58 protein-coding genes, 1 tRNA gene and 3 pseudogenes (2 of these 62 running past the window's edge) are annotated in these 55,456 nt (G+C 58.6%); 14 read left to right on the forward strand and 48 right to left on the reverse strand.

Annotation, left to right across the window (positions count from 1 at the left end; all coding sequences use genetic code 11):
* From alaS to CAY53_RS13015, 11 genes are all read right to left on the reverse strand, one after another.
* Positions 1–181, reverse strand: partial view of an alanine--tRNA ligase gene (alaS, locus tag CAY53_RS10410; RefSeq protein WP_104937045.1) — the 5' portion only. The gene continues 2,462 nt to the left of window position 1, outside the view; the window shows 181 of its 2,643 coding nt (coding positions 1–181); it begins with the start codon at positions 179–181; the stop codon falls past the left edge of the window.
* 219 nt (positions 182–400) lie between these two features.
* The gene (rfaD, locus tag CAY53_RS10415) at positions 401–1,402 is read right to left on the reverse strand and encodes an ADP-glyceromanno-heptose 6-epimerase (protein ID WP_104937046.1); all 1,002 of its coding nucleotides are present in this window, start codon (positions 1,400–1,402) and stop codon (positions 401–403) included.
* 124 nt (positions 1,403–1,526) lie between these two features.
* A complete protein-coding gene (locus CAY53_RS10420) occupies positions 1,527–2,894 on the reverse strand; it encodes an MFS transporter (RefSeq protein WP_181040279.1) in 1,368 nt (455 codons plus the stop codon).
* A 73-nt stretch (positions 2,895–2,967) separates the two neighbouring features.
* Positions 2,968–3,855: an FKBP-type peptidyl-prolyl cis-trans isomerase gene (locus CAY53_RS10425; protein WP_245874810.1), complete on the reverse strand. Its 888-nt coding sequence runs from the start codon at positions 3,853–3,855 to the stop codon at positions 2,968–2,970.
* 150 nt (positions 3,856–4,005) lie between these two features.
* Positions 4,006–5,304 (reverse strand): phenylacetate--CoA ligase family protein, encoded by a 1,299-nt coding sequence (locus CAY53_RS10435; RefSeq protein WP_104937050.1) that lies wholly within the window; start codon positions 5,302–5,304, stop codon positions 4,006–4,008.
* A gap of 86 nt (positions 5,305–5,390) precedes the next feature.
* Complete coding sequence (locus CAY53_RS10440) at positions 5,391–5,723, reverse strand: hypothetical protein (protein WP_104937051.1); 333 nt, start codon at positions 5,721–5,723, stop codon at positions 5,391–5,393.
* Positions 5,724–5,801: 78 nt separating this feature from the next.
* Positions 5,802–6,233, reverse strand: coding sequence for an ACT domain-containing protein (locus tag CAY53_RS10445; RefSeq protein ID WP_104937052.1), 432 nt, complete (start codon positions 6,231–6,233; stop codon positions 5,802–5,804).
* A 44-nt stretch (positions 6,234–6,277) separates the two neighbouring features.
* On the reverse strand, positions 6,278–6,862 hold the full coding sequence (locus tag CAY53_RS10450; RefSeq protein ID WP_104937053.1) for an indolepyruvate oxidoreductase subunit beta: 585 nt from the start codon (positions 6,860–6,862) through the stop codon (positions 6,278–6,280).
* The gene (iorA, locus tag CAY53_RS10455) at positions 6,859–8,667 is read right to left on the reverse strand and encodes an indolepyruvate ferredoxin oxidoreductase subunit alpha (RefSeq protein WP_104937054.1); all 1,809 of its coding nucleotides are present in this window, start codon (positions 8,665–8,667) and stop codon (positions 6,859–6,861) included. Before iorA ends, CAY53_RS10450 begins: the two co-directional genes overlap by 4 nt.
* Positions 8,668–8,698: 31 nt before the next feature.
* Positions 8,699–10,450: a hypothetical protein gene (locus CAY53_RS10460; RefSeq protein WP_104937055.1), complete on the reverse strand. Its 1,752-nt coding sequence runs from the start codon at positions 10,448–10,450 to the stop codon at positions 8,699–8,701.
* Positions 10,451–10,610: 160 nt separating this feature from the next.
* Positions 10,611–10,757, reverse strand: a complete 147-nt coding sequence (locus CAY53_RS13015; RefSeq protein WP_181040280.1) for a hypothetical protein — start codon at positions 10,755–10,757, stop codon at positions 10,611–10,613.
* A 94-nt stretch (positions 10,758–10,851) separates the two neighbouring features.
* On the opposite strand from CAY53_RS13015, the gene CAY53_RS13020 reads away from it, so the two are divergent.
* Positions 10,852–10,989, forward strand: a complete 138-nt coding sequence (locus CAY53_RS13020) for a hypothetical protein (RefSeq protein ID WP_181040281.1) — start codon at positions 10,852–10,854, stop codon at positions 10,987–10,989.
* A 254-nt stretch (positions 10,990–11,243) separates the two neighbouring features.
* Here the strand turns inward: CAY53_RS13020 and upp are convergent, their stop codons facing one another.
* From upp to CAY53_RS10505, 9 genes are all read right to left on the reverse strand, one after another.
* Complete coding sequence (gene upp / locus CAY53_RS10465) at positions 11,244–11,870, reverse strand: uracil phosphoribosyltransferase (RefSeq protein WP_104937056.1); 627 nt, start codon at positions 11,868–11,870, stop codon at positions 11,244–11,246.
* 251 nt (positions 11,871–12,121) lie between these two features.
* Positions 12,122–13,201 carry a hypothetical protein gene (locus CAY53_RS10470; RefSeq protein ID WP_146106504.1) on the reverse strand — a complete coding sequence of 360 codons (1,080 nt, stop codon included), beginning with the start codon at positions 13,199–13,201 and terminating at the stop codon, positions 12,122–12,124.
* A gap of 258 nt (positions 13,202–13,459) precedes the next feature.
* Positions 13,460–14,812, reverse strand: coding sequence for a hypothetical protein (locus CAY53_RS10475; RefSeq protein WP_146106505.1), 1,353 nt, complete (start codon positions 14,810–14,812; stop codon positions 13,460–13,462).
* Between the two features lie 112 nt (positions 14,813–14,924).
* Entirely contained in the window at positions 14,925–15,644 is a 720-nt protein-coding gene (locus CAY53_RS10480) for an energy-coupling factor ABC transporter ATP-binding protein (RefSeq protein ID WP_104937059.1), read from the reverse strand.
* A gap of 1 nt (position 15,645) precedes the next feature.
* Positions 15,646–16,392, reverse strand: coding sequence for a cobalt ECF transporter T component CbiQ (cbiQ, locus tag CAY53_RS10485; RefSeq protein ID WP_104937060.1), 747 nt, complete (start codon positions 16,390–16,392; stop codon positions 15,646–15,648).
* Positions 16,393–16,469: 77 nt separating this feature from the next.
* A complete protein-coding gene (locus tag CAY53_RS10490) occupies positions 16,470–17,105 on the reverse strand; it encodes a NikL family nickel/cobalt ECF transporter subunit (protein WP_104937061.1) in 636 nt (211 codons plus the stop codon).
* 2 nt (positions 17,106–17,107) lie between these two features.
* The gene (cbiM, locus tag CAY53_RS10495) at positions 17,108–17,719 is read right to left on the reverse strand and encodes a cobalt transporter CbiM (protein WP_104937062.1); all 612 of its coding nucleotides are present in this window, start codon (positions 17,717–17,719) and stop codon (positions 17,108–17,110) included.
* A 3-nt stretch (positions 17,720–17,722) separates the two neighbouring features.
* Entirely contained in the window at positions 17,723–18,499 is a 777-nt protein-coding gene (locus CAY53_RS10500) for a DUF4198 domain-containing protein (RefSeq protein ID WP_104937063.1), read from the reverse strand.
* A gap of 271 nt (positions 18,500–18,770) precedes the next feature.
* Positions 18,771–19,529, reverse strand: coding sequence for a M15 family metallopeptidase (locus CAY53_RS10505; RefSeq protein WP_181040282.1), 759 nt, complete (start codon positions 19,527–19,529; stop codon positions 18,771–18,773).
* Between the two features lie 185 nt (positions 19,530–19,714).
* On the opposite strand from CAY53_RS10505, the gene CAY53_RS10510 reads away from it, so the two are divergent.
* The 4 genes from CAY53_RS10510 (at position 19,715) to tilS (ending at position 23,204) form a co-directional block, all read left to right on the forward strand.
* Positions 19,715–20,344 carry a hypothetical protein gene (locus CAY53_RS10510; protein ID WP_104937065.1) on the forward strand — a complete coding sequence of 210 codons (630 nt, stop codon included), beginning with the start codon at positions 19,715–19,717 and terminating at the stop codon, positions 20,342–20,344.
* A gap of 181 nt (positions 20,345–20,525) precedes the next feature.
* Positions 20,526–20,702: a hypothetical protein gene (locus tag CAY53_RS13025; protein ID WP_017866345.1), complete on the forward strand. Its 177-nt coding sequence runs from the start codon at positions 20,526–20,528 to the stop codon at positions 20,700–20,702.
* The gene (locus CAY53_RS10515; RefSeq protein ID WP_104937066.1) at positions 20,699–22,150 is read left to right on the forward strand and encodes a UDP-N-acetylmuramate--L-alanine ligase; all 1,452 of its coding nucleotides are present in this window, start codon (positions 20,699–20,701) and stop codon (positions 22,148–22,150) included. The genes CAY53_RS13025 and CAY53_RS10515 overlap by 4 nt, the downstream gene beginning before the upstream one ends.
* Positions 22,151–22,154: 4 nt before the next feature.
* Positions 22,155–23,204 carry a tRNA lysidine(34) synthetase TilS gene (gene tilS / locus CAY53_RS10520; RefSeq protein ID WP_104937067.1) on the forward strand — a complete coding sequence of 350 codons (1,050 nt, stop codon included), beginning with the start codon at positions 22,155–22,157 and terminating at the stop codon, positions 23,202–23,204.
* A gap of 97 nt (positions 23,205–23,301) precedes the next feature.
* Here tilS and CAY53_RS10525 read toward each other — a convergent pair whose 3' ends face one another.
* The 4 genes from CAY53_RS10525 to CAY53_RS10540 all read right to left on the reverse strand — a co-directional run bounded on the left by CAY53_RS10525 (position 23,302) and on the right by CAY53_RS10540 (position 25,421).
* Complete coding sequence (locus CAY53_RS10525; RefSeq protein WP_104937068.1) at positions 23,302–23,847, reverse strand: SEC-C metal-binding domain-containing protein; 546 nt, start codon at positions 23,845–23,847, stop codon at positions 23,302–23,304.
* A gap of 148 nt (positions 23,848–23,995) precedes the next feature.
* Positions 23,996–24,072, reverse strand: a tRNA-Pro gene (locus CAY53_RS10530).
* A 171-nt stretch (positions 24,073–24,243) separates the two neighbouring features.
* Positions 24,244–24,573, reverse strand: coding sequence for an HU family DNA-binding protein (locus tag CAY53_RS10535; protein ID WP_281261054.1), 330 nt, complete (start codon positions 24,571–24,573; stop codon positions 24,244–24,246).
* Between the two features lie 272 nt (positions 24,574–24,845).
* A complete protein-coding gene (locus CAY53_RS10540; protein WP_245874811.1) occupies positions 24,846–25,421 on the reverse strand; it encodes a helix-turn-helix transcriptional regulator in 576 nt (191 codons plus the stop codon).
* A gap of 415 nt (positions 25,422–25,836) precedes the next feature.
* On the opposite strand from CAY53_RS10540, the gene CAY53_RS10545 reads away from it, so the two are divergent.
* Both CAY53_RS10545 and CAY53_RS10550 read left to right on the forward strand, forming a co-directional pair.
* Positions 25,837–26,682: an IclR family transcriptional regulator gene (locus CAY53_RS10545; RefSeq protein ID WP_104937071.1), complete on the forward strand. Its 846-nt coding sequence runs from the start codon at positions 25,837–25,839 to the stop codon at positions 26,680–26,682.
* 10 nt (positions 26,683–26,692) lie between these two features.
* Positions 26,693–27,262 carry a UbiX family flavin prenyltransferase gene (locus CAY53_RS10550; protein WP_104937072.1) on the forward strand — a complete coding sequence of 190 codons (570 nt, stop codon included), beginning with the start codon at positions 26,693–26,695 and terminating at the stop codon, positions 27,260–27,262.
* Between the two features lie 237 nt (positions 27,263–27,499).
* Here the strand turns inward: CAY53_RS10550 and CAY53_RS10555 are convergent, their stop codons facing one another.
* The 5 genes from CAY53_RS10555 to CAY53_RS10565 form a co-directional block, all read right to left on the reverse strand.
* Entirely contained in the window at positions 27,500–27,724 is a 225-nt protein-coding gene (locus CAY53_RS10555) for a helix-turn-helix domain-containing protein (RefSeq protein WP_281261026.1), read from the reverse strand.
* Between the two features lie 113 nt (positions 27,725–27,837).
* The gene (locus tag CAY53_RS10560; protein WP_104937074.1) at positions 27,838–29,256 is read right to left on the reverse strand and encodes a sigma-54 interaction domain-containing protein; all 1,419 of its coding nucleotides are present in this window, start codon (positions 29,254–29,256) and stop codon (positions 27,838–27,840) included.
* 513 nt (positions 29,257–29,769) lie between these two features.
* Positions 29,770–29,967: a hypothetical protein gene (locus CAY53_RS13030; RefSeq protein ID WP_181040283.1), complete on the reverse strand. Its 198-nt coding sequence runs from the start codon at positions 29,965–29,967 to the stop codon at positions 29,770–29,772.
* A 44-nt stretch (positions 29,968–30,011) separates the two neighbouring features.
* Entirely contained in the window at positions 30,012–30,164 is a 153-nt protein-coding gene (locus tag CAY53_RS13035; protein ID WP_181040284.1) for a hypothetical protein, read from the reverse strand.
* 86 nt (positions 30,165–30,250) lie between these two features.
* Positions 30,251–30,436, reverse strand: coding sequence for a hypothetical protein (locus CAY53_RS10565; protein ID WP_104937075.1), 186 nt, complete (start codon positions 30,434–30,436; stop codon positions 30,251–30,253).
* A gap of 643 nt (positions 30,437–31,079) precedes the next feature.
* Here CAY53_RS10565 and CAY53_RS10570 point away from each other — a divergent pair.
* From CAY53_RS10570 to CAY53_RS14155, 6 genes are all read left to right on the forward strand, one after another.
* On the forward strand, positions 31,080–31,874 hold the full coding sequence (locus CAY53_RS10570) for an ABC transporter ATP-binding protein (RefSeq protein ID WP_104937076.1): 795 nt from the start codon (positions 31,080–31,082) through the stop codon (positions 31,872–31,874).
* A 47-nt stretch (positions 31,875–31,921) separates the two neighbouring features.
* Positions 31,922–32,716, forward strand: coding sequence for an ABC transporter permease (locus tag CAY53_RS10575; RefSeq protein ID WP_017866061.1), 795 nt, complete (start codon positions 31,922–31,924; stop codon positions 32,714–32,716).
* A gap of 3 nt (positions 32,717–32,719) precedes the next feature.
* Complete coding sequence (locus CAY53_RS10580; protein WP_104937077.1) at positions 32,720–33,565, forward strand: ABC transporter permease; 846 nt, start codon at positions 32,720–32,722, stop codon at positions 33,563–33,565.
* 53 nt (positions 33,566–33,618) lie between these two features.
* Positions 33,619–34,395, forward strand: a complete 777-nt coding sequence (locus tag CAY53_RS10585; RefSeq protein WP_104937078.1) for an ABC transporter ATP-binding protein — start codon at positions 33,619–33,621, stop codon at positions 34,393–34,395.
* 659 nt (positions 34,396–35,054) lie between these two features.
* Entirely contained in the window at positions 35,055–36,131 is a 1,077-nt protein-coding gene (locus CAY53_RS10590; protein WP_104937079.1) for an ABC transporter substrate-binding protein, read from the forward strand.
* A 267-nt stretch (positions 36,132–36,398) separates the two neighbouring features.
* Complete coding sequence (locus CAY53_RS14155) at positions 36,399–36,683, forward strand: helix-turn-helix domain-containing protein (RefSeq protein WP_425430782.1); 285 nt, start codon at positions 36,399–36,401, stop codon at positions 36,681–36,683.
* Here CAY53_RS14155 and CAY53_RS10600 read toward each other — a convergent pair.
* A complete protein-coding gene (locus CAY53_RS10600; RefSeq protein ID WP_017866030.1) occupies positions 36,643–38,166 on the reverse strand; it encodes an aldehyde dehydrogenase family protein in 1,524 nt (507 codons plus the stop codon). The two genes, CAY53_RS14155 and CAY53_RS10600, sit on opposite strands and share 41 nt — an antisense overlap.
* 1,103 nt (positions 38,167–39,269) lie before the next feature.
* Positions 39,270–39,454 (reverse strand): annotated as a pseudogene (locus CAY53_RS13600) (IS4 family transposase); the annotation flags it as partial.
* Here CAY53_RS13600 and CAY53_RS10605 point away from each other — a divergent pair.
* The gene (locus CAY53_RS10605; protein ID WP_245874930.1) at positions 39,432–39,614 is read left to right on the forward strand and encodes a hypothetical protein; all 183 of its coding nucleotides are present in this window, start codon (positions 39,432–39,434) and stop codon (positions 39,612–39,614) included. The pseudogene CAY53_RS13600 and the gene CAY53_RS10605 overlap by 23 nt on opposite strands.
* A 115-nt stretch (positions 39,615–39,729) precedes the next feature.
* Here CAY53_RS10605 and rph read toward each other — a convergent pair whose 3' ends face one another.
* The 17 genes and pseudogenes from rph to CAY53_RS10690 form a co-directional block, all read right to left on the reverse strand.
* The gene (rph, locus tag CAY53_RS10610; RefSeq protein ID WP_104937081.1) at positions 39,730–40,428 is read right to left on the reverse strand and encodes a ribonuclease PH; all 699 of its coding nucleotides are present in this window, start codon (positions 40,426–40,428) and stop codon (positions 39,730–39,732) included.
* Between the two features lie 168 nt (positions 40,429–40,596).
* A pseudogene (locus tag CAY53_RS13815) lies at positions 40,597–40,887 on the reverse strand (ribonuclease PH); the annotation flags it as partial.
* A gap of 27 nt (positions 40,888–40,914) precedes the next feature.
* Complete coding sequence (locus CAY53_RS10620) at positions 40,915–41,403, reverse strand: Smr/MutS family protein (protein WP_104937083.1); 489 nt, start codon at positions 41,401–41,403, stop codon at positions 40,915–40,917.
* Between the two features lie 14 nt (positions 41,404–41,417).
* Positions 41,418–43,595, reverse strand: coding sequence for a RelA/SpoT family protein (locus CAY53_RS10625; RefSeq protein ID WP_245874813.1), 2,178 nt, complete (start codon positions 43,593–43,595; stop codon positions 41,418–41,420).
* 129 nt (positions 43,596–43,724) lie between these two features.
* Positions 43,725–45,455: a proline--tRNA ligase gene (locus CAY53_RS10630; protein ID WP_104937085.1), complete on the reverse strand. Its 1,731-nt coding sequence runs from the start codon at positions 45,453–45,455 to the stop codon at positions 43,725–43,727.
* Entirely contained in the window at positions 45,456–46,550 is a 1,095-nt protein-coding gene (gene ispG, locus CAY53_RS10635) for a flavodoxin-dependent (E)-4-hydroxy-3-methylbut-2-enyl-diphosphate synthase (protein ID WP_104937086.1), read from the reverse strand.
* Positions 46,547–47,269 (reverse strand): tRNA (adenosine(37)-N6)-threonylcarbamoyltransferase complex dimerization subunit type 1 TsaB, encoded by a 723-nt coding sequence (gene tsaB / locus CAY53_RS10640; protein WP_104937087.1) that lies wholly within the window; start codon positions 47,267–47,269, stop codon positions 46,547–46,549. Before tsaB ends, ispG begins: the two co-directional genes overlap by 4 nt.
* Positions 47,254–48,369 carry an RIP metalloprotease RseP gene (gene rseP / locus CAY53_RS10645; protein ID WP_104937088.1) on the reverse strand — a complete coding sequence of 372 codons (1,116 nt, stop codon included), beginning with the start codon at positions 48,367–48,369 and terminating at the stop codon, positions 47,254–47,256. Before rseP ends, tsaB begins: the two co-directional genes overlap by 16 nt.
* Before the next feature lie 37 nt (positions 48,370–48,406).
* A complete protein-coding gene (locus CAY53_RS10650) occupies positions 48,407–49,573 on the reverse strand; it encodes a 1-deoxy-D-xylulose-5-phosphate reductoisomerase (RefSeq protein WP_104937089.1) in 1,167 nt (388 codons plus the stop codon).
* Positions 49,570–50,364 carry a phosphatidate cytidylyltransferase gene (locus tag CAY53_RS10655; protein ID WP_181040285.1) on the reverse strand — a complete coding sequence of 265 codons (795 nt, stop codon included), beginning with the start codon at positions 50,362–50,364 and terminating at the stop codon, positions 49,570–49,572. The genes CAY53_RS10650 and CAY53_RS10655 overlap by 4 nt, the downstream gene beginning before the upstream one ends.
* Complete coding sequence (locus CAY53_RS10660) at positions 50,361–51,119, reverse strand: undecaprenyl pyrophosphate synthase (protein ID WP_245874814.1); 759 nt, start codon at positions 51,117–51,119, stop codon at positions 50,361–50,363. The genes CAY53_RS10655 and CAY53_RS10660 overlap by 4 nt, the downstream gene beginning before the upstream one ends.
* A gap of 14 nt (positions 51,120–51,133) precedes the next feature.
* A complete protein-coding gene (frr, locus tag CAY53_RS10665; protein ID WP_104937091.1) occupies positions 51,134–51,685 on the reverse strand; it encodes a ribosome recycling factor in 552 nt (183 codons plus the stop codon).
* A gap of 33 nt (positions 51,686–51,718) precedes the next feature.
* Positions 51,719–52,426, reverse strand: a complete 708-nt coding sequence (gene pyrH, locus CAY53_RS10670) for a UMP kinase (protein ID WP_104937092.1) — start codon at positions 52,424–52,426, stop codon at positions 51,719–51,721.
* A gap of 135 nt (positions 52,427–52,561) precedes the next feature.
* Complete coding sequence (tsf, locus tag CAY53_RS10675; RefSeq protein WP_245874815.1) at positions 52,562–53,434, reverse strand: translation elongation factor Ts; 873 nt, start codon at positions 53,432–53,434, stop codon at positions 52,562–52,564.
* A gap of 58 nt (positions 53,435–53,492) precedes the next feature.
* The gene (gene rpsB, locus CAY53_RS10680) at positions 53,493–54,260 is read right to left on the reverse strand and encodes a 30S ribosomal protein S2 (RefSeq protein WP_104937094.1); all 768 of its coding nucleotides are present in this window, start codon (positions 54,258–54,260) and stop codon (positions 53,493–53,495) included.
* 252 nt (positions 54,261–54,512) lie between these two features.
* Positions 54,513–54,905: pseudogene (gene rplQ / locus CAY53_RS10685) on the reverse strand (50S ribosomal protein L17); the annotation flags it as partial.
* Between the two features lie 33 nt (positions 54,906–54,938).
* Positions 54,939–55,456, reverse strand: the end of a protein-coding gene (locus tag CAY53_RS10690; protein WP_104937096.1) for a DNA-directed RNA polymerase subunit alpha. Its footprint extends 538 nt past the window's final position; 518 of the gene's 1,056 nt are visible here — the last part of the coding sequence; its start codon lies off the right edge, out of view — the gene reads right to left on this strand; the stop codon is at positions 54,939–54,941.

Genomic DNA, 55,456 nt, shown 5'->3' on the forward strand with positions numbered 1-55,456 from the left:
TGGCACGCTGGCAGGCACTGGACTCTTCGCCCATGAACACCTTTTTGAACTGTACCATGCCGGCGTTGACAAAGAGCAGGGTGGGGTCGTCGTGCGGCACCAGCGAGGAGCCGGCGATCCGGGTGTGGCCCCTGGACTCAAAGTAGCGGAGAAATTTTTCGCGAAGTTCCTGTCCGGTCATAGGCTGCGCCAGATGAAAAAGAACGGGCGAATGCGTTGGCATCACGCCCGTGTGCAGATGGTCGGTGTTTGCGGCTCCGGGCGGCAGGCGCCCAAAGCCAGGCGCTGAAATATACTGGCAATTCCGCTTACGTCAACCTTTTCGGGGCGAAGCGGGGCTTTTCACCGGGCCTGGCACCGCAGAGCATGGGCTGGGAGCAGGCCCGCTCTCACCGTATATTCAGCGCTTGCCTTCGTCGCCCAGCCGGAAATCCTGCAGGAGATAGGTCTGCACATAGTCGGCGACCGCCTCGGCCAGGGGCGTCATGGGCTGGACGAAGCCGGCGGCCCGCAGCTTTTCGGCATCGGCGCAGGTAAAGTACTGGTAGCGGGGCCGGAGTCCTTCCGGCATCTCGACGTAGCTGACAGCGGACGGCAGTTTCAGAGCGGCAAAGAGCGCCTGCGCCAGTTCATTCCAACTGCGGGCCTCGCCGCTGCCGATATTGAACAGGCCGCCCGCCTGCCGCTGCTGCAGCAAAAAGACCGTGGCCGCCGCCGCATCCTTGACATAGACGAAGTCGCGCCGCTGTTCGCCGTCTGCATAGTCGGGCCGGTATGAACGGAAGAGGGTCATGCCGCCGCTGCTCTGCACCTGCTCGAAGGCCTTGAGCACCACCGAACGCATCTCGCCCTTGTGCTGCTCGTTGGGGCCGAAGACGTTGAAGTACTTCAACCCGGCCACCTGGCTCAGCAGTCCCTGCCGCAGGAGCCAGAGATCAAAGGCCTGCTTGGAGTAGCCGTAGGCATTGAGGGGCCTCAGGCTGTGCAGATAGTCCGGACTTTCCTCGTCTCTGAAACCGAAGCGGCCATCGCCATAGGTGGCGGCGCTGGAGGCATAGACGAAGCGGGCGCCGGATTCCAGCGCGAAGAGGCAGAGCCGCTTGGAGTATGCAAAGTTGTTTTTGGCCAGATAGGAGGCGTCGCTCTCGGTGGTGGAGGAGCAGGCGCCCAGGTGAACCACGCCTGTCACCGGCTCCCGGCCCCACGGAAAGGCATGGCCTTCCAGAAAGCCCAGGAAAGTGTCCTTTTCGTAGTAGTCGCGGAAGCGGAGCGGCGCGAGGTTGCGCCATTTTTCGCCCGCCCCCAGATGGTCGACGACAATGATGTTGTCTTCGCCCAGTTGGTTCAGGCGCCAGATAACGGCGCTGCCAATCAGGCCCGCGCCTCCGGTAACGATCAGCATGATGTGCTCCTTGCAGGGTGAAGAAAAAGCGCCTCTCTCGGGAAGACCTGCAGCTCCGAAGACGGAAAGACAGGGTGTTCGGCCACTCTACACCGGAGCGGCGTCACACGAAAATGAAAAATGCCTATCTCCTGGGTGAAGGCCTCTGCCAAAACAGAGCGACCAGCGCCGGCAGGCAGGCCGCAAGCAGGGCCGCCGCCAGATAGCCGGGCGCCCAGCCAAGGGCCGCTTTGAAGGCCAGCTGCTCCAAGACCGCCGCCGGCGCATCCGGATGCTGCGGGATCAGGAGCAGCCGTTCGTGGTGGGTCAGGGCGGCAAAGCCCATGCCAATGCAGCCGAAGGCCACGTTGCAGGCCATGCCCTTGAAGCTCAGCACCGTGGCGCGTCTGGCCGAGCTGGTGATGGCGTTCAGGTAGTGGCTGGCAAAAAAGGAACACAGCATCATCCCGATAAACACCCCGGCCATGGGCAGCACGCCGTAGAGCGGTATGAAGCGGACCAATGGGCACAGTATCGCCAGCATGGCCAGGCCGAGGAAGAGGGCATTGCATGCGGGCGGAAAGCGCTCGACCATCAGCCGGGCCAGGCGCGGCACGGCCAGCCCCAGCACCGCGATGGCGGAGCCGATCAGGCCGAAACTGGAGTCCGGCAGACCGATGAGCCGGTAGTAGGGGCTGGTCAGGGTGGCCAGCATCCTCAGGGTGTGGTCCATGCTCATGGTGAGGAGCAGGATGGCCAGGGCAAATGGCGTGCGCAGCACCCAGAGGGCGGCGTGCCAGGTGCGCAGGCTGAGGATGAACAGCGCGTGCCGGGCCTGGGGATGGCTGCGCTCTTCCGCCGCAGGCAAGGGCTCCCGCATGCCCAGGGTGACCACAGTGGCGGCCACGGCAAACAGGCAGCTCAGGATCAGGGGCAGGCGCATGCTGAGGCCATGGCCGATATGTACGGGCAAGCCGAGGATCGTACAGAGCCTGTTCAGAAATTCGTGGTCATACACCGCCGCACCCAGGGTCATGGCCAGGATGAAGGCCAGGCTCTGGGCGCGCATCTTCCGGTCCAGCACCAGGGGCCACTGCTCCGTCAGGCCGCGTTCGACCAGGCTGTCGTAGGCCAGGGCCTCGTCGCTGCCGCTGCTCATGGCCTCGGCCAGTCCGCCCAGGATGCAGTTCAGGAGAAAGAACCAGAAGACCAGGGGACTGCCGGCCGGGGCCAGCGCCGGCAGCAGCATGGCCAGGGCAAGCAGCGCCGAGGCCATGACCAACAGACGCTTCCGGCCCCAGAGATCGGCCAGGGCGCCGGAGGGCACCTCGGCCAGCACAATGGCAAAGGCCCAGGCTGTGTTCAACAGGGCAAATTGCTCCAGACTCAAGCCGAAGTCCAGAAAGAGCACGGTAAAGACCGGATAGTAGAAGCGTGCGTTGAAGAGTGCCCGGAAGAGGAGAAAGCGCCGGATATTGGGCAGCAGGAGGGCAGAGGATGGCGCTATGCTCATGGATTCGGCACACAGAAAAAGCCGGAGCAGACAGATGCCGCTCCGGCTTTGGGGCGAGTCGGAAGGTCTCCTTTTATTGCTTTTTCGCAGGATTGGCTTCCGCCTTGCCGACAGCGGCCTTGGCATCCGCCTTGTCCGCTTCGGCCTTGCCCTCGGGCTGGGGCTGCACAATATCCAGCAACTCGACCTGGAAGATGATCAGAGAGCCCGGACCAATGGCCGGCGGCGCGCCCTGATCGCCATAGGCCAGATCCGGGGGCAGATAGATTTCGTAGGTCGAACCCACCGGCATGAGCTGGACGCCTTCCCGCCAGCCGGGAATGACCTGCTTGACCTGAAATTCCGCCGGTTCGTTGCGCTTGTAGGAACTGTCGAATTCCTTGCCGTCAAGGGTGCGGCCCTTGTAGTGCACCCGGACCGTGTCTTCCGCCAGGGGTTTGGGGCCCTTGCCTTCCTTGATGACCTTGTACTGCAGACCGGAGACCGTGGTTTTGACGCCTGCCTTGCCCTTGTTGGCGGCCAGGAACTCGTCGGCAGCCTTCCTGTTGGCCACATTCATGGCCACGGTTTTCTGAATCTGCTTTTCATACTGGCGCTTGGCGAAGTCCTGCTGAATCTTTTGGGCCTCTTCCTCGCTGATGAGCGGCTTGGCGCCGTCGTAGCTGTCCTCTATGCCCCGATGGATCAGGGACAGATCAAATTTCTCGTCCATCTCCTTGAAGTATTTGCCCAAAGACAGCCCCAGGGCGTAGCTGTACTGCTGCACCTCTGTCTGCAGTTCCTTGCTGGCAACGGCGGTTGCGGCGGGCTTGTCCTGCCCGGCCGCTTTGTCCTGGGCGGCAGCCGTGGTCTTCGCGGCGGCTGTTTCCGCTCCGCCGACCGCCTTCGTCGTCTCTCCGGCGGCAAAGGCCAGACCTGTGGTGAGCAACATGCCCAGTGCAAGCGGTACATACTTTTTCATCTGTTCCTGCTCCTTTTTTGATGGCAACTATGAAAACGCCGAAGCCTGCCCTGCGGCTCGCCTGCGTTTCGTCTGTACATTTATCCGGGGCAGCCCGGAGTCGAAACTGCCCTTTCTTTACAAGGATCGCCTTTTTTTTGCAAGCCACACTTAGTAGGTGCGCCGGTCGATGACCCGCCTGGCCTTGCCTTCGGAGCGTTCCAGCGAGCGTTCTTCCACCAGTCTGACCTCGACATTGATGCCCAGTTCGGAATTCAGGCGGCGCTTGATATGATCCACAGTCGCCTTCTGCTGCCTCATCTGGTCGGAAAGCAGGGCATCTGTCGCCTCGACCAGCACGGTCGCCCTGTCGCTGTGATGTTCCCGCTCGACAATGATCTGGTAATGGGGCTCCGTACCCTCCACCTCGAAGAGCACCTTTTCGATCTGCATGGGAAAGACATTGACGCCCTTGATGATGAGCATGTCGTCGGAGCGGCCCAGAACGCGCTCCATGCGCCTGAAAGTGCGGCCGCAGGGGCACTCGCCCGGAAGAATGCGGCTCAGGTCCCGGGTGCGGTAACGGATGACCGGGAAGGCTTCCCGGGTCAGCGGCGTGACGACCAGCTCGCCCACCTCGCCCTCCGGAACCGGGTCCAGGGTCACCGGATCCAGCACCTCGACGAGGAAATGATCCTCGTTGATGTGCAGGCCGTTGCATTCCAGACACTCGCCGGAGAGCCCCGGCCCCATGACCTCGGAGAGGCCGTAGTTGTCGGTGGCCACAATGCCCAGTTTCTCGTGAATTTCCCTGCGCATGCCCTCGCTCCAGGGTTCGCCGCCAAAGAGCCCGTAGCGCAGCGAAAGTTCGCTTTTGTCCATGCCCATATCCCGCATGGCGTCGGCCAGAATGAGCGAATAGGAGGGGGTGCAGACCAGGGCCGTGCTCTTGAAATCCCGCATGATCTGGAGCTGACGGCGGGTATTGCCGGAAGATATGGGAATGACCGAGGCGCCGACCGCCTCGCAGCCGTAGTGCAGACCGAAACCGCCGGTGAAGAGCCCGTAGCCGAAGGCGATCTGCACCACATCGTTGGCGCTCACGCCGGCCGCCGTGATGATGCGCGCCAGGAGATTGGCCCAGGTGCCCAGATCCTTCCTGGTATAGCCGACCACCGTGGCCTGGCCTGTGGTGCCGGAGGAGGAATGGATGCGCACCACCTCTTTCAGGGGCACGGCAAACAGTCCGTAGGGGTAGTTGTCGCGCAGATCCTGCTTGACGGTGAAGGGCAGGCGGCGTATGTCGTCAAGACTTTTGATGTCTTTCGGATCAATATGCATCTCGGCAAATTGCCGCCGGTAAAAAGGCACCTTGCCCGCCACCCGCGCCACAGTTTCCTGCAAACGCTCCAGTTGCAGCTCTTGCAGCCTGTCTCTTTGAATGCACTCCTTGTCAGGATCCCAGATCATGTCTTGCCTCATGCGCAGGTTTGCAGGGTACGGAAAAACCGGCCCGCCGCCGTCGGGCCGGTCTGGTCATACCGTGGATTTCCGGATCAGCGTTTCGGATGATTGGCAGCGGCGTCCCGCACACAGGCGTCAACCTTGTTGCGGTCATTGCCCCAGCGTTTGGTGCAGTCGGAAACGATGTCTTTCCGGGGTTGACCGTTATGCGGCCGCATGTCCTGCTCCTTTCCGTCCGGTGCAGGCTGCCCCGGAGACGGAGCGACGCTCCCAGGCTGTCCGTTGTCACCCTGCACGCAGCGCTCGAAGGCCGCACGGTCCTTGTGCCAGAGCGGACGGCAGTCCTTATGATGCGGAGCCGCCACCGCACTCTGGGCGGCAAGCAGAAAAAAACCGGCCAGCACGACTAAAGGCATCTTGTGCATCTCGTTCTCCTTTCTGTATGTTTTTTCATGATGCTCGCATGGCGCCCCGTCTCCACCCGAAGCCGAGGAATCTGCGCCTCAGACCGCGCAGATTTCCCCGGTGGAAACCAGGGCAAAGCCCTGTTCCTGCAAGAGGGCCACGGCCCTGTCCATCTCGTCAAAACGGAAGATCATAACCGCGCTGCCGTCGGCCCGGTGCGCGTAGGCGTACATATATTCCACGTTGAAGCCGCCGCCGCTCACAGCCTCGAGTACGCTGGCCAGCCCGCCGACCCGATCCGGCACGGCCACGGCGACCACCTTGGTCCTGTTGACCGGGAAGCCGCGCTTTTTCAGCACTTCCCTGGCCAGTTCCACCTTGTCCACAATCAGGCGCAGGATGCCGAAGTCCGCGGTGTCAGCCACGGAAAGGGCCCGGATATTGATGTTGTTTTGCGCCAGGACGGCTGTGATTTCGGCCAGGCGGCCCGACTTGTTTTCCAGAAAAACGGCAAGTTGTTCAACCAGCATGGCAGTCCCCCAAACAGTGATGCTTTGTCGATGTCGGCCGCGCTTTACGCACGGGCCGCAGCCCGGCCGGCGAGAAAGGCCTTCTTGTTGACCTCGCGGAAGGCCGGCTTCATGGTGCGCTCGATCACATCAAGAAAAATATCTTCTCCCAGCTCCAGAAAGATCGACAGCGCGCCCACCATGGCCACGTTGACGCTTTTCAGCTCGCCCACCTGCCGGGCCACGGCAAAGGCGTCCACAGGAGTCACCCTGAGGCCTGCGGACGACAGTTCGTTCAAAATGTTTTCCGGGTACCGGCTTTGGCCCAGGGCCACGGATGGCGGCGGGATCTTCTGGGTGTTGACCACCGCCACACTGCCCCGATGCAAAAAGGGCAGGTAGCGGGCGGCCTCCATCATTTCAAAGGCGACCAGAATATCGGCCTTTCCCGGCTCGATCAGCGGAGAGTACACCTTTTTGCCATAGCGCAGGTGGGCCTCCACCGAGCCGCCCCGCTGGGCCATGCCGTGCACTTCGCTCTTCTTGGCGTCGAAGCCCGCCGCCAGAACCGCCTGGGCGGTGAGTTCGCTGGCGAGCAGGATACCCTGACCGCCGACTCCGGAAAAGAGGATGTTGCCGCCCCTGTTCATGCCCTGCCCTCCCTGAGGATGATGGCCCCGAATCTGCAAACCGACGCACACTGGCCGCAACCGTTGCACTGCACCGTGTTGATGCAGGCAAAGCCCTTCTGCTGTTCCCTGTAGCCCCTGGCTTTGGCCTCTGCAGGCTGAAGCGGCGTCCAACTGATGGCCGGGCAGTTCATCTGCACGCAGAGGCCGCAGCCGCTGCACTTCTCGGTTTGGGTCAAGTAAAGCGGCTTTTTTCTCCTGCGTTCTTCCGGCAGCAGCACGCAGGGCGCCCGGCTGATGACAACCGAGAGGTCCGAAGAGTCGATTTCCGCCTTCAGCGTCCTGCTGGTCTCCGGCACATTGTGCGGATCGACCACAACCACGCGGCCAACGCCCATGGCAGCACAGAGCTTTTCCAGATCGAGCGCCGGGGCGGCCGCGCCCTTGATGCTCTTGCCGTTTGCCGGGTTGTTCTGGTGCCCGGTCATGGCGGTGGTGCGGTTGTCCAGAATAATGATGGTGTGGTTCGCGCGGTTGTAGACCGCGTTCAGCAGACCGGTGAGACCGGAGTGCATGAAGGTGGAATCGCCCAGAACGGACACCAGCCTGTCCTGCCCCGCCGCGCCCAGGGCCTTGCCCATGCCGTGGGCCACGGTGATGGAGGCGCCCATGCAGACGCAGGCGTCCATGGCGGCCAGGGGCGGCAGCGCCCCCAGGGTATAGCAGCCGATGTCGCCCGAGACGAACACCTCCCGCATGCGCGAGAGAACGAAGAAAATGCCCCGGTGCGGGCAGCCGGCGCAGAGATTCGGCGGCCGTGGCGGCAGCTCCGGAGCCGGGAAGACTGCGACGACCTCCTCCGGCACCAGCGCCTTGCGCACGAGGTAGGGGTTCAGCTCGCCGATAGCCGGAATGACATCCTTGCCGTGGCAGGGGATGCCCATGGCCCTGATGTGCAGTTCCAGAAAGGGATCCAGCTCCTCGACCACAACGAGTTCGTCCACCGTGGCGGCAAAGGCGCGGATTTTCCGCTCCGGCAGCGGCCAGACCATGCCCAGCTTCAGCACCGGCGCATCCGGAAAGGCCTCCTTGACATAGTTGTACGACACGCCGGCACAGACAAAGCCACGTTTGCCCTGGCCCGGTTCAATGCGGTTTTCCGGCAGGCTCTCGGCCAGGGCCAGGAGTCTCGGCCATTTTTCCGCCATGACCTGACGTCGTTTCATGGCCCGTGCGGGCAGCATCACCTGCTTGACCGGGTCTTTCTCCAGAACCGGTTCCGGAACAGGCGCCCGCTGGCCCGGCATGACCACGCCTTTCACGTGGGCAAGCCGGGCGGTGGTGCGGAACAACACCGGCGCGTCCGCCTCCTCGCTGATTCTGTAGGCAGTGGCCATCATGGCCCGCGCTTCGGCCGGGTCGGAGGGCTCCAGCATGGGCAGCTTGGCGGCAAAGGCGTAGTTGCGGTTGTCCTGCTCGTTTTGTGAGCTGTGCATCTGCGGATCGTCCGCGGTCACGATGACCAGTCCGCCCCGAACGCCGGTATAGGCGGCGGTGAAGAGCGGATCCGCAGCCACATTCAGGCCCACGTGCTTCATGGTGGCCAGGGCCCGCGCGCCGGCAAAGGAGGCCCCGATCGCCACCTCCAGACCCACCTTTTCATTGGGCGCCCATTCGGTGTACACACCTTCATAGGCGGACAGGTTTTCCATGATTTCCGTGGAGGGCGTGCCCGGATAGCCGGAACCGACCCGCACCCCGGCCTCCCACGCACCCAGCGCTATGGCCTCGTTGCCGGAAAGCCAGAGTTTTTCCTGTTGTGCCATTTCGTGTGCTCCTTTTGGGATTATGTACGCCTCAGTGGGCCGCCGCTCCTGTCCCGTCCTGGGCAACGGGCACCCACAACGCGTGGAATTCAGCCTGTTCCTTGCCGACGGTGCAGGCGCTTGCCATGACTTCGGTGGATTGCATCAGTTTGATGAGCTCCCGCGACAAAACGCTTTCCCGACCCGTAGTACTGGTCAGCATCGTCAGCAGCGGCTGGGACTTTGCCGCCAGCTTCGCCGGCCTGAAGACAACGGCCGCGTTGTTGGCCCTAGTCAGGTCCGCGCTCATCTCCGTGCCCAGGATCGTCATCAGTTCCTGGGGCAGCGTCCCGGTCCGGCCGCTTTTGGCCAGCAGCGGCTGCACGGTTTTTTGCATGGCGCCCAGGACGAGCATGTGGTCATCCACGCCCAGGGACGGAACCAGGCCGACCTCATTCATGACGGGCCAGGTGTAGAGCCGGGCCTGATCCACTTGCTGCTGTGTGCCGGCAATGCCATAGGGAGCGACAATCTGGTTGACGCTCCCAGCCAGTTTCTCCACATTCGCCCGGTTGCGCACATTGGCAAAAATCGCCACATCAGGCATGGGGGAGACCTTGGTCTGGACGATGTCGTTCAGCACCAGTCCGTAGCGTGGCCCAAAGGACGATGCGGCTTCCTCGGGCGGTATGCCCAGAACGCCCTGCACCTGGGTCTGGAATTTTGCATAGTCCTCCGGATCTTCTTCGGCGACCAGCTTGAGCAGATTTTCCGGGGTCCAGGAGGTGATCCAGTAGAAAAGCAGACTCTGCTCGCCCAAAAAGGACAGGGGGCTGCTGTCGCTGGCAAGGCTGATGTCGACCGAGTTTCTGACCAGCTCGTGCAGCGCGTCGTAGCGGGTTCTGATACGGCTTTTGCTTTCCAACCCCTTGGCGCTTTTGAACGCGACGTCGTAGGCGTAGTCAATGCCGCTTGCGTAAGTGGCCAGTTTCTCGAAGTCCTGTCGCTTTTTCTCCCCACCTGTCAGCGCGTCGAGCTGCGGCAGCAGGGCGGCCATGCCCGCAATATTGTAATAGGAGGTGCTCATGGGCGCGGCCGCCGACTCCTTCTGCCAGAAGGCCACCGCCTCCCTGTACCCGCTCTGCGCCTGGAGATTGGCCCCGCCCTTTTTGGCCTTCACACCGGCCAGCACCGGGGCCTTGTCCTGCGCCAGGAGCAGCACATTGCCTTCGCTGTAGCCGTAAAAGGTGTTCGTGCGGCCGGAGCTGTCTGTTACCTGTATGCGGTTCAGCTCCAGGCCCTCGACCGTTTCCTTCTCAATGGTGACACCCTTGACCAGATTGCCCAGCAGGGAGGCCAGCGAAGCGCCCTGGGTGGTGGCATAGGTCGCCACGCTACGCTGCAGGGCCAGTTTCGGGTTGTCCCGGAGCAGGGCCATATCCGGCGGCAGCAATACCACGGTCAGGTCGTCGCCAAAAACGGCGCGGAAAGCCGGATGATCGAGGGTCTGGGCGATACCGTCGAAAAGCTGGTCATAGTCCTTTCGCATGGCATCGGCCTTGAGATCGTCCAGAATGGCGTGCATGGTGTCCTTGGCGAAAAAATGCCCCAGAGGGGTGGCGGCAAAGCCGTCCGCCATCTGATCCAGGTGGTTCAATGTGACCAGCGCCAGCGCATTTTCGGGCACAAAGCTGGCCACCGCTTCAGAGGTACCAGTATCCCTCCCGCCGCGGGTGAAGAACAGTGCGCCCGCGACAAGCAGTGCCGCCAGGGCCACGACGAGCAAGATTCCCTTTTTTTTCATGCATCCTCCTTTCGGGGTGGGTAGTCCCTTTCCCCTGTTGTTTTTTTGGTTTCGGGACAGTCTCCTGACCGCCCCAAACTCGCAGTCGCGTGAATGTAGCCCCTTTGCCGGGCCACTTCAAGCAGATATCGTTGTCCTGGTTTCGGTCCGGCGCGCGCGTTCAGTCCTGCGGCTCATAATGGAAACGAGCCGCCGCTAGCCGCATGTGCCCTGGGGCGGACTCCATGACCGTGCCGTTGATGATGCCGCCAAAGATGCTGCTGGGCAGGGTGTCGTCGGTGCCGGCATAGTATGGCAGCCAGCACACCTGTGATCATGATGGAGAACAGCGGGTACAGGACGGCAGCGTTTGAAAATGAAGCGGAAGCCAATGCAGAAGGGCGCCACGTTCAGGGCTGCGTTTGACCACGGTACGGCAGGTCAAGGCCCCCGACTGTCCCGGCAGGACGCAGAATCAGGATGGCCAGCCCCATGTCGCCGCCCGGGTACAGCCCGCCGCCTGCACCAGGGCATTGATGTGGACGGCCACCAGCGCCTAGGCCGGGCAGATGCGCTTCCCGTCTTTCAGCCGGGGCATGCCTTTTTGTCCACGCCCATAGGAGCCGACCTCCCCGGACCCTTTTGTAGCGGGGTGCCGCAGCGGGCTTTGTAACCCGGCCTCTTTCGCCGCAAAGCGACCCCTTTGTCAGGGGCAATGCCCTGCCGGCCGGGACCGCCGCCTCGACCAGGAGCGGTCCCGCCCCCTGGCTTCGTGCATATGGCATGTCTGATCGGCTGTTTGCATGCGTCAGGGCTATTTTGTGCCGAAAATGCGGTCTCCGGCGTCGCCCAGGCCTGGAATGATGTAGCCGTTCTCGTTGAGACGCTCGTCAATGGCGGCGGTATAGATGGCCACATCCGGGTGCTCGGCCTCGATCCTGGCGATGCCCTCGGGCGCGCAGACCAGATTGAGACTGCAGATCTGACGGCAGCCATGCGCTTTCAATAGCCCGATGGCGGCGCTCAACGTACCGCCGGTGGCCAGCATAGGGTCCAGGATGATGGCGAGACGCTGTTCCAGACCCTTGGCCAGCTTCACGTAATATTCCACTGGCTCCAGGGTGGCCTCATTGCGGTACAGGCCCACCACGCTGATTTTGGCGCCGGGAATCATGTCCAGCACACCGTCCATGAGGCCCAGGCCGGCCCTCAGGATGGGCACCACAGTCACCTTTTTGCCGGAAATGGCTTCCACCGCCACCGGCCCGGCCCAGCCCCGCACGGTGTGCTTTTCGGTGCGGAAGTTCTTGGTGGCTTCATAAATCAGGAGGCGGGCCAGCTCATTGGCCACGGTGCGGAATTCGTGGGTGGCAGTGGACGCCATACGCAGGATGCCCAGCTTATGGCGCACAAGAGGATGATCGACCACACAGACAGCCATGACGCCCCTCCCGGGAAAGGATGCAGAGAATATAATGGTTTGTTTTTACTGCCATTATTGATTCGTTAACCTATCAGCCCGTTGCAAGACTATATTTCAGGTTCCATGCTCCAGGAATTGCAAATTCCAGGTAACGCAGAAGCAGTGAGTTGCTCCTCTGCCTTGCGAAGTTTTCAACGGGTTCTTATCAGGGCATAACGAAGATCCTGATACTGCCGATCTGTCAGCTTGCGTACTTTGATAGCCATGGCTCATCTCCTGTTTTTGGTTGGCACATGTTTGACCCGTTCAATATAGCAACTGTTATTAAAATAAAATGGATGCTTTGATTCCTTATCGCTTCTTATATTAAAAATTCCAAGTTCTCCTACATAACGCCGCATGGTAAATGCTCTGTTTTTATACAAAAACAGTTCATGAGGATCACTACTCGCTGTGAAATCTTTATCATAATCTCCTGGAGAGATTCCATCAATTTCATTCTTGTCAGGATAGTATATTACAGTATACCAGTTTTTCCCTACATTTTTCATGTATCCTTTTCGCTCATACGCCACATTATCAAGGCAGGATTCTATCTTCATATTATCCGAATATATAAAACATTTTTCGTTTTCCTCGCAAATTTTTTCATTATCGACAAAAAGCGAGTAAGATAACACAGTGATTAAAGGTCCATCCTGTTCAAATTTAACGCTAGTCTTGCGCAAACTCGGGCGAAACAGATATCTCTTCTTAATGTTACTACCAACCTGTCCCCATGAATAACCATTATTCATATCACGAACATATTGCTCCTGCCACTTCACAAAAGAATCTTCTTTTATGAGGGGATACCTGTCACCCAGCCCACCAAAGAGCTCACGCTCAATAGCATAGACCAGCTCCCAATGATCTTCAATCTTCAGCTCTTCCCAGTCCGGCTCGCTGAACTGGGTCATGCTCGGATGAAATTTCAGCTCGCAATTGAACGAGGCATCGCTCTGCTGCAGTAAATCCAGATTCTTCACCATGTCCCGGCACACATTCCAGCCTGTCGGTTTCAACCCGAACCTGCCCTGCCCCAGATAAATCTGCGAGCCCTCCCTGTGCACCGCACGCTGGGTAGCTTTGGCCTGCTTCTCCCCGGCCTGCGCCATGGGTGGCAAAGCCAGAGCGCAACACAGCACCAGCAGCAGAAGAGCGAAAAGAGCCCAGCCCGGACATCTACCCGCCGCAGGCCTGGCTGGCAGCCGGGCCAGGGCAGGCTCTGTGCCCGGGCCATTCCGGAAAAAGGATGGAGAAGACGGAGAAAAAGGAAGGTACAAACCGGAAGGAACACAGAGCGACATGGCATCCCTCACAAAGTATGTTAGAGGAATCTTAAGCTATCGCCAGTATAGCTCCCCCTGCTGCCCACTGGCAAGCCCTGATGTATAACAGCCCGTTGAAAAGATCGCAGCAATGCGCTTTGCGAGTAAAATTTCGAATGGATTCGACTTCAAGATTAAATCCTATGCCAATAGTAATGATTGGTGGAGTGTGGGTATCAAAATACGGTGTTTGACTTGAATTACCGAATAGTATAACTCAGGATTTTTGGCATGATATTATTCATGTTTTTCCTCCTTTATTATCTTGATGTCCTTTTGCAGGGGTCTGAAAATCTCACATATAGATTGCGAGGCATAGTTACCAAAATCATTTTTGCTTATCCTGTAAATTGAACTTCCTAATCCAGCTTTTACCCCCTCTGCAAGATAAGCCCGATTATTATGCAGCAACAAGCTGAGTGGATGCTCTGAGCCTACACCCAAAATCTGAAGTTTGTTCGGTATGAACATGGACAATATCGGTTCAATTTTTTCAAACCAATCTTTTTCTTCAGAATGATACACGACCATATGCTCACCACCAGCAAGATAATCACTCCAAATTCCCTTATGTTTTTCACTTGCAGTTTTTATGCAATGCCCAACTTTTTTATGTTCCTCTCTGGAGTAAAGAACGATATCATTACCAAAAAGGTAAATGCATTTTCTAACATCCAAACACCTTTTTTCATAGTCGGTATACAGGGTATAAGCCAAGACTGTCTCCATCGGGCCATTCTGGGAAAAACGAACCTGCGTTTTGCGCAGACGGGGAACAAAGGCAAAACATTTCCCTTTCTCGGACTCTGCGACGCCAATTCCCATGGCTTCATAGCAGCCGCTTTGCCAGTCCTGCTTATAGCGAACAATCCATTCTTCAAAAGGCAACCTTGAACGGGCTATGTTGTCAGAAAGTATCTCTCGCTCAATGTTGTAGACCAGCTCCCAATGATCCTCAATCTTCAGCTCTTCCCAGTCCGGCTCGCTGAACTGGGTCATGCTCGGGTGAAATTTCAGCTCGCAACTGAACGAGGCATCGCTCTGCTGCAGCAAATCCAGATTCTTCACCATGTCGCGGCACACAGTCCAGCCCCTATCATTTTTCAGCTTGTGCACCGCACGCTGGGTAGCTTTGGCCTGCTTTTCCCCGGCCTGCACCATGACCGGCAGAGCCAGAGCGCAACACAGCGTCAGCAGTAGCCAGGGAAAGACCAGACTCAGAACTCCCCGCGCAGGCGGCCTGAGCACCGGCAGATGCAGGGCGGGCGCTGTGCCCCGGCCATGCCGGCAAAAAGATGGAGAAGAAAAAAGAGCGTACAAACCTGAAGGCACAAAGAGCGACATGGCATCCCTCACAAAGTATGATTGAACTGGTGCCTCGCTTGTGAGCGTACAGATACCTTGAAACATATCGGTGCAATTCCTGAACAGGCGGCAGGACAGGAGATGTCGCCGCTCATTGTGCCCAAATGCGAGCGCAAAAAGCGGCGTGGTGATGACAAGGAGCTTTCTCAGGCCAGGCGCCTGACAGCAAACGCCTTTTTGCACCTGAAGCGGTGGTGTAGAATAGTCTCCCGATATGCGAAGCATACGGCTCCGTTTCCTGCAGCCGTTCATATCAGGCACCTTGTTTCATGGCTCCAATCTCGTGATTACACTGTCCAGGGAAAATCGCCCCTTTCCGCTCAATCCCTAAAAGAATCTATTCGTTATGGTGGTGCGGCGTGTCACCCAGTGGGTGGCTGTGGAAATGCTGATGCATCTGTGAGTAATTGCAGCGGACAAGCTGTTGCCTCGCTATGGTCATGAATGCTGTGCAGGTCTTTTGCAGAAAATTAAAGTCGTGGGAAATGATAATCCAGCCAACGGGCAGCTTTTGCAGAATCTGGATGAGCTTTTTTTGATACGTTGGGTCCAGATCATTGGTGGGTTCGTCCAGGAGCAGTGCCCTGGGCTGCATGGCCAGCGTGGCTGCCAGCGCGACCAGCCGTTTTTCTCCGCCGGAAAGCTGGTGGGTGAGCCGCCCGGCCAGATGTGAGAGCCCAAGGGCCTCAAGGGTTTCCTCGGCCCTTGCCTGTGCCGCCTTGGGCTTCATACCGAGATTCAGCGGACCAAAGGCCACGTCTTCCAGAACACTTGCATGAAAAAGCTGGTCTTCCGCGTTCTGCAGTACCAGGCCCACTTCTTTGCGGAGTGCCCGGAACTCATGTTCCCTGGTGAGTGGCCTGTCGCGAAAGCAGATTTGCCCGGCAACTGGCTTCAGCAGCCCGGCTATCAAAAGAAAAAAGGTGCTTTTGCCGCTGCCGTTCGGGCCGTAAAAGCCCAGGCGCTCGCCTTCCTGAAAGGAAAAGACAGCCTCGGCGAATACAGGTTTGGCCTGGGGATATGTAAAGGAAAGCCGGTTGAGCGAGAAAAGAGCCATGTCACAGGAAGAAAAAGTACAGGGCGAAGAGCAGGCCCATAAACGCCAGAAAGGCGGTGTCGCGGCCAGTCCAGCAAAATTCGGCAAGGGATATAAAGCGGCCGGTAAAACCGCGCAGCAGCATGGCCTGCTGGATGCGCCCTGCCCGGTCCACGCTTTTCACGAGTGTGAGTCCCAGAAGATTGCCCAGGGTGCAGTAGCTGTGGAGACTCGCCCTGGGAACAAAACAACGTATTTTCAGTGCAATATGCAGAAGCCGCCATTCATCGGCCAACAGGAAAATCCCGCGATAGGTGAAGAGCAGGAGAAACACGAATTTTTCGGGCACGTGCAGGGCGCAGAGCGTGTGGCCAAAGCAGGGGATCCGCATGGTGGCGATGCAGGCAAGGGCCATACAGGTGATGGCATTGGCTTTGAGCGTGAGTAATGCCATGAGCACAAGCCCCTCCCGGCTTGCGGTGAGCAGGCCATATTGCCAGACCAGCGTGCCTGGCATGCTGAAGGGTACGGTCAGCCAGAGGAAAACAAGAAAGATGTTGACCACGAAGAGCCGGTGCAGCAGAGCCCGAATGGGCGGGCGACTGGCAGCGAGGAGCAGTACAGCCGCGGCAAGCCCGCTGGCAGCCTGCGGCACTCTTGCCGCCACAGCCAGCGTGCAGGAAAAGGCCACCGCCACCAGGACGCGAAGCCGTGCATCCAGCGCATGTATCCAGGTGTGCCCGTTGGCAAAGGGTTCGGAAAATTGCATGTTCTCTCTGTCTCAAAAACGGGGTGATACAGCAAGTTGGATGACGCTTTCCCCGGGGCTTGCGTGGGAGAGAATTTTTATTGGCTTTTCCGGCTTTTCAAGTAGGCAAAAACGCCGAACAGCCCGAAAATCCAGCCGATGCCGCCCACAATTTCCACGAAACCGGGCCCTCTTGCATGGTTCTCAGCCTGCTGGGCTGCGAGTAGAGACTGAATCGGGGCGAGTTTATTCTCCAGTACCCGGTCGATGGCACGCTCCAGTTCCGCCGTGCTGACGCTGGGTTGTGTGTTTTCCTGCGCAGGGGCAGACCGGCTGAATGCGGCCGGCGGCTCATCGCCTGCTGTCGATGCAAGCGGCGGGACGGCCTGCTGCCCTCTGAGGGCCTCGGCCCCGAGTCGCCATTCGGCCTGGTGCCCTTCACCGGCATGCACAACGAGCCGCAGGGCTGCAGGATTCTGCAGCAGTTCGGGCGGGATGGCAAGGCGGGCCATGCCCATTTCGTCGCTTTTGCCCCGCAAAAGCTCCCTGCCGCTGGCCGCATCGTACACAACAACTTCCGCGTGCTTTGCGGGCCGGGCCCTGCTGAAGCGGCAGTCCGCCACGATTTGACCGGAACTCACATAGGCGAAAAGATGCACGCGGTGGGCCAAGGCGGAGGGGGTGCTGGCCAGCAGCCCTGCCAGCATGAGGCAGCAGGCAAGAAAACGACGCATGATCAACTTCCTGGTCTGGCGGCGAGCATCTCGGGCCGGACTTTCGCGAGAAAAGAGACCACCGAAACCGTGACCAGGCCCTCCACCACGGCAATCGGCAGATGGGCGATGAACAACAGTTTGGCCGCAGTGGCAAAACCCTCGTCGGTAAAGGCCAGACTCAAGGCCGTGAGCAGGGCCGCGCCCAAAACGCCCAGCGCCCCGCCCAGAAAGGCTGCCGTGAGCCGCAGACAGCCTGCGCGCTTCAGCCAGGGCCGCGCCGCAATGCCCACGATGACCGCAGGCATTGCCATGTTCCAGGTGTTGACACCCAAGACCGTGATGCCGCCGAATTGGAAGAGCAGCGCCTGTAACAGAAGGGCCACCGCAATGACGGGAAAGGCCACCCAACCCATCAGCACCCCGGTCAGGCCGTTCAAAAGCAGATGTGCACTGGTCGCCGGGCCTATCGGTACATGCAGCAGCGAGCCGGTAAAAAACGCGGCTGAAAGCAGGGCCGCAGGCATAAGGCGGCTTTCGTCCAGCTTCTTCAGGCCGAGCGCGCAACCGCCCACGGCCAGCATGCCACCGCTTATCAGGATAGGGGCGGAGAGCACCCCTTCGGCAATGTGCATCGCTTATTTCCCGCTCCGCACCGGCTCAACAAAATGCGCCCAAAGTACCGCGCCCAGCTCCACATCCTTGGGCTCGCCCTTGTAGGGCATCTTTTCCGGGGCGGTATTCAGCGCGGCAAAACCCCACCAGCCGGCAAAGGGAACGGCGTAGCTGAATACCCCGTTTGCATCCGTCTTGACCACCTGTGTGACGAAGGCTTCTGCCGGCTCCTTGTACTTCTTGTCCTGGTTGTAGAATTCAATTTCCACATCCACACCGGCTGTCGGCTTGCCGTCCAAGAGAACCTGTCCCTGGAATAGGTTGCCGCGGTAGTTGCCAAAGGGCCGGGTCAGGGGAACGATTTCCGTTTTCAGGCCCAGTGGCTCGTCCCAGCCGTCTTCGCCGCCAAAGACACTGACATAGGTCTTGGTGTAATGTACGATGAAACAGTCCTCCGAAGGTTCCCAATAGGGCTGAGGTTCCACAGCGAACTGATAGAGGCCGGGCTGAGTGGGCCTGAAATCCGCCTGCCAGGCCGAATGCTCATACACCTTGGTAGGCTTGAGCAGGGGTGCAAGGTCGGTTTTCCGGCCATCTGCCACCGCAAAAAAGGCAGCGGGCCGGGCCATTTCCATGCCGTTGCCCTCCATGGGGTGGGAAAAGGCCAAGGTCAGGTGAATATCGGCCTTTTTGGGGTCAGACACGATTTCCCGGTCGGGGATGAGCAAGCCGAAATGGGCGTAAGCAGGACTTGCCAGTATGCAAAAAGCGGCAATGGCGGGGGGCAACAGGCGGGACATGGCAAACTCCTTGGATCTTCCTGGATAAATGCATACGAAACAGCTCATGGTAACACTGGCCGTTCTTTCTACTTGCCTGTCCGGGCAATGTCAAGCGGAATGGGCCCGGATACGCGAAGCATAGGGCTTCGTTTCCTGCTGCCCTTCATGTCAGGCCCCTTTGTTTTTATGCCTCCGATTTCGTGACTACACGCTCTGATTCAGGCGTTAAGCGGTTAAGACCCCGATATCGGCCTTACAGCCGATCCCTGCCGGAAAAACGGGCCGGAGTTCAATTCCGGTCCTTTTTTTGCGTTGTTTCTTTGCTCCCCGGCCCAGTGGTCCCGGGCATCTTTGCTGTCGCCTGCGCCGGGCCCTCCGCCCGCCTGCCGCGGCCCTGCTCCCCCGCAGTCGCCCTGCCCTCTTCCGGCATCTGATATTCCCAATGCCAGGGCTCCCAGACAATGCCAAAACTGTTAGCCTTGCCATAGGTTTCAACAAAACCGTATTCCCGGGCATGCCGCCTGAGCCAGGCATAGGCCGGCGTCCTGCCGAAGGCTGCGGAGCTGGGATGCAGATCCACCGCCAGCCCCAGCGCGTGGCGGGAATATCCGGGCGGCGCCGTGTGCCGGGCGATGCTCTGAAAGCTCAGGCCCTTCTGCAGATTACGGCGGTAGATTGCCTCCTGATACACCGCGCTCCGGTAAGCCGAATCGGCCTGCAGCACGATACCCTCTGCCCGGGCTGCCTCCGCCATGCGCACAAAAGACAGGAGGGCCTCTTCCCGAAGCGAAATCTCCATGCCGCCCAGGGTCAGTTCCCTGGGCATGAGCACGAGACACCGCAGCGTTTCCGCCGGAACCCGCACCCGATGGCCGGCCCAGGGTGCGGGCACCGGATATGTGATCCCGTCGATACGCACGGTTTCCGCAGGCTGCATCCCGGCACCGGCAGCCGCACGCTGTTCGGAGTTCTGCCCCAGGACACCGCCAGCAGGCAGACACAAGGCGAAAAGCGCCAGCAGCACCGGCAGGCATTGTTGTCTGTTCATCGGCAAATCCGGTAAAATACAAACAGGGAGGCAGTCGCCCGCGCCACTTGACAACACAATCCAGTTGCCGGGCCAAAACATTGGGTATAGAGTGACAACGTCACGCAAACAGCACAAGCCTGTTTGCATAACCCGCATCCCTGCATGCTGTCAATGCCCTGCCCTGAAATCACCCACATAAAGCCATGCTCACCCCACTGCCCCATATGCTGAAACCGCGCTTCGCCTGTCTGTGCGCCGCCCTGCTGTTCTGCCTGCCGCCGGCAGGCCAGTGTGCAGAGGCCGCAGACCAGGACAATGTCATCAGCACCATCAAGGAGGCCCTCCAGCAGTACGAAAAGGGCGACTACACCTCTGCCGCTTCCAACCTCAACTACGCCTCACAGTTGGTTCTGCAGAAGAAAAGCGAGCAGATGCGCGCGCTCCTGCCCGAAGCCCCGCCGGGCTGGGAAACCGAAAAGACCAAGTCTCAGGCCGTGGGCGCGGAGGTGCTGGGCGGCGGCATCACCATCAGCCGCACCTACAGCAAGGGCGAGGCCACCGTGCATCTGGAGGTGATCGCCGATTCGCCCATGATGCGCTCGGTTTTGATGATGACCAGCAATTCCGTATTCGCCAGCGCCGGCGGCGGCAAGCTGGAAAAGGTCAAGGGCAACAGGGCCATCGTCAAGTATGATGGCGATGATCAGAAAGGCGACATCTATGTGGTCGTGGACTCGCGCTTCGTGGTCACCATCAAGGGCCGGCACGTGCAGCGCGAGGATCTGGAGCTTTTCGCCAGCATCATGGACTACGACAGGCTGCTGAAAAATTAGGCCGAAACGGGCGCCGGAGAACAAGAGCCTTGACCCCGGCTGAATTCCTGGCTGCGCCCCAAAAAATCTTTCCCGGAGAGGGCTGACGAGGTTTTTTCCGCGGTAAGGGTCCCCCTGCTCCCAACGGACAAGAATTGGCCTTCTTCCCGGGACAGGGGGTTTTCATTGCAAGGAGAACAGTATGGCGGCCGCGCACGATGCCAGTCCCCAAGCCGAAAGCGTACAGCCCGAGACCATCGCCAAAATGACCAAGGAAATTGTAGTCAAATTCATCGAGGTAGGGAAACTCTCCCCCTCGGGCTTTGAAGAGACCTTTGCCGCCGTTTATGCCGCCATCGAACGCACGGTGGGCAAATGAAGGCGCAACTGGAGCCGGGCCGCAACATGGCTCCGGAACATATCCGTCATATTCACCTGATCGGCATCTGCGGCACGGCCATGGCCGCCCTGGCCGGGATGCTCAAGGCCCAAGGCTTCCACGTCACGGGCTCGGATCAGAATGTCTATCCGCCCATGTCGGATTTTCTGGCCAGCCTGGACATTCCGGTGCAGAAGGGCTTTCTGGCCGAGCACCTGCACCCACAGCCGGATCTGGTGATTGTGGGCAATGTGGTGCGGGCCGTATACCCGGAAGCCGTAGAGCTTGGGCGTCTGGCCCTGCCCTATCTCTCCATGCCCCAGGCGCTGGCCCACTTTTTCCTGCGTGACAAAACGCCGCTCGTGGTCTGCGGCACGCACGGCAAAACCACGACCGCCTCCCTTTTGGCCACCACCCTGCACCGCATGGGCGAAACGCCGGGCTTCATGATCGGCGGCCTGGTCGAAGCCTTTGGCCGCAACTACAACCTGCGCCAAGGCCGCTATTTTGTGGTGGAAGGCGACGAATACGACACCGCCTTTTTCAACAAGGTCTCGAAATTCCACCACTACCTGCCGGAATTCGCCATCTGTACCTCGGTGGAGTTTGACCACGCCGACATCTTTCCGGATTTGGCGAGCATCAAGGCGACCTTCGGCGAATTCTTCGGCCGCATTCCGGAACATGGCGCCCTGGTGGCCCACAGCGAGTCCCCGGTCATTGCGGAGCTTCTGGCCGAAGGCAGGGCCAGATGTCCGGTCATCGGCTACGGAGAAGACGGGGCCTGCCAATGGCGGCTTTTGGCGACGCGGGCCCAAGGCCTGAAGACGAGCTTCGACTTTGCCGGCCCGGACGGCCTTGCCGGCACCTGCGAACTGCCCCTGCCCGGCCGGCACAACTGCCTGAATGCCCTCGCGGTCATTGCGCTCCTGCAGCGGCTGGGCTTTGCCCTCCCGCGCATCCTGCCGGCCATGGCCAGCTTCGAGGGCGTGAAGCGACGACAGCAGATCCGGGGCGTGGTGCGGGGCATCACGGTGGTGGACGACTTTGCCCACCACCCGACCGCCGTGCAGGCGACACTGGCGGCGCTCAGGGCCAGTTGGCCGGAAAGCCGGCTCGTCGCGGTCTTCGAGCCGCGCACCAATTCCAGCAGACGTGCCGTGTTTCAGGAGGCCTACGCAAAGGCCTTTGCCGATGCCAGCCGGGTTCTGATCCGCGCCACCCTGCCGCTGGACGATCTGCCTCCGGACAGGCAGTTTTCCTCGCAAAAGCTGGCTGAAACGCTACGCAGGCAGGGGCAGGATGCCAGCGCCTTTGCCGACACCGAAAGCATCATTGACGAGCTGGCAGCCACGAGTCGCAGCGGCGACAAGATCATCATTTTGTCAAACGGCGGCTTTGACAATATCCACGCCCGGCTTCTGGAGCGGCTGCAGGCCGGAGCCTGAAGCGGTGAGGTCCGGCGGCCTGCATCCCCTGGCCCTGGGTCTGGGCCGGGAACTGAGGGATATCGGCGTGCACAGGGGCGACGGCGTTTTGGTGGCCGTCTCCGGGGGGCCTGATTCCATGGCGCTGCTGCATCTTTTGGCCGAGCTGCAACCGCAACTGCCGCTTGAGCTGCATGCCGCCTGTGTGGAACACGGGCTCAGGCCAAAAGAAACGCCTGCAGAATGGGCCCTGGTGCAGCAGGCCTGCACCGCCCTGTCCCTGCCCTGCCAACGCCTGGTGGTGGATGTGCGGCAAGCGGCGACCGAGCAAAAAATCTCCCTGGAACATGCGGCCCGCAATCTCCGCTATCAGGCGCTGGAGCGGGAACGGCAGGCTACCGGTGCGCAGTGGCTGGCTCTGGCCCATACCGCCGACGACCAGGTGGAGGAAATACTGCTGAGGCTCCTGCGCGGCGGCAGCCGCAAGGCCCTCTCCGGGATGCGCCGCCAGAGCGGCGCCCGCATCCGCCCGCTCCTAGGCATTCGCAAAAGGGCCCTGGTGTCCTATCTGGCAGCAAAAGGCCTGCCCAGTTGTTTTGACTCCTCAAACAGTGACACCCGTTTTCTGCGCAACCGCATCCGCCTGCATCTGCTGCCGATTCTGGAGCAGAAATACGAAACGGGCATCCGGGCGGCCCTGTTGAAAACCGCGGACAATCTGGCCATGGACGAGGACCTGCTGGAGCAGCAGCAAGGCTGCGCGTGGGATGAACTGGTGCAAAGCGGCGAGGGCCCTTCCGGCCCGATCTGGCGGCTGAAGCGGCAAGGGCTCCTGGCGCTGCACCCGGCCCTGCAGCGTCGGCTGCTGGAGCGGCTGCTCTGCAACGCCCAGGGCAGTGCCAGCTACGAGCATATCATGGCCCTGCTCCGCCTGGCGGGCCGGGGCGACAATGGCCGCGAGCTGCACCTGAAGGGCGGTCTTCGGGCCGTCGTGCAGCGGGACCTGCTGTGCTTTTCCTTTCCCTGGGGCCGGGGCACCTGCCGCAGATCCAGCAAGAAGCGTGCAGGGCTGTAAGGCCAAACATCGCGGCCGCCCCTGCCGACAGGCCGGCCAGGCCTGTGGGGCAAAAGGATGTATGATGGCTCCTGCGCCCGCCCGGGGGATGCCTGCGCTACCCGGCTTTGCCCGAGGCAGGCGCCGGGCCGGCCGGCTGCTCCCCTGCCATGTGCACCTGATTCAGCAGCGCCTGATCGTAGCGCTTTTTGATGCGACGAATGGCCGCACTGATCTGCTGACTGGGCGCCAGAGGCAAAGTCAACACCTCATCCGAGGTGTAGCTGCTCAACTGCAACTGCCTCTGGGCCAGCTTGAAGGTATGGCTCCAGTTGATGGCAATGGTGGCATCCTGCCCCTCGATGGGCAGCTCAATCGCCTGACCGCCGCATGCGACCTGTACCGCATCGCTCTCCGTGATTTCCAGAAACCAGGCGTCGCCCTCGGCAGTGCTAAACAAAAGAAAGACCCCCACTTCCCAGAATGCCGCCTCATGCCGGGCAGCCTTTTGCTGCAACCGGGCGATTTCCCCCTGCAGCAGCGTCAGTATGGTGGCAGGCTCTCTGGCCTGCTGGCGGGCGGGAACCGGCCTGTTGAGGCAGCAGTGCTTGTACTTTTTTCCCGAACCGCAGGGACAGGGATCGTTGCGGCCAATCTTCATCATGGGACGGACTGACAGGACAATGAAAAAAGGAGGAGAGTAACTTGCAGGAACCGTGAGCCATGCGGCCGGTGGCAACAGGCCCACAGGCAAGGAAAGGGCCAAAGACAAAAAAACGATCCTCAAGGACCGTTTTGGATGACCACCAGAATGGTCGGGAAGAGAGGATTCGAACCTCCGGCCCCAGCGTCCCGAACGCTGTGCTCTACCAGACTGAGCCACTTCCCGACGTTTGCCAAGCTGAGCGGCGCATACCTTGCCCCGCCGAACATTGGCCAGTCTTTTAACACCCCAAGACAGGCCTGTCCACCATTATTTCCGCCTGCGCCTTGCCCGCCAAAAACAAAAGCAACAGCCGGTGCGCCCGGCCGTTACCCGTATCTGCCTGACTGAGCGAACTCAGTTGACTGCGTCGGCCAGCTTGCTGCCTGGTTTGAATTTGGCAATGGTTTTTGCCGGGATGGTGATCTTTTCGCCGGTCCGCGGATTTTTGGCCGTACGTTCAGGGCGTTTGACCGTCGCAAAGGTGCCGAAGCCAACCAGCGTCACCTTGTCGCCCTTGGCAAGGGCCTTGGAAACAGCCATCAGCATGCCATTCAATGCCTTTTCGGCATCCGCCTTGCTGATGCCGGCAGCGTCAGCCATGGCGTCGACCAGTTCTTTTTTGTTCATTCCTTCCTCCTGGTTGGATCTTGTACCGGACCGGCGTTTTGAGGCGCCGCCGGCGATGTATGGCGTCGACTAAAATAGAATTTATGGCCTTTGTCAAAGAAAAAACAGAATGGCCCGCCAAATAGCGATCCAGCTCCATGGTGAAGCCCCTGAGCAACCGCTGCCTGTACGGCTGCAGCATGGTGCCGGCACTTTGTCCACTCATGGTCCCGAATTTGCTATGTTTTCTGTACCCACTGCGGCCCGGCGCCGGAGAGGGCGTTCAGATCAGCGGAGTCAATCGGACGACAGCCCGGTTCAAGACGACAGCAGCTCCAGGTGCGCCACTGTCATGGCTCTGGTTCTTTGGCCGCTTTCAGGGCGCGCTCTTGGGTTTCGTGCTGCACGGCCGCCCACATTTCCTCAAAGAAACTTTTGTCCGCACCAGCCGCCTCTTCCAGCGCAGCCAACACCACCGGTGTATCCTGATCGCCGTCCTCCCCCGGCGGCGCGTCTTCATCCCCCAGATCCGCGCAGGCCAAAGCGTTTGCCGCCTTCAGGGTGTCCATGGCCACGGTGGTCTCGCAGGCAGCAGCGGCCGTCCTGTCCATGGCCGCCTCATCCGCCTGTTCCGCCTGATCCTTCGGCCACAGGCGGATGGCCACGCCATGCTGCACCGCATAGGCCAGAGCTACCAGAGTATCCAGGGTCAGGGGCTCATTGCCTGTCAGGAGCCGGGTGATTTCTTCCCGGCTCCTGCCGATTTTCTCGGCCAGCTCTCTCCTGCCCATGCCCAGTTTGCGCATGCCGGCATAGAGCTGCCTGATGACCTCCAGCCTGACCCTGGCCTGTACGACGGCAAGCGTCGCCCCCATGTTCTCCCCGAGTTTACCTGCAGACCCGCTGCCAGTGATATCTTCCTTCATGTTCCATCCATCCTCCGCCACAGTCCAACTCCGGATGCAAAGCAGGTTCTTCCCAAAATACTGGCGTCTCTGTCAACCTGCCTAGATGACAGCTCCGGCAAGGCAGGCCCGGCCTGCAACAGAAACGCAGCCCTGCCTTCCGGCCTGCGTATGGTACCCCCACACGCGACTCAGATTATATGCAAGCAGCCCTCATTAGGCAAATTCAAAGGCTCAAAAAAGCCCGGCCGGGAGACCAGTCCCGCAAGATGCAGGCCGAACACACACTCCCCTCTGGCGCTTCTGCATTTTCATCACCCGTCTGATATGCTATGCTCTGGGTTTTGCAGATCCATGCCGCCCGTGACAGCAGGCAGGCTGTTCCGGCACATCTGAAACCCGCAAATCACCTCCTGGCATACCTTTCCCAGGCATTATGGCAAATACCGTATCGGAGCGGACAGCTCCGGAAAAGAAGTATTACACTGTAGGCGTGCTGACCAAGGCCTTTTCCGTTATCGAAATCATGAGCCGGGAAAGCAAGTGGGAACTGGGTCGGCTCGCCGCAAGCGCCGGCATGCCCAAGGGCACGCTGCAACGCATCCTGCTGACCATGGTGGAACTGGGTTATGTCAGCCGCGACCGGAGCCAGTACGCGCTGAACCTGGAATTTTACCGGCTGGGCCAGCGCATTGCCGCAAACAACAGCATCCTGGAGCACGCGCGCCCCCTCTGCCGCAAGCTCATGCAGGCCGTGAACGAGATTGTGAATCTCTGCGTGGGCCTGAACACGGAAATGGTGGTCGTGGATCAGCAGATCCCCTGGCAGACGCTGCGACTGGACTCCATCATCGGCTCCTCCTTTCCCATCTTCCTGTCCGCCTCCGGCAAGGCCTACTGCGCCTTTCTGGACGAACTGAAGCTGCTCAGGCTGTTGCAGGAGATCCGCCGGGAAAACCAGGCGATAGAGCAGAAAGCGGTGGACAGATTTCTGGCCGAGCTGGAGATAGTGCGTGTTGAAGGTCTGGGTTTTGACCGGGAGGAACTCTTTCAGGGCCTGCGCAGTATTTCGGCCCCGATTTTCGACTGCACCGGCAATGTGATCGCCACGGTGGGCTGTTCCATGCCAACCGTGCGCGTCACCCCGGAAAAGTCCGAGCTGCTGGCCCGGGAAGTCGCCGACTGCGCGGCCCAGATTTCCCATTCGCTGGGCGCGGCCCCACGCCTGTTCTCACCCGGCGCGCATGCCATGCTGGACGAGGCGCCACCGGCCACAGAGTAAAGGGAAAAATATGGCTTACCGAATCGTTTTCGGCGTATGCGGCGCCAGCGGCATGCCGCTGGCCAAGGCCGTGTTGGCCGCCTTTGCCAGCGTCCCAGACCTGGAATGCCATCTGATCATCTCCACCCAAGCCAGCCGGGTGCTGGAGGCGGAATGCGAGGTGAGCGCCGAAGCGCTGGGCGGCCTGGCAGCCGCAAGCCATGAGCCGGGGGATTTGTCCGCAGGCCCGGCCAGCGGTTCCTGGCAGCACAATGGCATGGTCATCTGCCCCTGCACCATGAGTTCTCTGGCAGCCATTGCCGGCGGCTATGGCAGCAATCTCATCCACCGGGCCGCAGACGTAAGCCTGAAGGAACGGCGACCGCTCATACTGGTGACCCGGGAAACGCCCCTTTCCCTGATCCATATCAACAACATGCAGGCAGCGACCCAGGCCGGGGCCTGCATCATGCCCTTCATGCCGGCCTTTTACAGCGGCGAGACCACGCTTGCAGGGCTGATGCGGCACTTCGCGGGCCGACTTCTGGACCAGCTCCACATTCCCCATATGCTCTGCGCCCGCTGGCAAAACAACCAATGAGGTCGAGACCGCAGGAGATCCCAGCCCTAGAAGGTGCATGCCTCTTCCCAGAGGGCTAGAGCATTTCGACTTTAAGATTGTATATGACCACAAGATCTGAACCAGCCCTGGGCATCGTTTGCAGAAACGCGGTACAGGGCCTTCCCGACTCCCGCAACCAGGTCTTCGTTGGTTCTGGCCTTGATTCCCCGCAATATCTGCTGCACCTTGCTCCACATCTTTCCGCTGGGATTCAAGTCAGGGCGGCAGGCCGGTAAAAACAAGACACTCTGTCATCCCCTCCAGGCGGATGGCAGATAAAACCGTTACCGCCTCCCGATGCCCGCGCGGGCGCGCCTCGAGCCGCTTCTCCCGTTCAAATTCACGAATCCACCGGCTCACGCTGTTCAGGTGGTAGCCCAGGAAGTCAGCGATTTGTTGCCGTGAAACGGCCCGCACCATATGCACTGACCGCAACCGCACGTATTTCTGAACCGGCTGTTTTCATGCCTTGACTCTGAACTTTCCTTTAACTACTTTGAACGCTGAAAGGCTCTAGCGGGACATCTGTGAAAATCTACTGATAATCACTAAATTTACCATCCAGATGGTATGTTATATTCTTTCATTTTCAGATATAGTGTATTTCTTGAAATACCAAGATTTTTGGCAGCTTTGCTTTTATTATATCCGGTTTTTTCCAAAGCAGACAAAATTCCATCTTTTTCTGATTCAGCAACCAGGCTTTTCAAAGAAGTTCTGGCAGATTTCCATTTATTCACACCCTTCAAAAGTCTCTCAGGTAAAAACTGAGAAGATAATTCTGTTTCATTTATATTCTCCATACAGCAATAGGAATATGTCAGAACATTTTTCAGTTCCCGTATATTTCCGGGCCAATTATACTGCATAAATATTTTAAATACCTCGGATGATACATGGAAATTCTGGGCAATCATAGGTGGACAAATATCTTTTGTCAATTGTGAAATGAGTAGAGGAATATCTTCCCTATGTTTACGCAGTGGTGGTAAATGCAACTCAAGAATATTCAGACGAAAGTAAAGATCTTCCCGAAAGATCCCCTGATGAACCATATCGGGAATATGGCGATTGGTTGCAGCAATCAGCCTAAAATTGGAGTATACTTTTTTTCCCATACCGAGTTTCTGTATCTCTTTACTTTCCAGTACTCGAAGGAGTTTCGTCTGCAAATGCAGGGGCAATTCGCTGATTTCATCAAGAAAAATAGTGCCCTCGTCAGCCAATTCAAAAAGCCCCTTTTGTCCGCTTTTTTTAGCTCCTGTAAAAGCACCGGCCTCATAACCAAAAAGTTCCGCCTCGGCAAGATCGTGGGGTAAAGCGGCGCAGTTGACGGGAATAAAGGCATTATTTGCACGTGTACTGGCATTATGTATGGCTTGGGCAAAGAGTTCCTTGCCAGTGCCATTCTCACCGGTCAGGAGAATGGGGGCACTATTTCGCGCAAACAGCAAGCCTTTACTTTTTAGATTTTGCATAATTGCTGAGTTGCCGATAATCATATCAAACGAATACAGCCCACTTTTGACGGTTATTTGTTGCTGAAAAAGATTTTTCAACTGATTTATTCTGTACAAAAGTTCATGATTATATGACTGAGAATGCGAGGTACTAATAACCTCTGAAAGTACGCAGACGACTTCTCCACTACTGTCAACAATAGGGACTCGCCGACATAAACCTTCCACTCCATTGTACAATCGACTATTTATATTATTTATTTTCTTATTCTTAGCCGTCAGCAAACTCCCCTCTTTTCCAGTTTGAAATAGCTCGTCAATTTTCTGACCAACTACACTGTTTTCACTTTTCAAATTGTAGAGTTCATAACCTGATTTTGAAAAATATAGGATATTTCCTTCTTTATCAGTGAGAGATGTTCCAACTTTTAGGGAATCTAGTAGCTTCAAGAAAAGTGGATTTCCGAGTAGCTGTTGTAGATGTTCATGTTTAATATATGATTGTACATACATGACTTTTCTCATATTTATATGAATACTGGATTATTCTGTTATTTTTTCGTGCTATTTTGAATGGTTATATTGTCCATCATAACAATCCATTAAGAAAGTTTTAAAAGCCACATTGTGAATACAAAAGTATTACAAAATATATTGACAACTGGCTAAAAAACTTAACGTGAATCGACTTCGATCATTTCCTTCTATCAGATGGAAAAATTTCCACAATCGTATAATAATGCGTAGTGCATTCAAATTGCAATCGCATCACGCAGAGTATAGCTAAAAATTTCAACGGGAGTCTGGTAGGCAAACATTTTCGGGGTTGCCTATTCAGGCGCTCGTATCCTGTGCGGTTATTGGGAGCTTTTAATAATATGTTTCATGTCATCGGCCCGTTGAAGAATCCTTGCTTTTCCAAGCGTTGTGAAAAATAGCCGGTTGTGCCACCGCGTGTCAGTTAGTCAATCTCGAAATGAGCAGGTTCAGGTTGCCAATTTGGGCAAAAATCAGCCCGTTACAGCATCAGCCCAGCCCCTTGAGTGTGCCAAAACCAAACAAGGTCCGCAGCAGTACCCCCAGTTGAATCGGACAATGTGGATGATGGAGCGCGGCTCCACATTCTCGATTCCCCACAAAAAGCTGTGCCGCAAATCTGTCCATCAAAGGACTGACGCGATAACAGCCCATTTCAAAGCCCTCTGTGCGCAAATTCTTCGCCATTCGTCTGCTACCCGGGCTTTGACGCGGCAACTTGAACACAGCCTTCATCCGGCGGCACAGACACCAAGCCTGCTGGTCGATAATCTGCGCTCCGCATGCTCCCACTCGTAGAAGGTGCTGCGGCTGACGCCCATGACCCGGCGCAGCACAGGTATCGGATAGGAACCGCTCTGCTCGCCGATGAGGCCATACTTCACTCCATTGCTTTCGCAAAGAAAGCGCTCGCCTTTTTCAGGATTTCTTTCTCCATCCGTAGCGCTTTGACCTCCCTGTGCAATCGAACCTATGATGCGCGCTCCTTGGCTTTCAAACACTCACTACTTGTTTCCTGCTCAAGCTCCTGCATCCACCGTTGGACAATGTTCCTGCTGGTGTGCACCGCCTGCACAGTCTTGTCCACGGAGCAACCTTTCTGCGTCACCTGCACGATGCCGCCCTTCTTGAACGCTGGCGTAAAGGTCTGTCTCACCGTCATCTCCCACCTCGGTCGGTCGTTTAACCACCTTAACGAGGCGGCCGGTATGATTAGACCTCTTCAGGGCTCCTTTTACAAGGAAATTGTCAATAAAAAATGACACTTTTTTCTTTGTACGCATAAAAAAAGACAATATCGTATCTTTGTTAGGACAATATACGCTCTGTTTTTGCCAATTTTAGTAGAATAATTTATTGTTATTTTTATTTTTTTTGAAATGGCACACTATTTGTTTAAGAGGGTTAATGAAAAGTAGACAGGCGTCGCCAAAGTCCAGGATGGCTGCAGTCACATGGGCGTACAAGCTGGGGATACTGCTGCGGGCCCTGTTTGGCTTCGGCATACTAAAGGCTGGGCCGCTGCCCGTTCCAGGCTGCTCCTCCTGAATCGGCAAAATACGCCTGCTTATTCTGGCAGTTGGCCGCCCGAGGGCGCAAGGCGGATTGCCCCGTGATGATCTATTTGAGATGGAGGGCCTGATATAAAATTGCACAAGCGAACACGTTGCACCGCATGGGGGAGCCCAGAATTCTGTAATGGACTGTTAGATGGGGTTTTCAGGGACGTCCAATTTAACCACTAGGACAAAATCAACTCAAGCTGGACAAGACCTTAGTGTCTGTCCGGGAAGCTGCAGATGCTTCGAACCCAAGCAGAAGCTGCATCGAAGGAGCCACCAGTGACCACTCAAGACGCGGCCATCAAAATCCAAGTCAAACATCTGACAAAACGTTTCGGGGACCTCACGGTGCTGGAGGACATCAACTTCGTCATCAAAAAAGGTGAGTTGCTTGCCATCGTCGGCCCTACCGGTTGCGGAAAAACGACCTTTCTCAACTGCCTGTCTAAGCTGATGCCCGCCACCAAAGGCGAGATCCTCATTGACGGTGAAGCTGCCAATCCTCAAAAACACAATATTTCCTACGTGTTTCAAGAGCCTACCTGTCTGCCTTGGCGTACGGTTCGAGAAAATGTGGCCTACGGTATGGAAATCAAGGGAGTCAACAAGGAGGAGCGTGAAAAGCGTGCCAGTGAGATCATGGATCTGGTCGGCCTTTCTTCCTGCGCCGATTTGTACCCCAATCAGGTTTCTGCCAGTATGATGCAGCGCATCGCCGTGTCCCGTGCCTTCGCCGTGGCCCCGGACCTGCTGCTGATGGATGAGCCCTATGGCCAATTGGACGTCAAACTGCGTTACTACCTTGAGGACGAGTTGGTGAATCTGTGGCGCACACTGGGCAGTACGGTGCTGTTCGTTACGCATAACATCGAAGAAGCGGTCTACATTGCCGAACGCATTTTGGTGCTAACCGCTAAGCCAACCAGCATCAAGAAGGAGATCTCAATCGACCTGCCACGTCCCCGCGACCTTGTTGATCCAAAGTTCGTGGAACTGCGCAAAGCAGTGACGGACCTCATCCGCTGGTGGTAGTCCCGCTTCCATACAGCCCTCCCTGATGGCAACGAAAGAGGAAAAAGATGGCATATAAAAAAGTAGAGATCAAGCAGCCCCTCCCTCTTCTGGTGCTCCCTTATCTCAGCGTGATCACCTTCTTTGTGATGTGGGAACTGTCTGTGCGTACCGGGATTGTGCCTGACACGCTTCTTGCGCCGCCCACGACTGTGATCAAGACCTTTATTGTCAAACTGCATGATATCTCTCCCGATGGCGCCACCATCGGGAGACACGCCTGGACTTCCTGTCAGGAAGCATTTACCGGCTTTGCGCTGTCACTTTTGGTCGGCATTCCACTGGGGTTGTGCATGGGCTGGTTTAAGATCGTCGAGGGTCTGTGCCGCCCCATTTTCGAACTCATCCGCCCCATCCCGCCAATTGCATGGATTCCCCTGACGGTGTTTTGGTTTGGCATCGGCCTGACTGGCAAAGTGTTTATCATCTGGATTGCAGGCATTGTTCCATGCGTCATCAATTCCTGGGTTGGGGTACGCATGACGAATCCTACCCTGATCCAGATGGCCCGAACCTACGGTGCCAGCGACTGGCAAATTTTCACCCAACTGTGCATTCCCTCGGCCTTGCCCATGGTATTCGGCGCCCTACAACTGGCTCTCACCTACTGCTGGACCAACCTCGTCGGCGCCGAACTGCTTGCCGCCGATTCCGGCCTAGGCTATCTGATTACAATGGGCGGGAAGGTTGCGCGTCCAGACATTATTGTGCTGGGCATGATTTGCGTCGGCATCTCGGGTGCCATCATCGGCTTCATTATCGATGAGATCGAAAAGAAACTGCTGGCCGGCATCAGGAGGTGAACCGTGACGACACACAGTATCGCAAACGAAACCGTTGATCATTCCCGCCAAAAGGAAGCGTGGACTCTCAAACGCGTGCTGACCAACACCTATTTACTCAACGCTGTCTCTCTGATTCTCTTCTTTTTGATCTGGGACTACGTCGCCAAGGAGCGCATCTTCCACGATTCTCTAGCCCGTCCTTTGGATGTACTGAAACAGATCATTAAACTCATCACCGTCAAATACGCGGGCAGCACGCTTTGGGGGCACATCTGGGCCAGCACCCGGCGCATTCTCATTGGTTTCTCCATTGCCGCCGTCATTGCCGTTCCTTTGGGGCTCTTCATGGCGCTGAACAGATATGTGAACGCCCTTGTGAAACCACTCTTCGACCTGTTTAAGCCCATGCCGCCCATCGCCTGGGTGACGATTGCCGTGCTGTGGTTCGGCATCGGCGAAACATCCAAGGTGTTCATTATCATCATCGGATCCTTTGTACCCTGTCTATTGAACGCCTGCAACGGCGTACGCCTGGTTGACCCGGAACTCTACGATGTGATTCGCGTCCTCGGCGGCAAGCGCAGGGACGAAATTTTTCATGTGTGCCTTCCCGCTTCATTTCCTGCTGTGTTCGCCGGCCTGCAGATTTCCCTCAGCGTTGCATGGACCTGCGTGCTGGCCGCTGAACTGACCAACTCCCGTGCAGGTCTTGGATTTCTGATCAAGCGTGGCATGGATACCCACAAACCTGCCTTGGTGCTGGGCGGGATGCTCCTCATTGCCGCCGCCGCATGGTTGACCTCCCAGGCGCTTGGACTGCTTGAAAAGAAACTGTGCCCTTGGAAACGCAACATTGAAAACCTGTAAACGGGCAAGCCCGGCAAAGAAATGCACCCATCCGGAAGAGATAAGGAAGTTCTATGAATACCGAACATAAAGCAAAGCCGAAGATTTGTTGCGAGCAGGTCAGCAAGACTTTTATCCAGAAGGGCAATCAGGAAGTTCCCGTCATCAGCAATGTCAGCATTAACGTGCATGAAAATGAATTTCTGGTGGTGTGTGGTCCCGGCCAATGCGGGAAATCTACCTTGCTGAAAATCATTGCGGGCCTCGAACTCCCTGATACCGGCACGGTCACAATCGACGGAAAAGAAATCTCCGGTCCCGGCACTGACTGCGGCATGGTGTTCCAGAGTTATATGCTCTTCGCTTGGAAGACCGTGCGCCACAACGTGGAAATGGGTCTCAAATTCCGCAATGTGCCCCCCGATAAGCGTGGCGAGATCGCACAACACTACATTGACATGGTGGGCCTCAAGGGCTTTGAAAATCATTACCCTCACCAGCTCTCTGGCGGCATGAAGCAGCGGGTGGGCATTGCCCGAGCCTACGCCAATACCCCCAGTGTCATGCTGCTGGATGAGCCCTTTGGTCAGCTCGACGCGCAGACCCGTATGTTTATGCAGCATGAAACCATACGCATCTGGGAACAGGAAAAACGCACAGTTATCTTCGTTACCAACAACATCGACGAAGCACTGTTTCTGGGTGACCGTATCGTTCTGATGGAGGGCAAACTTCCCGGTACGGTCAAAACTGAATACTGTGTCGATCTGCCCCGGCCGCGCGAACACACCAGTACAGCCCTGCTGCAACTACGCAAGCTCATCACTGACAATACGGAATTGGTACTGTGAGCGATGGAAGCGACATCCATTGGCCTGCTTTTTGGGTGTGCCGGCGTAGCAGTCGTCTTTTACGGCACAAGACGACTTATTGATGGAAAAGGCAAGAGGCTAGGAGACACTGGAGACTATGCGGACTGTGCAGCGCTTAGAGACGATTACAGACGACTTTTTCTGCTGCGCCTGAGCTGTTTCACTCTGAGTCTGGCCGCAGCTGGCATTTGGCTTCTGGAACCCAAACCATATGCAGCCGGAATACTGGTCAGCGTCGCCTGTCTTTTGCTCTGGCGGGCCTTCCGCCTACGAAACCGCATCGTGGTGCGGCTGCGAGAACAAGGGGAAAAAATGGTCATATCTGGAGACAGTGCCTCCATAAAGCTGCATCCAGACCGTGCTGACGAGAAATAGTGGTCAGTTTAGACTTCCCCAAGTTGTGTCATTCGTCTAGGCGTTCTCTCCGAGCGCCCTGGTTCGGATATCACCCGGTAAGGAGGTGTATAGTAACCACGTAAAAGGACGAATTGGCTATCCCCCCGCTCGCCGCCGGGGCTGTACGTGAAAAGCAAGATGCGGCAATGCGTGCCCCGGAAGTTTCCACCGTGGCGTGAAACATCATCGGCGGTTTTCCGCAGGACGATCCGCGGACGCTGCCCACAACAGGAGGAAAAGCTATGTTGAAAAAACTGAGTATCTGCTTTTTCGCGATGGTATCTGCCCTCGTTCTATGCTCCTTGACTAGTGCGGCAGACAAGCCCATGAGACTCAAGACTGCCTGGATGGATGAACATGAGACCTTCCTGATCTGGTACGCCCATGAGAAAGGCTGGGACAAGGAGGTGGGTCTCGACCTTGACCTGCTGCTCTTCAGCAACGGCATGGACATCGTCAACGCCCTGCCCGCCGGAGAATGGGTTTTTTGCGGCAATGGCGCTGTGCCTGCAGTGTTGGGCGCCCTACGCTACGGCACGGAGGTTATTCTCATCGGCAACGACGAGTCCTATACCAACGCCGTGATGGTCCGTGCTGACAGCCCTATCGCCAAAACCAAAGGTTACAACAAGGATTTCCCCGATGTCCTCGGGCATCCGGATGATGTACGGGGCAAAACCTTCCTGATTACTACCATGTCGTCCGATCATTACGCCTTCAGCTCTTGGCTGCAGGTACTGGGCTTGACCGACAAGGACGTCATCATCAAAAACATGGATCAGGCGCAGGCGGTGGCCGCCTATGAAAAGGGCATCGGCGACGGAGTGGCCCTGTGGGCACCCCATATGTACCGGGGCGAGGAGCTCGGTTGGAAGATAGCAGGCACTGTGCATAGCTGTAAAAAAGGCCTGCCTATTGTTTTGATGGCCGAAAAAAAATTCGCCGAGCAGAATCCCGAAACTGTGGCTGCCTTTCTCTCCGTGTACTTGAGAGCGGTCAATATGCTGAAGACCGAGCCACTAGAAAGCCTTGTGCCCGAATACAAGCGCTTTTTCCTGGAATTCACGGGCAAGGAGTACAGTGACGATCTGGCGTTGAAGGACCTCCAGACCCATCCCGTTTTCAACCTGGAAGAGCAAAAGGCTCTGTTTGACGACTCCAAAGGACAAAGCACCGCTCAGCGATGGCAGGGTGAACTCGCCAAATTTTTTACCGGCGTGGGTAAACTCACCCAAGAAGAATGCGACAAGGTCGGCGACGGTAAGTATGCTAACGGCAAGTATCTGAATCTCATCAAGGAGATCAAGCCTTACAAGTAAAACGACCTGGATACACAGTTCCCGTCCGGTCTTTCGGGCGGGGATTTTACTTTTCCGGGACCGGCCCATGGCGCAGACGCACTTGTCCGGTGCGGTAGATTCTCGTTGCAAATGCACCACTCGGTCAGGGTGAGAAAAGCCTAAAAGGACAGGGCGGGATTCTGGTAGAGTTGGAAGTATCGACACCCAACCAGCCAGAAGGAGCCCGCCATGTCCCATAGCCATCTGACCCTGGAAGAACGGGTTGTTATCGAATTATTTGTGCACATGGGCTTGAGCTGCCGAAAAATCGCCACGTATCTTGGCCGAAGCCATACAAGCGTTTGCCGGGAGCTGCGCCGCAACAGTTTTCCAAAAGTGGCTACCCCAACCAGACAGCAGAGCGCCGCACCCAGAAAAGACGTACAATGCCGTGGCTATGGCCGGAAGCCACAACGGGCATGCCAAAAACAGAAAGGCCGCCCCCATCCAATGACGGAGTCGGCCTTTGATGCATTCCGCCGCGGCCCTGTCAGCTGGCGACGCAGGAGCGAACCGTCTGGGGTTTTGTAGCGCCAGCGCTCTGGGCTTTGGGATCAACTGTACGAATGGTCGTCACCTTATTCTGGGTGAAAAATTCAAGGCCATTTTTGCCCTGTACCTTATTGGTCCCAAGGAGGGAGCCCTTGATACCGCCAAAGGGCACATAGGGATGGGGTGCACAAATACCGACGTTCACTCCCACCATGCCGACATCAGCCATACGGCTGAATTTTTCGGCATAAAACTGGCTTTGCGTGAAAATGCAAGCACCGTTGCCAAATTCTGACTTACGGATCAGATCCAGCGCATCGTCCATGTTGGCAATCTTGATGACCGCAACCAGTGGGCCAAACACTTCGGTCGTAAAGATTGGGTTGCAAGGGGTGATGTCCCGAATGATGGTGGGACCGACAAAATAGCCATTTTTGTTTTTTTCAGGCAATTCGGGATGACGGCCGTCCAAGGCCAGCTTGCACCCATGCCCATACTTCAGGGCAATGTCAACGTAGTTGATGACGCTGTCGGCTGCCTTGCGGGAAATCAGGGGGCCCATATACACGTCGGGATCCAGCGCGTCGCCAACCCTGACAGTCTTGGATGCTGCAATCATACGTTCCAGAACCTGTTCGTAAATTTCGGGTACAATGGCAACGATCGAACCGGCAAGGCAGCGTTGACCTGCAGACCCAAAGCAGGAGTTTAGATAATTGTCAATGAAGACATCCATGTCGGCATCTTCCATAACCACGAGCATGTTCTTCGCGCCGCCAAGCAACATGGATCGCTTGGCACCACGAGCGCAGCCAGCGGCCATTTTTTTGGCTGTGGGCGTGGAGCCGACTAGACAAACGCCGGCAATCCTGGGATCCTCATACCAAGTCTCGGCAATTTCACGATGCCCGTGGATGACATTGACCACACCGGGGGGCAATCCGATCTCCTGAAAAATGTCGCACATCATTTGCATGAAGTACGGGGACTGCGTTGAAGGTTTGAAAACAAAGGTGTTGCCAGCCACAATGGCATAGGGAATGAACCAGCCAAATACCAAGGCTGGGAAGTTAAAAGGAGCTACTCCGGCAAAAACGCCCAGTGACTGCCTTACGACCTTGACATTGATGTTGCCGGAGATCAGATCCAGACATTCACCCTGCATCGTTACCGTGGCAGAACAGGCTGACTCCACAATTTCAATGACGCGTTGAACCTCACCCCGGGCTTCACCGATCTGTTTGGCCTGGTCATAGGCAATACCCCAAGCCAGCTTTTCCAGATCACGGGTCATGCAGGCGTGAATCTTGTACAGATAGGCAATCCTCTTAGCGATCGGCATCAGGCTCCAGGTTTCATAGGCCCTTGCGGCAGCGGTGGTGGCCTCATCGGCGGTCTTTAGACAGGAAATGGGCACCGAACCGATTTTTTCGCCTGTAGAAGGGTTGTAGAGCGGATCATTATTCTCCTCAGGACCGCCCCATTTACCGTTGATAAAATTTTTGATTTCGAGTCGTTCCATGTTTTGCTCCTCAATTGTTTTGGTTATCGGCTTTGTATTGCCAAAAACAGGCGTAGCAATGGTAACGAGGATTACCTTTGCTTAACACAACAAAAAAGCGAAACTTCTGCTGCGTTCTACGCCTGATAGATCGTGCACTCGCCTGAGATGTTCGGCAAAACTTTAATAGGAGCTCTAGAAGTTCATAAGGAACTGCAAGGGGATCGTTAGAAAGTATAACAAAATCGAAAAAATAGCAGAGGACACGGGTACCAGCAACCGTGTCAAGCTCTGTACCCTTTGCGTTGATGGTATAGATTTTCACTGTGCTCAAAGGTGCAAGCCGCTGGTACAACCCAGATACGCGATCTGCGGCCGTTGTCCTGCGGTTTAACGCTGTATGGATGGAATCAATTGCATTGACCGGCCGCACAGGCGAATCCATGTGCAACGTAAAGGGGATTACCCAAGCGGAGGCATGGGCCGCAGGGACCAAGCTGTGAAGCCCGTCACTCGCCGATAAAAATATTAACATGCCGTCCGCCTTAAACATAAACATGCTACCCAGCACTATTGGCCTTGCCTCCCAAGGTCATTTAACAGCCCGTTGAGAAGTCGTAGAAACCACAGGTAAGTAAAACCTTGTAAGCCGGAACGCAACTCATTGATTGTACGTTACTTAAAATCGAAACACCTGTAGTGCGTACCTGAAAAGTTTTTTAACGGATTTGTAAGGGTAGTTTTTAACGGATTTGTAAGGGTAGCATTAATTTTACAGGAGTCACTTCAAAGAACATGCCATGCCGAAAAAACAATAAAAACGAAATAATATCCTAAGGCTTACGAGGCAATTGCAAATCTATCCCAAATCTATCCCGCTACTCTTGTCTTTTTTTAAGACACTTATGCTTGATTGAATACATTTTCTCTGAAATAATGTAATATTTTTATGACAGTTGTGATTTTGAGGCTTTTGTATGAATAGTCGACCCTGAAAAACTGTTAAAATGCTCTGTCAGTCACAGGCCTGAAGAGGGTGAATATTGGATTGAGGCACTGCTGTCCCACTAAATTGAGTACATGTCTAACTCTTTGATTTTCATGGGTATTTTCTGTTCGTTCGGTCAAAAGAGCCCGACCAAATCCCGTCGCGCAAACAAGTTGAGTTGCGCAGGCTGCAAAATCTGCAGATTGAATGCCCCAGGCGGCTTCTGAACTTGAGAAACGCCGCTGGGTGATATGCGCACAAAGCGATCCACAACTGCGTTCACACCGCGTTGACACTTGTGCCCACAAAGCTCTTCACTTGGGCAGCGACCCGGGCCGGGGCCTGCATCATGCCCTTCATGCCGGCCTTTTACAGCGGCGAGACCACGCTTGCAGGGCTGATGCGGCACTTCGCGGGCCGACTTCTGGACCAGCTCCACATTCCCCATACGCTCTGCACCCGCTGGCGAAACAACCAATAAGGTCGGGAGATTGCAGGAGATCCCTGCCCCGAAAGGTGCATGCCCTCTTCCCAGAGGGCCGATTGTCCGGGAGATATATAACTTCGCCGCGCCTCAAGGGCCAACAGCGGACTGCCTACCACAGGGCGGAAAAGAGATCCCGCAGGCCGGCAGCCGCGAGAGTGGCAAGCGCAGCGAAGGCCTCCGGCGGAAACGGCCGGCCCTCGGCCGTGGCCTGGATTTCCACCCAGCGGCCATCCTGCGCCATGACAAAGTTCCCATCCACCTCGGCTGCCGAATCCTCGACATATTCCAGATCCAGGACCTGTTGTCCGTCCACAATGCCCGCACTCACTGCGGCCACGGGGAGCAGTTCCGGCAGGGCCGGCAACTGCTCCCGCTCGACCATTCTCACGAGCGCCGCCCGCAGAGCCAGGGCCGCGCCGGTGATGGCCGCGCAGCGGGTACCGCCATCGGCATTCAAAACATCGCAATCCACCCTCAGCGTATGCTCGCCCAAAAGCCGCAAATCCACCATCATGCGCAGCGAGCGGCCAATCAGCCGCTGGATCTCATGGCTGCGGCCGGAAATGCCGCTCACCGCCTCGCGCCGGCCGCGGCTTTTGGTCGCGCGCGGCAGCATGCCGTACTCGGCGGTAATCCAGCCCTGGCCCCGACCCAGAAGAAAGGGGGGCACATGGTCTTCCACCGAAACCGCGCAGAGCACCTGGGTCTGGCCCATGCTCATCAGCACCGATCCCTCGGCATGGGGCTGAAAGCCGTAGCTCACGTTGAAGGGCCGCAGGGCAGCGACAGCCCGATTGTTGGGACGCATGGCGAACTCCAGAAAGGGGGGAAGGATTCAGCCCCGCCGGGAGCCCGGGGCCAGCAACACCACGGTAATGCCGGGATTCTTCCGGTTCAGATCGGCATGGGCTGCCAGAAAGGGACAGCGCCGGAGCAGTTGGCGGCCCCGGCCGGTGCGGCTCTCGAAGTCTTCGCCGAAGATCACGGCTTCGATCCGGCCGATCTGCCGCAAAAAGGACAGGCGCGCCCGCACCGCCTCGCGCCGGCCGCGGCTTTTGGTCGCGCGCGGCAGCATGCCGTACTCGGCGGTAATCCAGCCCTGGCCCCGACCCAGAAGAAAGGGGGGCACATGGTCTTCCACCGAAACCGCGCAGAGCACCTGGGTCTGGCCCATGCTCATCAGCACCGATCCCTCGGCATGGGGCTGAAAGCCGTAGCTCACGTTGAAGGGCCGCAGGGCAGCGACAGCCCGATTGTTGGGACGCATGGCGAACTCCAGAAAGGGGGGAAGGATTCAGCCCCGCCGGGAGCCCGGGGCCAGCAACACCACGGTAATGCCGGGATTCTTCCGGTTCAGATCGGCATGGGCTGCCAGAAAGGGACAGCGCCGGAGCAGTTGGCGGCCCCGGCCGGTGCGGCTCTCGAAGTCTTCGCCGAAGATCACGGCTTCGATCCGGCCGATCTGCCGCAAAAAGGACAGGCGCGCCCGCACCGCCTCGCGAATGGCCCCACCGCGGCCGCTGGAGCCATAGCCGTGAATCAGGGTCAGCACCCTGACGCCCTGGAGCCGGCCGCTGGCAAGCTCCTGATCCAGACGGCTCAGGGCCCGCTCGACCGGCGGCCGGCCCCTCTCCAGATTGACCAGCCGGTGCAGGCGCCCGGGATCGGGCGGCGCTGCGGCCCCCTGCCCGCTTTGCCCGGCGCCGCAGTGCGGGCAGCACATCGCTGTGGCAAACCTGGCGTCGTACTCGTTGCCGCATACCTCGCAGACGTGTTGGCACATAAGCGGAGTCAGGCTCAGCGCCGCCGCAGTTCCACAACTTCGCTCATCTGACGCAGATGCTGCATGATGAGCCCAAGGTGATCCAGATCGCGTACCGAGAGCAGCACATCGATTTCCGCTCCATTCTGCAAGGTGCGGGCGTTCAGCTCCACGATCTCCGCATCGTCCGCGCTGATGGAGCTGCTGATGTTGGCCAGCACGCCCTTCCTGCGCTCGGCCCGGATCAGCAAGGCGGTGTTGTAGTTCTGCTGCAGGGCGGCCGGCCAGGTGACCTCAACCCAGCGGGTCGAACTGGTGGCCAGAAGATTCGGGCATTCGGCCCGGTGAATGGACAGACCGGCCCCGGTGGTGATGAAGCCCACGATCGGATCTCCGGGGATCGGGTGGCAGCAGCGGCTGACCTTCATGGGCATGTCCGGAATGTTATCCAGGGCAACGCTGCCGCTGGTCGGCGCTTCGGCATGGGCGCCGCTCTGCCGGGGCGGCTCCCGCTTTTCCTCGCCATGCCTTTCCCCGCCGGGCGCCGCACAGGCTTCCGGCTGCAGGGCGCGAATGGGCGCAGACAGGGACAGACGCCCGCTGCCGACCTTGATCAGCATGTCGTCCAGATTGCTGCAGTGCAGCGCCTTCAGCAAAAGCCGCAACTGACCGCCCCGCACCAGGGCCTGCAGGCTGACGCCGTTCTTCTTCAACTCGCGCTCGCAGAGTTCCCGGCCCAGCTTGAGGGAACGCTCCTTTTCCACCCTGCGACAGTACTGTCTGATGCGGTTTTTGGCCCTGGCGGTCTGCACGATCTGCAGCCAGGCACGCTTGGGATGCTCGTTTTTCTGGGTCAGAATTTCAACGATATCGCCTTGCTGCAGCCTGTATTTCAACTGCACGATCTGGCCGTTGACCTTGGCGCCCACACAGGTGTCGCCAATATCCGAATGAATGGCATAGGCAAAGTCGATGGGCGTACTCCCACGCGGCAGTTCGCGCACCTCGCCCTTGGGGGTCACGGCAAAGATATCCGCTTCGTAGAGTTCGCTTTTCAGCGACTCCATGAACTCGTTCGGGTCTTCCACCTCCTGCAGATTGCGCACAATCTGCTTGATGTCCCTGAAAAGCCTGGCGTCGTTCCTGGAAACCTGCTGGCCCTCCTTGTAGGCCCAGTGAGCGGCCACTCCTTCCTGCGCCACCCGGTCCATCTCTTCGGTACGGATCTGGATCTCGATGAAGTGATTGTGCGGACCGGAGACCGTGGTGTGCAGACTCTGGTAGTTGTTCGCCTTGGGAACGCTGATGAAATCCTTGATGCGGCCCGGCACCGGCGGCCAGTCGGCATGGATGACGCCCAGGGCCTGATAGCATTCCCTGACCGTGCGCACAATGATGCGGAAGGCGACCTTGTCGTAGACCTTGTCCACGGTGATCTTCTGGGCGATCAGTTTTTTGTAGATGGAATACAGGTGCTTGGGCCGGCCGGTGATGCGCACCGGCTCCACCCTGCCGGCCTTGAGCTTGCCGTGGAGAATGCCAATGACCTCGTCCACATAGGCCTGCCGTTCGTCCAGGGTACTGTCCATCTGGCGGGAGAGCCTGGCATAGTCCTCGGGATAGAGGTAGGAAAAGGAGGAATCCTCCAGTTCGCGTTTCAGCCACTCGATGCCGATGCGCGCGGCCAGGGGCGCGTAGAGATCCATGGTCTCCCTGGCCTTGTAGCGGCGTTCCGCCTCGGCCGCGGCGGAGAGCATGCTCATGTCCTGCAAACGGTCGGCCAGACGAACCAGGAGCACCCGGATATCCGAGCCCATGGCCAGGATATACTTGCGGATATTTTCCACCTGCCCGACCGCGGCCGCGGTGTAGCGCACGTTGGTGATGCGGGTGGTGCCATCGACGATATTGGCGATCTCGGGGCCAAAGATTTCCTGGATTTCCGCCAGGCTGGCCACAGCCTCGTTGATGGTGCCGTGGAGGAGGCCGCCCACGATGGTCGCCATGTCCATCTTCATGGAGACCAAGATCGCAGCCACGGCCGTGACGTGCTGCAAAAAGGTGCCGCCGTACTTGTAGGGCTTGTCGCCGTGACGCTCCCTGACAAAGGCACAGGCCTTTTCCACGAGCGGCAGGTCCTTGGCGGGCAGGTGCCCGGCTGCCAGGCTGTAAAACTGATCAAGCGTGAGGTTGGTATCGGGCACTGACGCCACGGCTGTCCTCCCCTGTTCTTTTCCTGAAGCAGCGGCCGCTGTCACACGGGATCTGCGCCGCTTGACGCCCAGGCCCGTGCACACGCCGGCTGCAATCCCGCCCTGCAGGTGCAGACCCCGGCGCGCAGCCTAGGCCAGTTCCCGGCGAATGCGGGCCTGCACCGCGGCCACGACCTGGTCCACAGGCAGCAGCGTGGTCTCCCCGCTCTTGCGCTCGCGCAGTTCGACCAGGCCTTCCTGCTTGAAGGTCCTGCCCACGGTGAGCCGGAGCGGAATGCCCAGCAGGTCGGCATCCTTGAACTTCGCGCCCGGCCGCTCGTCACGGTCGTCAAAGAGCACCTCGACGCCGGCGGCCAGAAGGGCCTGATAGAGCTCTTCCGCAGCACTGGTCAGCGCTTCGTCCTCCAGGCCCAGATTGAGGAGAATCACCTGCACCGGCGCAAGCGGCATGGGGAAGATGATCCCGTTCCGGTCATGGTTCTGCTCGATGCACGCGGCCAGAATGCGGCTCACGCCGATGCCGTAGCAGCCCATGATGAAGGGGCGCTGCCGGCCTTCCCTGTCCTGAAAGGTGGCGTTCATGGCCTCGGAGTACTTGGCGCCCAGCTTGAAGATGTGGCCCACCTCGATGCCCTCCCGGAAATGCAGGAGCCCGCCGCAGTGCGGGCAGCGATCGCCCGCCGCGATCTGCCGCAGATCGCCTGTGACCTGCACGCTGAAATCCCGTTCAGGATTCACGCCCTGATAGTGGAAGCCCTTCTCGTTGGCACCGGCTACGGCGTTGACCATGGCCATGACCTCGCTATCCGCCACCACCCGGAGCGGCAGGTTCACCGGGCCAATGAAGCCGACCGGCAGACGCAGGAATTCCCAGACCTGGTCCTCGGTCAGGCTGTTCACCTCGTTGGCGCCCAGAAGATTCTTCAGTTTCACGGTCTGCACTTCGCGGTCGCCCCGCACCAGCGCGGCCACGAACTCCCGGGGCTCCGGGCCGTCCCGCTCGATCTGGTAAATCATGGTTTTGATGATCTGCTGCGGCGGCACCTTGAGAAATTCCGCCACGGTCGCCACCTTCTTCGTGCCCGGCGTCGCCACCTTACGCAGCTCCTCCAGCGGCACTCCGGCAGCCGAGGCAAGGACCGGGGCCACCATGGCCTTCTCCACGTTGGCAGCGTAACTGCAGTCGCGGCAGAGCACCAGCGTGTCCTCTCCGGCGTCGGCCAGCACCATGAATTCATGCGAATAGGAGCCCCCGATGCTGCCGCTGTCCGCCTCCACCATGCGGTAATCCAGCCCCAGCCTGGCGAAGATGCGGCTATAGGCCACCCGCATGTTTTCATAGCTCCGGGCAGCGCCCTCGTCGTCCGCATCGAAGGAGTAGGCGTCCTTCATGATGAATTCGCGGCAGCGCATGAGCCCGAAGCGGGGCCGCATCTCGTCCCGGTACTTGGTCTGGATGTGGTAGATGTTGACCGGCAGTTGCCGGTAGGAAAGCAGTTCGCGGCGGGCCAGATCGGTGGCCACCTCTTCCTGGGTCGGGCTCAGGCAGCACTCGCGCTCGTTCCGGTCACGAAAGCGCAGAAGCTCCGGGCCGTAATGCTGCCAGCGGCCGGATTCCATCCACAGATCGCCGGGCTGCACCATGGGCATGAGGATTTCCTGCGCGCCTGCGCGTTTCATCTCCTCCCGGACAATGGCCGTGACCTTGCGCAGGGCCATGAGGCCCAGCGGCAGATAGGAATACACCCCGGCCGTGAGCTTTCTGATAAAGCCGCCACGGAGCAAAAGCTGGTGGCTGATGACCTCGGCCTCGGCAGGCACCTCTTTGCTGGTGGGCAAGAGCATCTTTGAGTAGCGCATTCATTTCTCCTGACGGTTGTGGTGATATTCGGCTTCCAGGTGGTCGAGTTCAGCGAGCAGGGCGGGCAACAGCTCCGCCTCGGGCAGTTTTTTCCAGAGCCTGCCCTTTTTGAAGATAATGCCCACGCCGAGGCCGCCGGCAATGCCGATATCCGCCTCCCTGGCCTCGCCGGGCCCATTGACCACACAGCCCATGACCGCCACCTTGAGCGGGGCCCGCATGGTTTGCAGTTTGGCAGCCACCCGCTCGGCCAGATCAAAAAGGTTGATGCGGGTACGGCCGCAGGTGGGGCAGGAAATGAGTTCCGGCCCACGCTCCCGGATGCGGAGCGCCCGCAAAAGCTCGTAGGCGACCCGCACCTCCTCGACCGGATCGCGGGTGAGCGAAACACGAAAGGTGTCGCCAATGCCTGCCATAAGCAGGTGCCCCAGGGCCACACTGGATTTGACCGTACCGGCGATCAGGCCGCCCGCCTCGGTCACGCCGATGTGCAGCGGGTAGTCGGTGCGGCTGGACAAAAGCCGGTAGCTCGCAATCGTGGTCAAAACATCCGGCGACTTGATGGAGATCTTGAGTTCGGAGAAACCCAGGCCCTCTATCTGGCGCACATGATCAAGCGCGCTCTCGATCAGGGCCTCCGGCCTTTCCGGCGTGGGATAGCCGTAGCGGGCCAGAATGTCTTTGGCAATGGAACCCGAATTGACGCCCACCCGGATGGGCGCATGGTGCGCCCTGGCCGCATCCACCACGCGTTTCAGCTTGTCCGGCCCACCCAGATTGCCGGGATTGATGCGGATGGCCTCAGCCCCGTTTTCCAGCGCCGCCACGGCCAGGCGGGAATCGAAATGGATGTCGGCAATCAAGGGCAGGGGCGATCCGGCCCGAATGGCGGACAGGACCCGGGCAGCCGCCATGTCCGGCACGGCCAGGCGCACGATTTCACAGCCGGCGGCGGCGAGCCCCCCTATCTGCGCCAACGTGGCCTCGACGTCCGAGGTCTGGGTGTTGCACATGGATTGCACCGCAATGGGCGCATCCCCGCCAATGGGCACCGGGCCCACGTGAATCTGCCTCGTTGCCCGTCGCCTGATCATGCCGTCTCCCCGATGCGTTCGCCCAAGCCCAGTTCGGCCTGCGAGGCCCGCAGGTAGAGCGGCGCGCAGTCGTGCGGGGCCAGACCCCGCTGCAGCATGTCCGCCGCGCAGCAGCCAACGAGCGCGGCCCGGGGCTGGCCGCAGACGGCGGGCAGGGCCTTGACCAGGGGATGCCGCAGAAAATCCGCGTCACAGGCCGCAAGTCCTGGCCCGATACACAGGGTCACTTTCCGGAACTCCGCAGGCAGGGCGGCGGCGGCGCAGGCCCGATACGGCCCGAGACGCTCGGGCAGTCCGGCCGCATCGACACCTGCCGGATGGTACAGGGCCGCATAGACCTGGGCCTTCCGGGCATCCAAGAGCGCGCAAACAGGCATGTCCACAGGCGGCATCTGCGCAGCCAGCGCGTCCAGCGTGGGCACAGGCACGAGCTGTTTGCCGGTGGCAAAGGCCAGGCCCTTTGCCGCTGCCAGACCGACGCGCAGGCCGGTAAAGGAACCTGGCCCGCAACTGACCGCCACGGCGTCCAGATCGCCCCAGTCCACGGCGCAGGCCTGCATGATGGCCTCGGCCATGCCGAGCAGATGCCTGGAATGGGAACGGCCAGGCATCAGGCTGTACTCGGCAAGCAGTTGTCCCCCTGCCCGGCCGCCCCGGGTCAGCGCCACCGAAGCGCAGGTCGTGGCCGTTTCCAGGGCCAGAATCAGCGGATCAGCCATCGCTGCACGAGGCGGGCTATGTCGTTGTAGAAAACGAAGACCATCAGCGCGACCAGCAGGGTCATGCCAATCTTCTGGCCAATCTCCATGACCCGCTCGCTGGCCGGCTTGCCGCGGAGCATTTCAAAGGAAAGGAAGGCCAGATGGCCGCCGTCCAGAACCGGTACCGGCAAAAGGTTCAGCACGCCCAGGCCGATGCTGACCAGGGCGACAAAATCGACGAACTTCCTGATGCCGGCCTGCATGCGCTCGCCGGCGAATTCGGCAATGCGGATGGGGCCGCCCAACTCGTTGGCCGGTACCTTGCCCTGGAGCATCTTGCCCAGAATGAGCAGATTCAGAGAAGTCAGATTCCAGGTGTAGGACAGGGCCGACACAGCGCAGAAGCCCAGGGGACGCTTGACATAGCTCTCGTTCCAGCCATGCATGAGGCCCAGCATATAGCGTTTGGGGCCCAGATCCTCACCCAGCATGTTCCGCTCCGGCAACAGCTCGGGGATGACCTGAAGCGCCACTTTCTTTTCACCGCGCCGGATGTCCAGGTGCAGCGCCCTGCCGCCGGCCTTCTGGACCTGCCCGGTAATCTGCTCCCAGGTTGTGATCTTTTGGCCATCAATGGCCAGGATGAGGTCTCCGGCCCTGATTCCCGCCCGCTCCGCCGGGCTGCCGGCCAGCACCTGCCCCACCAGCCCGCCCTCAGCAGGCTCGACCTGGGGCACGCCCACCAGCGCAAAAAGCCCGAAGTACAGCAGCACCGCAAAGAACAGATTGAAAAAAGGCCCGGCAAAGACCACCAGAAAACGCTGCCACGCCGCCTTGTGGGAAAAGGAGCGGCTGCGTTCTTCCGAATCGATCTCCGCATCATTATCCTCGCCAAGCATCTTGACATAGCCGCCCAAAGGCACGGCGGAGAGCATGTATTCGGTTTCGCCCCACTTGCGGCTCAGGATGGGCCTGCCAAAGCCCAGGGAAAATTTCAAGACCCGTACGCCAAAGGCCTTGGCGACAATGAAGTGGCCAAATTCATGGACAAAAATCAGAATGCCCAGAACAATGACAAAGGCGATCAATGCGGTAAAAAACGAACCAAAGATACTCATGCTGCGTGAAGAAAAAAGAACAGGGGAATGGCAGAGTTCAGGAGGACAAAACCGGCAAAAGCCGGGCCGCCTCCTGCCGCGCCCAGGCATCTGCAGTCAGGATGGCGCCCAGATTCAGCTCGCCCGGCCGTTCCCGCCAGCCTTCGAGCGTCTTCTTGACCAGGGTCACGATGCGGGAAAAGCAGAGCTTGCCGGCCAGAAAGGCGGCCACCGCCACTTCGTTGGCCGCATTGAGTACAGTCGGTGAAGCGCCGCCTGCCCTGAGCGCAGCGTAGGCCAGCGCCAGGGCCGGAAAGCGGATAGGGTCTGGCGCGAAAAAGTCCAGGGAGCGGGCTGCAGTCAAATCAAGCCTCGGCATCTCCAAAGGCAGGCGTTCAGGCCAGCTCAGGGCGCAGGCAATGGGCAGGCGCATGTCAGGAATGCCCAACTGGGCCAGCACCGCGCCGTCCTGGTACTCGACCAGAGAATGGACTATGGACTGCGGATGCACCAGGACTTCAATCTTTTCCGGCGGCACATCAAAGAGCCAGCGGGCCTCGATGACTTCAAGCCCCTTGTTCATCAAGGTCGCGGAATCAACCGAGATTTTTTTACCCATCGACCACCTGGGGTGTGCCAGTGCCGCTTCAGGCGTCACCCGCTCCAGATCGGCCATGGAAGTGGTGCGAAAGGGCCCGCCGGATGCGGTCAGCAGCAGACGCCGCAGGTCCTGACGGCGGCCGGCAGACAGGGCCTGAAAGATGGCGCTGTGCTCGGAATCTATGGGCAAAAGCCTGACGCCCGCCCGGGCCGCCGCGGTCATGACCAGACTGCCGGCCATGACCAGTGTCTCCTTGTTCGCCAGGCCCAGCTCCCGGCCCGCCTGGATGGCCGCCAGCGTGGGTTTCAGCCCGGCAGCGCCCACCACGGCATTCACGGTCATCTGGGCGCCGGCAAAGGCAGCCACCTCACAGAGGCCGTCCTCGCCCCACACAATCCGGACGCGGCAAGCGGGCGGCAGCAGCGCGGCCAGCGATTCGACCTGCGCCTCGTCTGCCACGCTCACCAGTTCCGGCCGGAATTCCCGAACCTGCCGGGCCAGCAGTTCAACGTTCCGGCCCGCGGCCAGCGCCCGCAGGCAAAAGCGCTCCGGAAACTGACGCACCACCGCACAGACGTTGCGGCCGATCGAACCGGTTGAGCCCAGCAGCGCCAGCGTCTTCACAGCAGGCCCTGCCAAAAGAGCAACGCGTAGAGCAGCGGCCCGGCCAGCAGCATGCTGTCGATACGATCCAGAACGCCGCCGTGTCCCGCCAAAAGCGTGCCGGAATCCTTGACCCCGCAGCAGCGCTTGATCATGGATTCGGCCAGATCACCCGTTATGCCGGCCAGCACCAGCAGTGCGGCTGCGGCCGCCAGGGCGGCAAAGCCCATGGGGCCGCGGAACAGGGCATGCACCAGCAAGGCCGCGGCCACGCCGCAGATCAGGCCGCCGATCACGCCGGCCAGCGTTTTTTTGGGGCTGATGCGGGGAAAGACCTTGCGTTTGCCAAAGCGGCGACCCGCATAGTAGGCGCCCGTATCCGAGCCGGCGGTAATCGCTGCCAGAAGAATCAGCCAGAGGCTGCGGTGGGGCGCGGCGTTCAGCAGCAGCAGGCAGGCGCTGCACAGGCCTATGTAGAGGACAGCCAGTGCGCCACTGCCCAGAAGCTCCATGAGCTCTTCCTCTCGCCCGTAGAGGTTCAGCCCCATGAGGAGCAGGCCGAAAAGCGCCGCGAGCAAGCCCAAAAGGACCATTTGCGGCTGGCCGCCAAAGGCCGCCAGGGCCGGCAAGGCGGCACAGGCCATGCAGCAAGCGCGAAGACTACCGCCCAGGGCGGGCGCTGCCATGCGGAAATATTCGTGCAGCCCCAGGCCGGTTGCGGCCAGCAGCACAATCCCCATGAGGGCGGCCGGGCCAAAGGACAACAGCAGCCAGGCCGCAGCCATGAGCAGACCGGGAAGGACTCTGTTCATGCCTCCGCGCCTCCTGCCGCCACCTGATCGCCGGTTTGTCCAAAGCGACGCTGCCTTGCACTGTAGGAACGGATGGCATCCATAAGCTGTTCGCGGCCGAAATCCGGCCATTTGATTTCAGTGAAGTAGAGCTCGGCATAGGAAAGCTGCCAGAGCAGGAAATTGGACAGGCGATGCTCGCCGCCGGTTCGAATCAGCAGATCGGGATCGGGCTGGGACGAGCTGTACAGCTCCCCGGCCAGCCGGGACTCGTCGATATCCTCCCAGTGCAGACGCCCCTCCTCGCAGGCCCGGGCAAGAGAACGGGCAGCGCACACCAGCTCCGGCCTGCTGCCGTAGTTCAGCGCCAGATTCAGCACCATGGCCCGGCAGGCGGCGGTTCTCTCCATGGTCTGCGCCAACACGCTGCGCACCTCCGGCGGCAGATGGCTGGCGTCGCCCAGGCATCTGAGCTGGATATCGTTTTGCAGCATCGTCTGCAATTCGGACTTGAGATAGCTCTGCAAAAGCGACATCAAACCGCTGACTTCCACCTTCGGCCGCTGCCAGTTTTCCGTGGAAAAGGCGTACAGGGTCAGGTAGCGCACGCCAAGACTGCGTGCGCTCTCCACCACTTCGCGGACAGATCGCACTCCGGCGCGGTGGCCAAAGAGGCGCAACTGCCCCCGCTCCCTGGCCCAGCGGCCGTTGCCATCCATGATAATGGCGATGTGGGCGGGAATTCTCAGCTCCCTGCTCTCCGTGGTCATGGACATCACAGGGCTGCGGGTCAAACCGACATAACTTCCTTTTCCTTGCTTGCAACCACCGTATCAATCGTCGCAATGCAGGCGTCGGTCGATTTCTGAATTTCATCCTGCAGGCGAGTCATCTCGTCTTCGGAAATTTCCTTGTCCTTTTTCAGCTTTTTCAGGGCATCGTTGGTGTCGCGCCGCACATTGCGCACGGCCACCTTGTAGCTTTCGCCAATCTTCTTCACCTGCTTGACCAGCTCGGCCCGACGTTCTCCGGTGAGCGGCGGAATGCTCAGGCGGACGACATGGCCGTCATTGGCCGGCGTCAGCCCCAGATCGGAGGCGAGAATGGCCTTTTCGATCATGGGCAGCATCTTGGGATCCCAGGGTTTGATGGCAATGGTGCTGCTTTCCGGCACGGTCAGGGTGCCCACCTGGGCCAGCGGCATCAGGGAGCCATAGGCATTGACCCTGACGCCATCCAAAAGCGCCAGCGAGGCGCGGCCGGTGCGGATCTTCATGAGCTCCCGCTTCAGGGCCTCTATGCTGGCATCCATCTTCTTTTTGACATCTTCGACAGCAATCATATTTCTCTCCTTTGCCGGTGCCGGGACAGCGCTTCAGCCCCCTATCAGCGTACCGATATCCTCACCGCGCACCGCTTTGATGATATTGCCCGGTTCCAGCATATTGAACACAAAGATGGGCAGCTTGTTCTCCCTGGCCAGCGAAATGCCGGCTGCATCCATGACCTGCAGGTTGTCCCGCAGAACGCTGGTGTAATCCAGCTCGCGGTAGCGGACCGCCCTGGGATTTTTTTCCGGGTCATCGCTGTACACGCCATCCACCCTGGTCGCCTTCATAACCACATCGGCCCGTATCTCGAGGGCACGCAAAACGGCGGCAGTGTCTGTGGTGAAATAGGGGTTGCCGGTGCCGGCCGCAAAGATCACGACGCGCTGCTGCCCCAGGTGCTCCACAGCCTTGACCCGCTCGTAGGGTTCACACACATTCATCATGGCAATGGCCGACATGACCTGGGCCGGCACGCCGATTTTCTGCAGACCATCCTGCATGGCCAGAGAGTTCATCACCGTGGCGAGCATGCCCATGCTGTCGGCAGCGCTCCTGTCCATGCCGCCTGCTGCGCCGGCCACACCGCGAAAGATGTTGCCAGCGCCAATCACCAGTGCCAACTGAATACCGGCTTCATGAATGGCCCGGATTTCCTGGGCAACGAAGTGCACCATCTTGATGTTGATGCCATACGCTGCAGCGCCCATCAGGGCCTCGCCGCTAATTTTCAAAAGTACGCGCCGGTATCTCATCAGCAGGCTCCATGGCGTAAAAAAAGGTGGCGCCAAACAGCGCCACCCTAGGAAATACAGATGCACTCCGCCGCAGAAGGCGAAGCAGTCCTGGATGTAAGGCAGGGGCTTGCACTCGCAGGCACATACAGGGCATCAAGCGATCTGGTAACGGGTAAAGCGGGTGATCGTCACCTTGGCGCCCAATTGTTTGCCCAGTTGTGCCAGCAGATCCTGTACGCTGAGCTTGTCGTCCTTCACGAAGCGCTGTTCCAGAAGACAAATCTCCGAGAGGTATTTTTCCATCTTGCCCATGACCATCTTCTCCGCAATCTGCTGCGGCTTGCCGGAATCAAGGGCCTGCTTGATGTAAATTTCCCGTTCCCGCTGGACAAGCTCCGAGGACAGTTCCTCCCGCTTCAGGGCCAGCGGATTGGTGGCGGCAATGTGCATGGCAATGTCCCGCACCGTGGTTCTGAACGCCTCAGTCCCGCTTGCCGCGGCGCTGTCGCAGGCCGCCTCGACCAACACGCCCAGCTTGCCGCCTGCGTGGATATAATCCACCACAATGCCGGCCCCTTCAAGCTGATAGCGGCTGAACTTGCGGACAGAGATGCTCTCGCCCATCTTCACGACCAGCTCGTTGAGCGCATCCTGCACGGTCAGGCGCTCGTTCTTCACAAAGTGCTGCCCCAACAGCTTCTCGGGAGCTGGAGCGGCCGCGGCGATATGCTCGGCGATCCCCGAGGCAAAAGCCCTGAAATCATCGGTCTTGGCAACAAAGTCGGTTTCACAGGCCACCTCCACCAGCGCGCCGGCCCTGCCATCGGCCTGAACGTAGGCGGCGATAGTCCCCTCCTTCGCTTCCTTGCCGGAACGCTTGGCCGCAACCGCAAGCCCCTTCTGCCGCAGCAGATCCACGGCCTTTTCCATATTGCCGTCGGTCTCGGTCAACGCCTTTTTGCAGTCCATCATGCCGGCGTTGGTCTTCTCGCGCAGCTCCTTGACCATCTGACTTGTAATTGTCACTGTCCTTACTCCCTTGCAAGCGGCCCCGGACGAGCGGTCCGCAGTCAATGTCTGTACCCTATTCGGCGGATTCCGCAGGCTCTTCCTGCTGGCCGGACATGGCGCCCTCCATCTCGTCCAGACCGGCGCTCGTTTCTTCGCCGCGGCGAGCCCTCCCCTCCAAAACAGCCTCTGTCATCAGAGAAGTGATGAGCCTGATGGCACGAATGGCGTCATCGTTGCCAGGAATCACAAAATCAATACCGTCCGGATCGCAGTTGGTGTCCGTGAGCGCCACAATGGGGATACCCAGTTTCCGGGCCTCGTCAACCGCAATGGCTTCCTTTTTGGGATCAATGATGAACAGGACATCCGGCAGGGCACGCATATTCTTGATGCCGCCAACGTTGCGGGTCAGTTTGACACGTTCCTTCTCCATCTGCAGGATTTCCTTTTTCGGGAAGCGGTTGATGGAACCGTCCTCCTGCATGGCCTCTATTTTCTTCAGGCGTTCAATCGAGTTGCGAATGGCCTGAAAGTTGGTCAACATGCCGCCCAGCCAGCGATGATTGACAAAATACATGCCGGCCCGTTCGGCCTCTTCCTTGATGATGCTCTGCGCCTGCTTCTTGGTCCCTACGAAGAGAACGCTTCCGCCCTCCGCGACACTGTCGGTCATGAACTGGTAAGCCTTGCGGAACATCTTCATGGTCAGATCGAGATTGACAATGTAAATGCCATTTCTCGGGCCATAGATGTAGGGTTTCATTTTGGGATTCCAGCGTCTGGTCTGGTGGCCGAAATGCAGTCCGGCCTCCAGCATCTGCCGCATAGTCACGTTTGCCATTATGTCTCCTTTATGGTTGTTCCTCCACCCACGGGGCCGACTCGGACGAGCACCAAAGGCTTCACGGGGTGTGCGTATTTGCGGGGACAAAACCCGCAGTAAAGTGCGGTATCCTACCAAAAGCGTGGCAGGCTTTCAAGAATTTCTCAAATTGGGGCGCGGATATCGAGCAGGCGCTCTGAAGTGGACAGGGCACAGAGAAAGGCCGGCATGCAATGCATACCGGCCTCATCAAAAATGCTGCCAAATTCACTGGGCTGCCGCTTCTTCGGTCTTGACCGGCTCGTCCCTGTAGTCCACAAGCTCAAGAATAGCCATGGGCGCCGCATCGCCCATGCGGGAGCCGGTACGAACAATGCGCGTATAACCACCGTTGCGCTCGGCATACTGGGTACTCAGGGTGCCGAAAAGCTTGGCCAGGACATCCCGCGAATGAATATAGGCCAAAGCCTGCCGCTTGGCATGGAGGTCGCCACGCTTGCCAAGCGTAATCATCTGGTCCACGATCCGGCGCGCTTCCTTTGCCTTGGGAACGGTGGTCACGATCCGCTCATGCTCCAAAACTGAAGTCACCATATTGCGCAACATGGCGGTGCGATGTGCAGTAATGCGGCCAAGTTTGCGGCCTGCTTTTCTGTGCCTCATATCAAATGCCCTCTCTCAGTTGTGGCGCATAGCTCACTTGTGCGAATCGCCCTGGGATTCTTCCTCGCGTTCTTCTGGCGCCACCCAACCGGAATAGCAGGTCATGCCCAAGGTCAGATCGTGTTCCTGAAGCAGCGCTTTAATTTCATTCAAAGATTTTCGCCCAAAGTTTTTGGTTTTGAGCATCTCGGCGTCGGTTTTGTTGACCAACTGGCCGATGTACTGAATCTGCGCATTCTTAAGACAGTTGGCCGAGCGAACCGACAGCTCCAAATCCTCAACATTTTTATCAAGAAAAGCCGGATAGTTATTGCTGTCGAGCTCGCCATCGTTCCGGACAGGGGCCTTGGCAATTTCCTCGTCGAAATTGATAAAAATGGTCATTTGCTCCTTGAGAATTTTCGCCGCATACGCGAGCGCATTCCTGGGGCCGACGCTGCCATCCGTTTCAATTTCCAGGGTCAGCCGGTCATAATCTGTCTGCTGCCCCACACGAGCCTGCCCCACCGTGTATTGCATCCTCACTATCGGTGAAAAGGCCGCATCAAGGG

The organism is Desulfobulbus oralis (assembly GCF_002952055.1).
Classification (GTDB): Bacteria; Desulfobacterota; Desulfobulbia; order Desulfobulbales; family Desulfobulbaceae; genus Desulfobulbus; species Desulfobulbus oralis.

Bases quoted from the DNA above. Each gene is read 5' to 3' on its own strand.
- rfaD (WP_104937046.1), bottom strand. From the start codon at position 1,402: ATGCTGATCGTTACCGGAGGCGCGGGCCTGATTGGCAGCGCCGTTATC.
- CAY53_RS10420 (WP_181040279.1), bottom strand. From the start codon at position 2,894: ATGAGCATAGCGCCATCCTCTGCCCTCCTGCTGCCCAATATCCGGCGC.
- CAY53_RS10425 (WP_245874810.1), bottom strand. From the start codon at position 3,855: ATGAAAAAGTATGTACCGCTTGCACTGGGCATGTTGCTCACCACAGGT.
- CAY53_RS10435 (WP_104937050.1), bottom strand. From the start codon at position 5,304: ATGATCTGGGATCCTGACAAGGAGTGCATTCAAAGAGACAGGCTGCAA.
- CAY53_RS10440 (WP_104937051.1), bottom strand. From the start codon at position 5,723: ATGCACAAGATGCCTTTAGTCGTGCTGGCCGGTTTTTTTCTGCTTGCC.
- CAY53_RS10445 (WP_104937052.1), bottom strand. From the start codon at position 6,233: ATGCTGGTTGAACAACTTGCCGTTTTTCTGGAAAACAAGTCGGGCCGC.
- CAY53_RS10450 (WP_104937053.1), bottom strand. From the start codon at position 6,862: ATGAACAGGGGCGGCAACATCCTCTTTTCCGGAGTCGGCGGTCAGGGT.
- iorA (WP_104937054.1), bottom strand. From the start codon at position 8,667: ATGGCACAACAGGAAAAACTCTGGCTTTCCGGCAACGAGGCCATAGCG.
- CAY53_RS10460 (WP_104937055.1), bottom strand. From the start codon at position 10,450: ATGAAAAAAAAGGGAATCTTGCTCGTCGTGGCCCTGGCGGCACTGCTT.
- upp (WP_104937056.1), bottom strand. From the start codon at position 11,870: ATGGCTGTCTGTGTGGTCGATCATCCTCTTGTGCGCCATAAGCTGGGC.
- CAY53_RS10470 (WP_146106504.1), bottom strand. From the start codon at position 13,201: ATGTCGCTCTGTGTTCCTTCCGGTTTGTACCTTCCTTTTTCTCCGTCT.
- CAY53_RS10475 (WP_146106505.1), bottom strand. From the start codon at position 14,812: ATGCTTCGCATATCGGGAGACTATTCTACACCACCGCTTCAGGTGCAA.
- CAY53_RS10480 (WP_104937059.1), bottom strand. From the start codon at position 15,644: ATGGCTCTTTTCTCGCTCAACCGGCTTTCCTTTACATATCCCCAGGCC.
- cbiQ (WP_104937060.1), bottom strand. From the start codon at position 16,392: ATGCAATTTTCCGAACCCTTTGCCAACGGGCACACCTGGATACATGCG.
- CAY53_RS10490 (WP_104937061.1), bottom strand. From the start codon at position 17,105: ATGCGTCGTTTTCTTGCCTGCTGCCTCATGCTGGCAGGGCTGCTGGCC.
- cbiM (WP_104937062.1), bottom strand. From the start codon at position 17,719: ATGCACATTGCCGAAGGGGTGCTCTCCGCCCCTATCCTGATAAGCGGT.
- CAY53_RS10500 (WP_104937063.1), bottom strand. From the start codon at position 18,499: ATGTCCCGCCTGTTGCCCCCCGCCATTGCCGCTTTTTGCATACTGGCA.
- CAY53_RS10505 (WP_181040282.1), bottom strand. From the start codon at position 19,529: ATGAACAGACAACAATGCCTGCCGGTGCTGCTGGCGCTTTTCGCCTTG.
- CAY53_RS10510 (WP_104937065.1), top strand. From the start codon at position 19,715: ATGCTCACCCCACTGCCCCATATGCTGAAACCGCGCTTCGCCTGTCTG.
- CAY53_RS13025 (WP_017866345.1), top strand. From the start codon at position 20,526: ATGGCGGCCGCGCACGATGCCAGTCCCCAAGCCGAAAGCGTACAGCCC.
- CAY53_RS10515 (WP_104937066.1), top strand. From the start codon at position 20,699: ATGAAGGCGCAACTGGAGCCGGGCCGCAACATGGCTCCGGAACATATC.
- CAY53_RS10525 (WP_104937068.1), bottom strand. From the start codon at position 23,847: ATGATGAAGATTGGCCGCAACGATCCCTGTCCCTGCGGTTCGGGAAAA.
- CAY53_RS10540 (WP_245874811.1), bottom strand. From the start codon at position 25,421: ATGAAGGAAGATATCACTGGCAGCGGGTCTGCAGGTAAACTCGGGGAG.
- CAY53_RS10545 (WP_104937071.1), top strand. From the start codon at position 25,837: ATGGCAAATACCGTATCGGAGCGGACAGCTCCGGAAAAGAAGTATTAC.
- CAY53_RS10550 (WP_104937072.1), top strand. From the start codon at position 26,693: ATGGCTTACCGAATCGTTTTCGGCGTATGCGGCGCCAGCGGCATGCCG.
- CAY53_RS10560 (WP_104937074.1), bottom strand. From the start codon at position 29,256: ATGTATGTACAATCATATATTAAACATGAACATCTACAACAGCTACTC.
- CAY53_RS13030 (WP_181040283.1), bottom strand. From the start codon at position 29,967: ATGGCGAAGAATTTGCGCACAGAGGGCTTTGAAATGGGCTGTTATCGC.
- CAY53_RS10570 (WP_104937076.1), top strand. From the start codon at position 31,080: ATGCTTCGAACCCAAGCAGAAGCTGCATCGAAGGAGCCACCAGTGACC.
- CAY53_RS10575 (WP_017866061.1), top strand. From the start codon at position 31,922: ATGGCATATAAAAAAGTAGAGATCAAGCAGCCCCTCCCTCTTCTGGTG.
- CAY53_RS10585 (WP_104937078.1), top strand. From the start codon at position 33,619: ATGAATACCGAACATAAAGCAAAGCCGAAGATTTGTTGCGAGCAGGTC.
- CAY53_RS10590 (WP_104937079.1), top strand. From the start codon at position 35,055: ATGTTGAAAAAACTGAGTATCTGCTTTTTCGCGATGGTATCTGCCCTC.
- CAY53_RS14155 (WP_425430782.1), top strand. From the start codon at position 36,399: ATGGGCTTGAGCTGCCGAAAAATCGCCACGTATCTTGGCCGAAGCCAT.
- CAY53_RS10600 (WP_017866030.1), bottom strand. From the start codon at position 38,166: ATGGAACGACTCGAAATCAAAAATTTTATCAACGGTAAATGGGGCGGT.
- rph (WP_104937081.1), bottom strand. From the start codon at position 40,428: ATGCGTCCCAACAATCGGGCTGTCGCTGCCCTGCGGCCCTTCAACGTG.
- CAY53_RS10620 (WP_104937083.1), bottom strand. From the start codon at position 41,403: ATGTGCCAACACGTCTGCGAGGTATGCGGCAACGAGTACGACGCCAGG.
- CAY53_RS10630 (WP_104937085.1), bottom strand. From the start codon at position 45,455: ATGCGCTACTCAAAGATGCTCTTGCCCACCAGCAAAGAGGTGCCTGCC.
- ispG (WP_104937086.1), bottom strand. From the start codon at position 46,550: ATGATCAGGCGACGGGCAACGAGGCAGATTCACGTGGGCCCGGTGCCC.
- tsaB (WP_104937087.1), bottom strand. From the start codon at position 47,269: ATGGCTGATCCGCTGATTCTGGCCCTGGAAACGGCCACGACCTGCGCT.
- rseP (WP_104937088.1), bottom strand. From the start codon at position 48,369: ATGAGTATCTTTGGTTCGTTTTTTACCGCATTGATCGCCTTTGTCATT.
- CAY53_RS10655 (WP_181040285.1), bottom strand. From the start codon at position 50,364: ATGAACAGAGTCCTTCCCGGTCTGCTCATGGCTGCGGCCTGGCTGCTG.
- CAY53_RS10660 (WP_245874814.1), bottom strand. From the start codon at position 51,119: ATGTCCATGACCACGGAGAGCAGGGAGCTGAGAATTCCCGCCCACATC.
- frr (WP_104937091.1), bottom strand. From the start codon at position 51,685: ATGATTGCTGTCGAAGATGTCAAAAAGAAGATGGATGCCAGCATAGAG.
- pyrH (WP_104937092.1), bottom strand. From the start codon at position 52,426: ATGAGATACCGGCGCGTACTTTTGAAAATTAGCGGCGAGGCCCTGATG.
- rpsB (WP_104937094.1), bottom strand. From the start codon at position 54,260: ATGGCAAACGTGACTATGCGGCAGATGCTGGAGGCCGGACTGCATTTC.